Annotated in this window: 58 protein-coding genes (1 of these 58 running past the window's edge); 35 read left to right on the forward strand and 23 right to left on the reverse strand. The window is 70.8% G+C overall.

The window, feature by feature from the left end; genetic code table 11:
* Positions 1-46: 46 nt before the first annotated feature.
* The 6 genes from NIE111_RS04640 to NIE111_RS04665 form a co-directional block, all read right to left on the reverse strand.
* Positions 47-1,222 (reverse strand): GNAT family N-acetyltransferase, encoded by a 1,176-nt coding sequence (locus tag NIE111_RS04640; RefSeq protein WP_238683200.1) that lies wholly within the window; start codon positions 1,220-1,222, stop codon positions 47-49.
* A gap of 83 nt (positions 1,223-1,305) precedes the next feature.
* Positions 1,306-1,998, reverse strand: coding sequence for an ABC transporter permease (locus NIE111_RS04645; protein WP_238683201.1), 693 nt, complete (start codon positions 1,996-1,998; stop codon positions 1,306-1,308).
* Complete coding sequence (locus tag NIE111_RS04650) at positions 1,995-2,840, reverse strand: ABC transporter ATP-binding protein (protein WP_238683202.1); 846 nt, start codon at positions 2,838-2,840, stop codon at positions 1,995-1,997. The genes NIE111_RS04645 and NIE111_RS04650 overlap by 4 nt, the downstream gene beginning before the upstream one ends.
* Complete coding sequence (locus tag NIE111_RS04655) at positions 2,837-3,175, reverse strand: PadR family transcriptional regulator (RefSeq protein WP_238683203.1); 339 nt, start codon at positions 3,173-3,175, stop codon at positions 2,837-2,839. Before NIE111_RS04655 ends, NIE111_RS04650 begins: the two co-directional genes overlap by 4 nt.
* 102 nt (positions 3,176-3,277) lie before the next feature.
* Entirely contained in the window at positions 3,278-3,997 is a 720-nt protein-coding gene (locus tag NIE111_RS04660; protein ID WP_112586332.1) for a PP2C family protein-serine/threonine phosphatase, read from the reverse strand.
* Between the two features lie 49 nt (positions 3,998-4,046).
* Complete coding sequence (locus NIE111_RS04665; protein ID WP_238683204.1) at positions 4,047-4,673, reverse strand: XRE family transcriptional regulator; 627 nt, start codon at positions 4,671-4,673, stop codon at positions 4,047-4,049.
* Positions 4,674-4,728: 55 nt separating this feature from the next.
* On the opposite strand from NIE111_RS04665, the gene NIE111_RS04670 reads away from it, so the two are divergent.
* Entirely contained in the window at positions 4,729-6,024 is a 1,296-nt protein-coding gene (locus NIE111_RS04670) for a benzoate/H(+) symporter BenE family transporter (protein WP_238683205.1), read from the forward strand.
* On the opposite strand, the gene NIE111_RS04675 is transcribed toward NIE111_RS04670, so the two are convergent.
* The 4 genes from NIE111_RS04675 to NIE111_RS04690 form a co-directional block, all read right to left on the reverse strand.
* Complete coding sequence (locus NIE111_RS04675) at positions 5,937-6,308, reverse strand: hypothetical protein (RefSeq protein ID WP_238683206.1); 372 nt, start codon at positions 6,306-6,308, stop codon at positions 5,937-5,939. The genes NIE111_RS04670 and NIE111_RS04675 overlap by 88 nt on opposite strands.
* A 255-nt stretch (positions 6,309-6,563) precedes the next feature.
* Positions 6,564-6,815: a hypothetical protein gene (locus NIE111_RS04680; RefSeq protein WP_030486188.1), complete on the reverse strand. Its 252-nt coding sequence runs from the start codon at positions 6,813-6,815 to the stop codon at positions 6,564-6,566.
* 81 nt (positions 6,816-6,896) lie between these two features.
* Positions 6,897-7,370 carry a large conductance mechanosensitive channel protein MscL gene (mscL, locus tag NIE111_RS04685; RefSeq protein ID WP_238683207.1) on the reverse strand — a complete coding sequence of 158 codons (474 nt, stop codon included), beginning with the start codon at positions 7,368-7,370 and terminating at the stop codon, positions 6,897-6,899.
* Positions 7,371-7,409: 39 nt separating this feature from the next.
* Positions 7,410-8,090 (reverse strand): FadR/GntR family transcriptional regulator, encoded by a 681-nt coding sequence (locus NIE111_RS04690; RefSeq protein WP_210786897.1) that lies wholly within the window; start codon positions 8,088-8,090, stop codon positions 7,410-7,412.
* 110 nt (positions 8,091-8,200) lie between these two features.
* Here NIE111_RS04690 and NIE111_RS04695 point away from each other — a divergent pair, with 110 nt between their 5' ends.
* Positions 8,201-9,481 carry an MFS transporter gene (locus NIE111_RS04695; protein WP_372488279.1) on the forward strand — a complete coding sequence of 427 codons (1,281 nt, stop codon included), beginning with the start codon at positions 8,201-8,203 and terminating at the stop codon, positions 9,479-9,481.
* Between the two features lie 13 nt (positions 9,482-9,494).
* Here NIE111_RS04695 and NIE111_RS04700 read toward each other — a convergent pair whose 3' ends face one another.
* Positions 9,495-9,851, reverse strand: a complete 357-nt coding sequence (locus NIE111_RS04700; protein WP_030332365.1) for an STAS domain-containing protein — start codon at positions 9,849-9,851, stop codon at positions 9,495-9,497.
* A 163-nt stretch (positions 9,852-10,014) separates the two neighbouring features.
* Here NIE111_RS04700 and NIE111_RS04705 point away from each other — a divergent pair, with 163 nt between their 5' ends.
* Genes NIE111_RS04705 through NIE111_RS04730 form a run of 6 tightly spaced genes read left to right on the forward strand, consistent with a single transcriptional unit; the run spans position 10,015 to position 15,612 of the window.
* On the forward strand, positions 10,015-10,875 hold the full coding sequence (locus NIE111_RS04705; RefSeq protein ID WP_238683208.1) for an STAS domain-containing protein: 861 nt from the start codon (positions 10,015-10,017) through the stop codon (positions 10,873-10,875).
* Positions 10,875-11,285 carry an STAS domain-containing protein gene (locus NIE111_RS04710; protein ID WP_196920595.1) on the forward strand — a complete coding sequence of 137 codons (411 nt, stop codon included), beginning with the start codon at positions 10,875-10,877 and terminating at the stop codon, positions 11,283-11,285. Before NIE111_RS04705 ends, NIE111_RS04710 begins: the two co-directional genes overlap by 1 nt.
* Entirely contained in the window at positions 11,282-11,701 is a 420-nt protein-coding gene (locus NIE111_RS04715) for an anti-sigma regulatory factor (RefSeq protein WP_238683209.1), read from the forward strand. Before NIE111_RS04710 ends, NIE111_RS04715 begins: the two co-directional genes overlap by 4 nt.
* Positions 11,698-12,711, forward strand: a complete 1,014-nt coding sequence (locus NIE111_RS04720; protein ID WP_238683252.1) for a SpoIIE family protein phosphatase — start codon at positions 11,698-11,700, stop codon at positions 12,709-12,711. Before NIE111_RS04715 ends, NIE111_RS04720 begins: the two co-directional genes overlap by 4 nt.
* A 32-nt stretch (positions 12,712-12,743) precedes the next feature.
* Positions 12,744-14,069 carry a sensor histidine kinase gene (locus NIE111_RS04725; protein ID WP_238683253.1) on the forward strand — a complete coding sequence of 442 codons (1,326 nt, stop codon included), beginning with the start codon at positions 12,744-12,746 and terminating at the stop codon, positions 14,067-14,069.
* 13 nt (positions 14,070-14,082) lie between these two features.
* A complete protein-coding gene (locus NIE111_RS04730) occupies positions 14,083-15,612 on the forward strand; it encodes a SpoIIE family protein phosphatase (protein WP_238683210.1) in 1,530 nt (509 codons plus the stop codon).
* Positions 15,613-15,626: 14 nt separating this feature from the next.
* On the opposite strand, the gene NIE111_RS04735 is transcribed toward NIE111_RS04730, so the two are convergent.
* The gene (locus NIE111_RS04735; RefSeq protein WP_238683211.1) at positions 15,627-16,454 is read right to left on the reverse strand and encodes a helix-turn-helix domain-containing protein; all 828 of its coding nucleotides are present in this window, start codon (positions 16,452-16,454) and stop codon (positions 15,627-15,629) included.
* Positions 16,455-16,485: 31 nt separating this feature from the next.
* Here NIE111_RS04735 and NIE111_RS04740 point away from each other — a divergent pair, with 31 nt between their 5' ends.
* The 4 genes from NIE111_RS04740 (at position 16,486) to NIE111_RS04755 (ending at position 20,095) form a co-directional block, all read left to right on the forward strand.
* Positions 16,486-17,100 (forward strand): TIGR03086 family metal-binding protein, encoded by a 615-nt coding sequence (locus NIE111_RS04740; RefSeq protein ID WP_266303981.1) that lies wholly within the window; start codon positions 16,486-16,488, stop codon positions 17,098-17,100.
* A 234-nt stretch (positions 17,101-17,334) separates the two neighbouring features.
* Positions 17,335-17,871 carry a PadR family transcriptional regulator gene (locus NIE111_RS04745; RefSeq protein ID WP_238683212.1) on the forward strand — a complete coding sequence of 179 codons (537 nt, stop codon included), beginning with the start codon at positions 17,335-17,337 and terminating at the stop codon, positions 17,869-17,871.
* On the forward strand, positions 17,868-18,569 hold the full coding sequence (locus tag NIE111_RS04750) for an ABC transporter ATP-binding protein (RefSeq protein ID WP_238683213.1): 702 nt from the start codon (positions 17,868-17,870) through the stop codon (positions 18,567-18,569). The genes NIE111_RS04745 and NIE111_RS04750 overlap by 4 nt, the downstream gene beginning before the upstream one ends.
* The gene (locus tag NIE111_RS04755) at positions 18,566-20,095 is read left to right on the forward strand and encodes an FtsX-like permease family protein (protein ID WP_238683214.1); all 1,530 of its coding nucleotides are present in this window, start codon (positions 18,566-18,568) and stop codon (positions 20,093-20,095) included. Before NIE111_RS04750 ends, NIE111_RS04755 begins: the two co-directional genes overlap by 4 nt.
* A 24-nt stretch (positions 20,096-20,119) precedes the next feature.
* On the opposite strand, the gene NIE111_RS04760 is transcribed toward NIE111_RS04755, so the two are convergent.
* Both NIE111_RS04760 and NIE111_RS04765 read right to left on the reverse strand, forming a co-directional pair.
* Positions 20,120-20,305 (reverse strand): hypothetical protein, encoded by a 186-nt coding sequence (locus tag NIE111_RS04760; protein WP_238683215.1) that lies wholly within the window; start codon positions 20,303-20,305, stop codon positions 20,120-20,122.
* 157 nt (positions 20,306-20,462) lie between these two features.
* Positions 20,463-22,559, reverse strand: a complete 2,097-nt coding sequence (locus NIE111_RS04765) for a S9 family peptidase (protein ID WP_238683216.1) — start codon at positions 22,557-22,559, stop codon at positions 20,463-20,465.
* A 96-nt stretch (positions 22,560-22,655) separates the two neighbouring features.
* Here NIE111_RS04765 and NIE111_RS04770 point away from each other — a divergent pair, with 96 nt between their 5' ends.
* On the forward strand, positions 22,656-24,014 hold the full coding sequence (locus NIE111_RS04770; RefSeq protein WP_238683217.1) for an FAD-binding oxidoreductase: 1,359 nt from the start codon (positions 22,656-22,658) through the stop codon (positions 24,012-24,014).
* Between the two features lie 69 nt (positions 24,015-24,083).
* Here NIE111_RS04770 and NIE111_RS04775 read toward each other — a convergent pair whose 3' ends face one another.
* Entirely contained in the window at positions 24,084-24,515 is a 432-nt protein-coding gene (locus tag NIE111_RS04775; protein WP_238683218.1) for a hypothetical protein, read from the reverse strand.
* Between the two features lie 48 nt (positions 24,516-24,563).
* Complete coding sequence (locus NIE111_RS04780; RefSeq protein WP_238683219.1) at positions 24,564-26,636, reverse strand: SpoIIE family protein phosphatase; 2,073 nt, start codon at positions 26,634-26,636, stop codon at positions 24,564-24,566.
* Between the two features lie 294 nt (positions 26,637-26,930).
* Here NIE111_RS04780 and NIE111_RS04785 point away from each other — a divergent pair, with 294 nt between their 5' ends.
* Positions 26,931-31,298 carry a HAMP domain-containing protein gene (locus NIE111_RS04785; RefSeq protein WP_238683220.1) on the forward strand — a complete coding sequence of 1,456 codons (4,368 nt, stop codon included), beginning with the start codon at positions 26,931-26,933 and terminating at the stop codon, positions 31,296-31,298.
* The gene (locus tag NIE111_RS04790; protein ID WP_091395745.1) at positions 31,295-31,849 is read left to right on the forward strand and encodes a response regulator; all 555 of its coding nucleotides are present in this window, start codon (positions 31,295-31,297) and stop codon (positions 31,847-31,849) included. The genes NIE111_RS04785 and NIE111_RS04790 overlap by 4 nt, the downstream gene beginning before the upstream one ends.
* Positions 31,850-31,864: 15 nt before the next feature.
* Here NIE111_RS04790 and NIE111_RS04795 read toward each other — a convergent pair whose 3' ends face one another.
* Positions 31,865-32,200 (reverse strand): STAS domain-containing protein, encoded by a 336-nt coding sequence (locus NIE111_RS04795; RefSeq protein WP_088951070.1) that lies wholly within the window; start codon positions 32,198-32,200, stop codon positions 31,865-31,867.
* A 180-nt stretch (positions 32,201-32,380) separates the two neighbouring features.
* Here NIE111_RS04795 and hemL point away from each other — a divergent pair, with 180 nt between their 5' ends.
* The 7 genes from hemL to NIE111_RS04830 all read left to right on the forward strand — a co-directional run bounded on the left by hemL (position 32,381) and on the right by NIE111_RS04830 (position 39,982).
* The gene (hemL, locus tag NIE111_RS04800) at positions 32,381-33,718 is read left to right on the forward strand and encodes a glutamate-1-semialdehyde 2,1-aminomutase (protein ID WP_238683221.1); all 1,338 of its coding nucleotides are present in this window, start codon (positions 32,381-32,383) and stop codon (positions 33,716-33,718) included.
* Between the two features lie 64 nt (positions 33,719-33,782).
* Positions 33,783-34,430: a histidine phosphatase family protein gene (locus tag NIE111_RS04805; RefSeq protein ID WP_238683222.1), complete on the forward strand. Its 648-nt coding sequence runs from the start codon at positions 33,783-33,785 to the stop codon at positions 34,428-34,430.
* A complete protein-coding gene (locus NIE111_RS04810; RefSeq protein WP_238683223.1) occupies positions 34,430-34,999 on the forward strand; it encodes a TlpA family protein disulfide reductase in 570 nt (189 codons plus the stop codon). The genes NIE111_RS04805 and NIE111_RS04810 overlap by 1 nt, the downstream gene beginning before the upstream one ends.
* On the forward strand, positions 34,999-35,817 hold the full coding sequence (locus NIE111_RS04815; RefSeq protein ID WP_238683224.1) for a cytochrome c biogenesis CcdA family protein: 819 nt from the start codon (positions 34,999-35,001) through the stop codon (positions 35,815-35,817). Before NIE111_RS04810 ends, NIE111_RS04815 begins: the two co-directional genes overlap by 1 nt.
* Entirely contained in the window at positions 35,817-37,460 is a 1,644-nt protein-coding gene (gene resB / locus NIE111_RS04820; protein ID WP_238683225.1) for a cytochrome c biogenesis protein ResB, read from the forward strand. The genes NIE111_RS04815 and resB overlap by 1 nt, the downstream gene beginning before the upstream one ends.
* A complete protein-coding gene (gene ccsB / locus NIE111_RS04825; RefSeq protein ID WP_238683226.1) occupies positions 37,460-38,431 on the forward strand; it encodes a c-type cytochrome biogenesis protein CcsB in 972 nt (323 codons plus the stop codon). The genes resB and ccsB overlap by 1 nt, the downstream gene beginning before the upstream one ends.
* 69 nt (positions 38,432-38,500) lie before the next feature.
* Positions 38,501-39,982, forward strand: coding sequence for an AAA family ATPase (locus NIE111_RS04830; RefSeq protein ID WP_238683227.1), 1,482 nt, complete (start codon positions 38,501-38,503; stop codon positions 39,980-39,982).
* 132 nt (positions 39,983-40,114) lie between these two features.
* Here NIE111_RS04830 and NIE111_RS04835 read toward each other — a convergent pair whose 3' ends face one another.
* Positions 40,115-41,476, reverse strand: coding sequence for a COG1361 family protein (locus NIE111_RS04835; protein WP_238683228.1), 1,362 nt, complete (start codon positions 41,474-41,476; stop codon positions 40,115-40,117).
* Between the two features lie 282 nt (positions 41,477-41,758).
* Between NIE111_RS04835 and NIE111_RS04840 the strand changes: the two genes are divergently transcribed.
* Both NIE111_RS04840 and NIE111_RS04845 read left to right on the forward strand, forming a co-directional pair.
* Positions 41,759-42,565 carry a helix-turn-helix domain-containing protein gene (locus NIE111_RS04840; protein ID WP_238683229.1) on the forward strand — a complete coding sequence of 269 codons (807 nt, stop codon included), beginning with the start codon at positions 41,759-41,761 and terminating at the stop codon, positions 42,563-42,565.
* Positions 42,556-42,744, forward strand: a complete 189-nt coding sequence (locus NIE111_RS04845) for a DUF397 domain-containing protein (protein ID WP_238683230.1) — start codon at positions 42,556-42,558, stop codon at positions 42,742-42,744. The genes NIE111_RS04840 and NIE111_RS04845 overlap by 10 nt, the downstream gene beginning before the upstream one ends.
* Before the next feature lie 89 nt (positions 42,745-42,833).
* On the opposite strand, the gene NIE111_RS04850 is transcribed toward NIE111_RS04845, so the two are convergent.
* Positions 42,834-43,310: a MarR family winged helix-turn-helix transcriptional regulator gene (locus NIE111_RS04850; protein ID WP_238683231.1), complete on the reverse strand. Its 477-nt coding sequence runs from the start codon at positions 43,308-43,310 to the stop codon at positions 42,834-42,836.
* Between the two features lie 83 nt (positions 43,311-43,393).
* On the opposite strand from NIE111_RS04850, the gene NIE111_RS04855 reads away from it, so the two are divergent.
* Complete coding sequence (locus tag NIE111_RS04855; RefSeq protein ID WP_238683232.1) at positions 43,394-43,948, forward strand: carboxymuconolactone decarboxylase family protein; 555 nt, start codon at positions 43,394-43,396, stop codon at positions 43,946-43,948.
* 218 nt (positions 43,949-44,166) lie between these two features.
* Here NIE111_RS04855 and NIE111_RS04860 read toward each other — a convergent pair whose 3' ends face one another.
* A complete protein-coding gene (locus NIE111_RS04860) occupies positions 44,167-44,337 on the reverse strand; it encodes an aureocin A53 family class IId bacteriocin (RefSeq protein WP_238683233.1) in 171 nt (56 codons plus the stop codon).
* Positions 44,338-44,945: 608 nt separating this feature from the next.
* Between NIE111_RS04860 and NIE111_RS04865 the strand changes: the two genes are divergently transcribed.
* The 6 genes from NIE111_RS04865 (at position 44,946) to NIE111_RS04890 (ending at position 49,472) form a co-directional block, all read left to right on the forward strand.
* The gene (locus NIE111_RS04865; RefSeq protein WP_238683234.1) at positions 44,946-45,272 is read left to right on the forward strand and encodes a LysR family transcriptional regulator; all 327 of its coding nucleotides are present in this window, start codon (positions 44,946-44,948) and stop codon (positions 45,270-45,272) included.
* An 89-nt stretch (positions 45,273-45,361) separates the two neighbouring features.
* A complete protein-coding gene (locus NIE111_RS04870; RefSeq protein WP_238683235.1) occupies positions 45,362-45,652 on the forward strand; it encodes a hypothetical protein in 291 nt (96 codons plus the stop codon).
* Between the two features lie 61 nt (positions 45,653-45,713).
* Positions 45,714-46,160, forward strand: a complete 447-nt coding sequence (locus NIE111_RS04875) for a PH domain-containing protein (protein WP_238683236.1) — start codon at positions 45,714-45,716, stop codon at positions 46,158-46,160.
* A gap of 35 nt (positions 46,161-46,195) precedes the next feature.
* On the forward strand, positions 46,196-47,677 hold the full coding sequence (locus NIE111_RS04880) for a PH domain-containing protein (protein WP_238683237.1): 1,482 nt from the start codon (positions 46,196-46,198) through the stop codon (positions 47,675-47,677).
* The gene (locus NIE111_RS04885) at positions 47,674-48,639 is read left to right on the forward strand and encodes an ATP-binding cassette domain-containing protein (protein WP_238683238.1); all 966 of its coding nucleotides are present in this window, start codon (positions 47,674-47,676) and stop codon (positions 48,637-48,639) included. The genes NIE111_RS04880 and NIE111_RS04885 overlap by 4 nt, the downstream gene beginning before the upstream one ends.
* A gap of 8 nt (positions 48,640-48,647) precedes the next feature.
* On the forward strand, positions 48,648-49,472 hold the full coding sequence (locus NIE111_RS04890; protein WP_238683239.1) for an ABC transporter permease subunit: 825 nt from the start codon (positions 48,648-48,650) through the stop codon (positions 49,470-49,472).
* A gap of 120 nt (positions 49,473-49,592) precedes the next feature.
* On the opposite strand, the gene NIE111_RS04895 is transcribed toward NIE111_RS04890, so the two are convergent.
* Positions 49,593-50,468: an alpha/beta fold hydrolase gene (locus NIE111_RS04895; RefSeq protein ID WP_238683240.1), complete on the reverse strand. Its 876-nt coding sequence runs from the start codon at positions 50,466-50,468 to the stop codon at positions 49,593-49,595.
* A 267-nt stretch (positions 50,469-50,735) separates the two neighbouring features.
* Here NIE111_RS04895 and NIE111_RS04900 point away from each other — a divergent pair, with 267 nt between their 5' ends.
* Together NIE111_RS04900 and mqnP are read left to right on the forward strand one after the other, a co-directional pair.
* The gene (locus NIE111_RS04900) at positions 50,736-52,196 is read left to right on the forward strand and encodes a menaquinone biosynthesis decarboxylase (RefSeq protein ID WP_238683241.1); all 1,461 of its coding nucleotides are present in this window, start codon (positions 50,736-50,738) and stop codon (positions 52,194-52,196) included.
* Positions 52,196-53,107, forward strand: coding sequence for a menaquinone biosynthesis prenyltransferase MqnP (gene mqnP, locus NIE111_RS04905; protein WP_238683242.1), 912 nt, complete (start codon positions 52,196-52,198; stop codon positions 53,105-53,107). The genes NIE111_RS04900 and mqnP overlap by 1 nt, the downstream gene beginning before the upstream one ends.
* Positions 53,108-53,128: 21 nt before the next feature.
* Here the strand turns inward: mqnP and NIE111_RS04910 are convergent, their stop codons facing one another.
* Complete coding sequence (locus NIE111_RS04910; protein WP_238683243.1) at positions 53,129-54,115, reverse strand: terpene synthase family protein; 987 nt, start codon at positions 54,113-54,115, stop codon at positions 53,129-53,131.
* 152 nt (positions 54,116-54,267) lie between these two features.
* Between NIE111_RS04910 and NIE111_RS04915 the strand changes: the two genes are divergently transcribed.
* Positions 54,268-54,897, forward strand: a complete 630-nt coding sequence (locus NIE111_RS04915; RefSeq protein ID WP_238683244.1) for a UbiX family flavin prenyltransferase — start codon at positions 54,268-54,270, stop codon at positions 54,895-54,897.
* A gap of 166 nt (positions 54,898-55,063) precedes the next feature.
* On the opposite strand, the gene NIE111_RS04920 is transcribed toward NIE111_RS04915, so the two are convergent.
* Positions 55,064-55,330: a BldC family transcriptional regulator gene (locus tag NIE111_RS04920; RefSeq protein ID WP_007454516.1), complete on the reverse strand. Its 267-nt coding sequence runs from the start codon at positions 55,328-55,330 to the stop codon at positions 55,064-55,066.
* Positions 55,331-55,600: 270 nt separating this feature from the next.
* Between NIE111_RS04920 and NIE111_RS04925 the strand changes: the two genes are divergently transcribed.
* On the forward strand, positions 55,601-55,811 hold the start of the coding sequence (locus NIE111_RS04925; protein WP_030486226.1) for an Lrp/AsnC family transcriptional regulator. It continues 248 nt past the right edge of the window; 211 of the gene's 459 nt are visible here — the first part of the coding sequence; its start codon is at positions 55,601-55,603; its stop codon lies off the right edge, out of view.

Here is a 55,811-nt window from a genome sequence, read left to right on the forward strand (position 1 = left end):
GCCGCGCGCCGCCCGCCACGCGGTGGGCCCCGGCGGCAAACCGGGCTCAGAAGTCGGCGAAGAGGTACGGCACTCGGCGGGGGAACAGGCCGCGCAGCTCCGTGGCGGCGTCCACCGGCACCTCACCCAGACCGCGTAGCGGCAGCTCGGCCGGGTCCAGCACCCCGTACGCGAGGGCGGAGAGCCCGGCGGCGGTGAGCGTGGCGGTCGGCGCGCGGCCGGTGGTGTCGTCGACCAGTTCCAGCGCTCCGGTCGTGCCGTCGAGCAGGTGGGTGCCGGCCAGCCAGCGGTCCCCGGTCAGCTCGATCCGCACCCGGCCCGGGCCGGCGGGCAGCCCGCTCAACGCGTCCAGCGACAGCAGCCGGGCCATCGGCGCGGACGAACCCGGCACTGCCGTACGGGCCTCGACGTGCACGTCCAGGTCGGTCATCCACAGCTCGGGCAACTCGTCCGGCGGAACCTGAACGGTGATCCGCTCGATCTGGTCGACGTGCCGGGCGAAGAACTGCAACAGCAGCGTCCGCGCGAGCGGGTCGGTGACAAGCAGCTCGTTGCCGTGCAGCGTGCCGCCGTGTTCGTCGATCCGGTACGTCACCGCGCCGGTGACCTCCCCGCCGACCCGGGCGGTGAGCAGCCAGTACTCGTCACGGTCACGCATCCCGACCGCCCGGTGGTCCGGGAAGATCGCGAAGCCGTGTCGTTCCTGGAGGTTGCGCTCGGTGAACGCCCGCCACGCCGGATAGCCGGCGGCGACGCGTTCCCAGCCGACCTCGCCGGGCAGGTCCACCCGGAGCAGCGAACCCAGGTTGGCCGGGGTGAAGGTGACCCGGCGCGGCTTGGGCAGCCCGACGTAGCCGAACCGGGCGTAGAAGCTGGGCCGGAACGGATAGAGCGCGCTGAGCGGGTGGCCCTCGTCGCGCATCTCGTCGAGGAGTTGGTGCAGCAGCGTCCGGACGTGCCCCTGCCGGCGGGCCAGCGGATGGGTCGCCACCCCGGCGACACCGGCCATCGGCAGCACCACCCCGCGCAGGTTCTGTCGCATCGGGATGGCCGAGACGGCGGCCAACGTGGTGCCGTCCTCCTCGGCGATCAGCGTCCGGTTGCCCTGGTTGTAGGGCAGGTAGTCGCGGAACTCGGCGGTGCGGGCAGCGCTGAGCGGCGAGGACTCGAAGGCGTACGCGGCCAGCGGGAAGCTGGTGGTGAGACGGTCGTCGTCGGTCACCCGGCGAATGGTCATTCGCCTATCTCAACCCGCCGCGCGGGTCGCAGCAACCGGATTGGCCCGATCCGCGGCCGGTGCGGCGGTCAGCCGACCGGCAGGTGCCGCAGGTGGCGACGGCGGCGCAGGCGGACGCTGGCCACCGCAGCCACGCCCAGGGTCAGCAGGGCGGTGACGACGAGCCCGTGCAGCAGGCCACGGAAGAGATAGCCCTGGTCGGTGTTGTCGACAGTCCAGGTGGCGATCTCCCGGCTCGACCAGAACGGCGTCAACCTCGCCCCGGACCCGGCCGGGTCGATCAGCATCTGCACCGTCACCACTGTGAGCAGCAGCAGCGTGCCCTCCAACTCGCGGGGCAGCAGCGCACCGATCAGCATCCCGAACGGCGCCGCCACCGCGACGGAACAGAGCAGCGCCGCCGCCAGGCCGCCGTACCGCAGGTCCGCGCCGTCGATCATCGGGAGCAGGAAGAAGGGTACGGAGATGACCAGCCCCACCGTCCACAGACCGAGCATCCGACCGAGGTAGAGGTGGTGTGGGCGGTAGCCGGCCAGCCGCAGCCTCGGCTCCAACTCGCGGGCCGCGGTCGTGGCGAACAGCGCGGCGGTGCTCACCGCCCAGCCCACGCCGAGCAGCAGCGAGCGAACCGACTGCCCGAGGTAGGCGTCCCGCCGGATCAGGTAGAAGGTCAACGGCATCAACAACAACAGCAGGAGTACGCCTCGACGCCGCAGCAACTCCCGCAGTGTCATCTCGGCGACGGTGACGAGCCGGTTCACGGGCGGCCTCCCTGGATGCCGGGCGCGTGCCGCAGGGTCTCGTGTGCCGGGGTCAGGTCGAGCACGATGTCCACCCGGTCGAGTTGGTTGAGCAGGTGGGTCACCACGACGATGGCGGTGCCGGCGTCGCGCAACCTGCTGAGCTGGTCCCAGAAGTTGACGTACGTGCCCTGGTCGAATCCCTGGTACGGCTCGTCGAGCAGCAGCACGTCGGGGGCGCTGAGCGTGGACATGGTCAGGTTGAGCTTCTGTCGGGTGCCGCCGGAGAGGTGGCGGGCCTGCACGTCGCCGCCCGCTTCCCAGCCGAGCTGCCGGGCCGCCGCCCGACCGGCGCGGCGGGCCGGGCCCCGGGCCACATCCTGGCCGGCGCCGATCAGCACGAAGTGCTCGTCGGCGAGCAGGAAGTCGGAGGTGCCGCCGGACTGCGGGCAGTAGCCGAGCCGCCCGGAGACGGTCACCTCACCGGCGTCCGGTGACATGAGGCCGGCGCAGATCCGGAGGAAGGTGCTCTTGCCGCAGCCGTTCGCGCCGACGACTGCGGCGATCTGTCCGGCCCGGACGGTCAGCGTGGCGTCGCGCAGCACGGTTCGCCGTCCGTACCGCTTGGTGATGCCCGCGGCGTGCAACCGGACCGGGCCGGGGCGCGGTCCGGGCGCGGTGCCGATGCTCTCCACGACGGCACCCGCGTACTGCTGGGGTGGGCCGAAGACGACCCAGGGGTCGCCGCCGCCCTCGCGTAGGTGCGTGGCGGCCTCGGCGACCACGTGCCGTGCGGCGTCCGCCGCGACCCGGCGCTGGTGCAGCTCGGCTGTGAGCGTACGCAGCCAATCGTCGGCGTTCACCGGCTGACCCCCTTCGTGACGATGTCGTTCACCGGCCGGACGAAGGTGAGCCAGGCGCTGCCGCCGGCGCGGAGTGCCGCGTGCCCGTCGTCGGTGAGCCGGTAGTACTTGCGGGCTGGCCCGGCGCTGCCCTCCCGCCACTGCGCGGTCACCAGGCCGGTCTTCTGTAGGCGCAGCAGCACGGGGTAGAGCGTGCCGCCCTGGATCGGCCCGACGCCCGCCGCGTCGAGCGCCTGGGCGAGCTGGTAGCCGTAGGACTCGCCGTTGGACAGCAGGGCCAGGACGCAGATGTCGAGCACCCCCCGCAGCCACTGCCCACGCCGGTCGGAATCCACGCGTCGGACAGTAGCGGCGCTAGCTAGATGGCACAACCACCTACTGTGGCAGCGGAGCCCGAACCAGTCGGTCCGGGTGAGCCGCCGAGCGAGCCGTACGGGTCAGCGGGCGACGACGTCGGAGACCACGACTGTGACGTTGTCCGGCGCGCCGGCGTGGTGGGCCAGCTTCACCAACTGCTCGCCGCACTGCTGGCGGTCGGCGTACATGCCCAGGGCGGCGGCGATGGCCTCGTCCTCGACGTAGTCGGAGAGCCCGTCGCTGCACAGCAGCAGCCGGTCACCGGGGACCACTGTGAGCACCCCGACCGCGGGTGGGGTGTCGGCGCCCTGCACGGCCCGGGTCACCAGGGACCGCTGCGGGTGGTGGCGGGCCTGCTCGGGAGAGAGGGTGCCCTGATCGACGAGCGCCTGTACGAACGTGTCGTCCCGGGTGAGCTGGGTCAGCTCCCCCTCGCGCAGCAGGTAGCAGCGGGAGTCGCCCACCTGGGCCAGCACCAGCGTCTCCCCGGCCAGCAGCGCCGCCGTGAGCGTCGTACCCATGCCGTCCCGGCTCGGGTCGACGGTGATGGCGGCGTGGATGCGCTGGTTGGCGGTGCTGACCACGGCACGCAGCGCGTCGGCGGCGCCGTCGGGGTCGGTGGGCGGAGCCAGCTCGTCCAAAATCCGGATCACGATCTCGCTCGCCACCTCGCCCGCAGGCAGCCCGCCCATGCCGTCGGCGACGGCGATCAGGCGGTCACCGGCGAGGGCGGAGTCCTCGTTGTTGGTGCGCACCAAGCCGATGTCGTTGAGGATGACCGAGCGGAGGATCAGCGTCATGGGGACAAGCTTGCCAAGAACAACCCGCATTCGTCTCTACGCCTCCTACCTAGGTCGAGAAATGATTGCGATTTTCGTCGACGGGGTCGACGGTCCGTGACCGTTCGGCGGGGTCTCCGCGGCGCGGATAGCGCAGCAGCAGGCTCGCGGCGACCTCGTCGTCACCCACCGCCGCGTAGCTGTGTGGCACGTCCGACACCCAGCGGAGGTGACCGCCGGCCGGGGCGGTCAGCGGTGCGTCGGCCGGCCCGGCGCGCAGCACCCCGGCGAACACGGTGACGTGCTCGGTCACCCCCGCCGGGTGGGCGGGGGAGAGCTGCCCGGGGCCGGGCGCGACCCGCATCCGGTACAGCTCGTAGGTCGCGTCGGTGTCGGTGAAGACCTCCAGCAGGGTGGCGGTGACGGCGGTGCCGTGCACGGTGGGCCCGGCGGCCGGCTCCGCCAGTACGGCCGTCAGCGGTACGCCGAGCTGCGCGGTGACCGCCCAGAGCGTCTCCAGGGTCGGGTTGCGGGTGCCGTGCTCCAGGCCGGAGAGGGTGGCCTTTCCGACACCGGCGAGCCGGGCGAGTGTGGACAGCGAGATCCCCTGCTCCTCGCGCAGGGCACGGACCCGGCGCCCGACGACGGCGGGATCCACGTCGAGGCCCGGGCGCGGGGCTGGTGGTGGGTGCGGCACCCGGCTATCGTGCTACACGCTTCCGTTCCGTAAACGGAACAGTCGGGAGGGTGGAGTGTCCGGTCGCGTGCAACCGGTGCTGGCGGGGGTGGTGACCGCGCTGGTCGGCTTCGCCAGCTCGTTCACAGTCGTGCTGGCCGGGCTCCGAGCGGCGGGCGCGTCGGACGCGCAGGCCGCCTCCGGCCTGCTCGCTCTCTGCGTGGCGAGTGGGCTCGCCGCCGCCTGGCTGGGCTTGCGGTACCGGATACCGATGAGCGTGGCCTGGTCCACTCCGGGCGCGGCGCTGCTGGTGGCGACCGGTCCGCCGCCGGGCGGATGGCCGGTGGCGGTGGGCGCCTTCCTCGTCTCCGGTGTGCTGATCGTCGCGGCCGGGTTGTTCCCACCGCTCGGCCGTGCGGTGGCCGCCATCCCCAAGCCGGTGGCCGGCGCGATGCTCGCCGGGGTACTGCTGCCGCTGTGCACCGCCCCGGTCCGCGCGCTGGTCGAGCTGCCGGTGGTGGCCGGATCGGTGGTGGTCGGTTGGCTGCTGCTGCACCGGTTCGCCCGACGCTGGGCAGTGCCAGGTGCGCTGGTGGTGGCCGTGGCGGCGATCGCACTGACCGCACCGCCGACCGGCCTGACCGGTGCCGCGCTGATCCCGTCGGTCACGCTGACCGCGCCGGCCTGGAACGCGTCAGCACTGGTCGGTCTGGCCCTGCCGCTGTTCCTGGTCACCATGGCCGCGCAGAACGTACCCGGCATGGCCGTGCTGGTCGGCTACGGCTACCGGCCGCCGTTCGGCGCCGCGCTGCGGACCACCGGCCTGGCCAGTCTGCTCGCCGCCCCGGCCGGCGGGCACGCGGTGAACCTCGCGGCGATCACCGCCGCGCTGGCCGCCGGTCCCGACGCGCACCCCGACCCGGAGCGCCGATGGATCGCCTCGGTCACCGCAGGCGCTGGGCTGGCCGTGCTCGGCCTCGGCGCTGGCGTGGCCACCACGCTGGTGGCGGTCGCCCCACCGATCCTCATCGAGGTGGTCGCCGGGCTGGCGCTACTGGGCGCCCTCGCCACCGCGCTCGCTTCGGCGGTGACCGACCCGGCGACCCGGGAGGCAGCCGTGGTCACCTTCGTGGTGACCGCGTCCGGGGTGACGCTGATCGGCGTGGGCGGCGCGTTCTGGGGCCTGGTCGCGGGCTGCCTGATGCTGCTGCTCTTCCACCGCCGCCAACCCGCCCCTGCCGGGCCGGACCAGCCCATCCCCGCCGCGCGGGAAGGGCGGCTGGGTCACTCCTCGGGCGGCAGTTCGGCCACCCCGACGGCCAGCAAGACCCGGCCGTCGGCCACCGACCCGATCCGGTCGGCCGGTACGTAGACCGCGCCGGTGCGGGTCAGGTCGGTCGAGACCTTCAGATAGCCGCTGTGCAGCAGCCGCGCCGCCAGATCGGCCGGAACGTCCGGCTCCTCGACCGCGGTCGCCTCGATCAGCTCGTCCAAGCTGCTGCCCGGGTCGGCGGTCGGTGTCTGGACTGTCACCGCGTTCGGGTCACCCCGCTGGACGAGGTCCACGGTGCCGACCTCCGTGCCAGCTGAGTCGATCACCGGCATCCCGGTGGTGATCCGCGAGATGGTCGCCTGCTGCTCGTCCTGCTGGTCCATCCCGCTGCGGTTCCCAGGGCGGCGCGCCGCTAAACGCCGTCGCTCGCAGGCGCCGCCGCTTCGCTGGCGCGCGTCGCTTGGCCCGCTCGCCGATGGGGTAGTGGCAGTGGTTCGAGGCGATGGGCCGGAGAGCGTGATGACTGTGTGGCATCAATATGCCTCAGAGTCATCACCGTAAAGAGCAGTACCGCCACCGGGAGGCGGAGCCACGGTGGCGGACGAAGGGCCCCCGCACTGTCTGCTGCACCCGCCCACTCAGCTGTTCGGGAGGGTCCAGCCGCCGGGCGGGCGGGGGGACAGCTCCCGCCAGGTGTCCGGGCCGTCGAGCAGCGCCCGGACGGTGTCCTCGGCCTCGTCCGCACTGCCGTACTCGTAGAAACGGGAGATGCCCTCGGCGCCGCCGGCCCGCTGCTCGACGTGCCACCGGTCGGCGTCCACCCGCAGGAAGACGTCCCGCCGGGCCAGCCGCCCCCACTTCCCGTTCCACCAGTGCTTTCGCTGCTCCATGGCGGGACTCTATCGAACACACGTACGAGAAGGTGCGGCCCCTGCGGGAATCCCGCAGGGGCCGATGTGCATCCGTTCGGGTCAGCGCTGCGTCGGCGGCTCGGGGCGGCGGCCCAGCACGTCGTCCAGCGCCCCACGCTGCTGGCCGGGGGTGGTGTGGCCGGCGGAGACCAGGGCGTCCCGGATCTCGGTGAGCAGCTTGACCTCCTCGCTCGGCGCCGAGGGCGGCGGCTCCTCGCCCCGCTTGCGCCGCTCGGCCAGCCGGTTCATCGGGTAGACGACAAGGAAGTAGAGCGCCAGCGCGGTCAGCAGGAAGGTGATTACCGCGTTGACGAAGGCGATCCAGTCGAACGAGATGCCGCGAAAGCTGGGTGCCGTGCCGGCCAGGCCCTTGTCGCTACCGGTGATGAGCAGCACGAAGACCCGGATCAGCGGGTCGAGGAACGACTTGGTGAGCTGGGTGACCACGCCCGTGAACGCGGCGCCGATGACGACACCGACCGCCAGGTCGACGACGTTGCCGCGCATGATGAAGTCTTTGAAGCCCTTGAGCATTCGTACTCCCGAGGTGTCCGCTTTTCTGTCGGGCACAACCTATGCCCGTTCGGCGGGTTCCAGAAAAGCGCCGGCTTCGAGCGCCGCCCGGCCGGGATCGCCGGCCCGGATGGCCTCGACCAGTCGGGTGTGATCGACGTAGCGCTCGGGGGTGAGCTCCCCGCCCATGGCCTGGGCGACAGTGCTGCGCAGGGCGGTGCCCACCGAGGCGTACAGCTCGGCGAGCATGGCGTTGTGCGCGGCGGCGACCACCGCCGTGTGCAGTGCCGCGTCGGCCTCGACGAACGCGTCGACCCGGCCGCCGTGCCAGGCGGCCTCGCGCTGGGCGAGCGCGCCGTCGAGCGCCGCCAGGTCCTCCGGGGTACGCCGCAACGCGGCGAGCCGGGCGGCCTCCACCTCGAAGGCGCGGCGTACCTCGATGACCTCGGTCATCCGGTCGTCGCCGAGTCGGCGGGCGACCACCGGTGCCAGTTCGTCGGTGGACACCACGTAGGTGCCGGAGCCCTGCCGGCACTCCAGCACCCCGGCGTGCACCAGGGCGCGGACCGCCTCGCGGACCGTGTTGCGCCCGACGCCCAGCGCGGCGACCAGTTGTGGCTCGGTGGGGATGCGCCCGCCGACGGGCCATTCGCCGCCCAGGATCCGGGCGCGGAGCTGCTCGGTGGTCTGCCGGACCCGGTGGCCGCGAGGCGGCACGGCTGGCTGGCTGTGGGGCGGCACGGCTGGCTGGCCGCTGGGGGGCGCCGGCGGCGCGGAGGGGAAATCAACAGACGGTGGCACTGGTTACATCACCGGTCCCAAATTCATCCCATGATTGTAGGTTAGAGGTCATGACCCCGCCACCAACCGCCGCTCCGCCGCTGCCCGCCCCCGTCGCCGTCGACCCTCGCCCGACGCGGGACCCCGGCACCGGCCGGCGGACGCACCCGGCGACCGGTGGCGCGCTGGTGCTGGTCGGGATGCTGCTGGTCGCGCTCAACCTGCGCGCAGTGGTGACGAGCCTCGGGGCGCTGCTCGACGAGGTCCGCGACGGGCTGGGCCTCTCCGGCGTCACCGCCGGCCTGGTCACCACCCTGCCGACCATCGCGTTCGCCGGCCTCGGCGCGCTCACCCCGTGGCTGGTCCGCCGGGTGGCACCGGCCCGGGTGCTGGTGGTCGCCATGTTCGCCCTCGCCGTGGGCCAGGTACTCCGGGTCGTCACCGACTCGGCCTTGATCTTCGTACTCACCAGCGCGCTGGCGCTGTCCGGCATCGCGGTCGCCAACATCCTGCTGCCGATGCTGGTCAAGCAGCACTTCCCGCACCGCACCGGCCTGGTCACCGGGGCGTACACGATGGCGTTGACAGTGGGCACGACTGTGGCCGCCGCCTCCGCGGTGCCGATCGCGCACGCCTTCGGGTCGTGGCGGGCCGGGCTCGGCGTCTGGGCCGCGATGGCAGCGGTGGCCGTACTCCCGTGGGTGCCGCTGGCACTGCGGACCCGCGCCGCGGCGCGGCGGGCGACCCCGACGGCGGTCGTCGCCACGCCGGTGCGGGTCCGGCCGGCGCGGACCCGGCTCGGCTGGGCGATGGCCGTCTACTTCGGGGCGCAGTCGCTCAGTGGGTACGCGATCATGGGCTGGCTGGCCCAACTGTTCCGCGACGCCGGTTACCAGCCGGAGTCGGCTGGGCTGCTGCTCGCCGGGGTGACCGCGCTCGGCGTGCCGATCGCGCTGCTGATGCCCACCCTGGCCGGTCGGCTCGGCAGCCTGCGACCGCTGGTGCTCGGGCTGACCACCGCGTCGGCGCTGGCCTACCTGGGGTTGGCGTTCGCACCGCACGGTGCCGCGCTGCTCTGGGTCGCCCTGCTGGCGATCGGTCAGGGCGCGTTCCCGATGATCCTGACCGCCATCGGCCTTCGCGCCCGAACCGCCGAGGGCACTGTCGCGCTCTCCGCGTTCGCGCAGAGCACCGGGTACGTGATCGCCGCCCTCGGCCCGCTGATGGTCGGCATCCTCTACGAGGCCACCGGCGGCTGGACCGCGCCGATCGGGTTCCTGTTGGGCGCCCTGGCCGTGCAGACGACGGCGGGCATGGCGATCGCTCGTCCTCGTTACGTCGAGGACGAGTGACGCACGCTGACGGTCAGGAGGAAGCCGGCGTCGGTTCGCCGGCGACTGCCTCATCCACCGTCGGGTAGGTGTGCAGCACCTCGACCAGCCCGCTCACCTCGAGGATGCGCAGCACGCCGCGCTGCGGGGCGGCCAGCCGGACCACGCCGCCAGCCTCGTCGCAGCTGTTCTTGGCGCGGACGAAGACCGACAGACCGGTCGAGTCGCAGAACGAGACGTCTGCCAGGTCGAACACCAGCCGGTTGCGGCCCTTGTCGAGCAGGTCGGTGATCTGGTCCTGAAGCTGCGGTGCGGTGGCCATGTCCAGCTCGCCCGCGACCGCCACGACGACCACGTCGCCGCGTTGTTCCGTGTGCACCGTCAACGACATTCGCCAGACCTCCTGTTATCGGGGGAACGGTATCCCACGACCATGGTCAGAGGTAGAACGGGAGCCGTGATCCGGTGGCCATCGTCATTCCGTTGCTACGGGGCAAGTAGTTGATCAGACCCCGGTGATAGAGTCCGCCCGGTCCAGGTCAAGGGGGTTCGAAATGGCGTTGAGCACCGAAGAAAGTGGTCGGCTCGCCGCGCTGCTGAGCGGGCAGGACGAACGGGTCACGACTCGGTGGACCGAGATCGTCACCAGTTCGTTGCGAGGCCGGCTGAGCCAGGCGGAGCTGCGCCGACAGGTCCAGGACCTGCACCGCGCCATCGTCGCCACCGGCCAGCAGGGCACCATCGACCTGGCCGCCGACGGCGCTGCCGAGCTGCGCGCCGCGCTCTCCGAGCTGTCCCGTGGCCGGGCCCGGCAGGGTTTCTCCGCCACCGAGACCACGATCAGCATCTTCGCGCTGAAGGACGTGCTGGCCGAGCTGGTGCAGGAGACCGGCGGCCCGAAAGCGCTCCAGGACTTCGTCGCCTTCTCGAAGCTGGTCGACGAGATGGGCCTGTTCACGTTCGAGAGCTTCGTTCGCACCCGGGAGAGCCTGATCGCCGATCAGGCCGAGCAGCTGCTCGAGCTCTCCACGCCGGTGGTCAAGCTCTGGGAGGGCGTCGTCGCCGTGCCGCTGGTCGGCACCCTGGACTCGGCCCGGGCCCAGGTCGTCATGGAGCGGCTGCTCCAGACCCTTGTCGACACCAGCTCGCCGTACGCGATCATCGACATCACCGGCGTGCCGGCGGTGGACACCCAGGTCGCCCAGCACATCCTGAAGACCGTCGTGGCCGCCCGGCTGATGGGCGCCGACTGCATCATCTCCGGCATCCGTCCGCAGATCGCGCAGACCATCGTGGCGCTCGGCATCGAGTTCGGCGACATCGCCACCAAGGCGAGCCTCGCCGACGCGCTGCGCCACGTGCTGCGGCTCAACGGGGTGGAGACCGCTCGCCGCCAGCCGCGTCGGGACGCCTGATGGAGAGGGTGCCGATCCTCAAGATCGGGGACATCCTGCTCGTCTCGATTCAGCTCGACATGTCCGACCAGACGGCGGTCGCGCTCCAGGAGGACCTGGCCGAGCGGATCGTCGCGACCGGCTGCCACGGCGTCATCATCGACATCACGGCACTGGACATCGTCGACTCCTTCGTCGGGCGGATGCTCTCCACCATCGCGTCGATCTCCAAGGTGCTGGACGCGGAGACGGTGGTGGTCGGCATGCGTCCGGCTGTCGCCATCACCCTTGTCGAACTCGGGCTGTCGCTGAACGGCATCCGTACCGCGCTGAACGTGGAGCGTGGCATGGAGCTGATCGCGGCGGCCCACGCCGACGAGCTCGACTACCAGCTCGACGACGATCCGGACGCCGAGACGGCCACGCCGTGACCGCGGGCATCGACCTGGGCCAGCCACAGGCGCAGTCGGTCCGCAGCGATGAGGACGTGGTGCGCGTCCGGCAGCTGGTCCGCGCCGTGGCGGTGGCCAGCAAGCTGTCCCTCGTCGACCAGACCAAGGTGGTCACCGCTGCGAGCGAGTTGGCCCGCAACACCCTGGTGTACGGCGGCGGCGGTTCGGTCGAGGTGACTGTCGTGGACAACGGCCGACGCAAGGGCGTGCAGATCGTGTTCGCCGACTCCGGGCCGGGCATCGCCGACCTGAACCTGGCGATGACCGACGGCTACACCAGCGGCGGTGGCCTCGGCCTCGGGCTCAGTGGATCACGACGCCTGGTCGACGAGTTCGAGATCGAGACGTCAGCGGAGACCGGTACGCGGATCACGGTCACCAAGTGGTCCAGGTGAACGCCGACGCGGTCACCGACAGTGGCATCTGGTTCCGGGTGGAGGCCAGCAGCGCGGCGAGTGCCGTCCGGCGTGCCGCCGAACGTCTCGGCGCGCAGGTGGAGATGGGCGAGGCGCGCATCGCCGACCTGGCCATCGTCGCCGCCGAGCTGACCAGCAACCTGGTGAAGCACGCCGACGACGGTGTCCTGCTGCTCCGGCCGGTACGCCGCGCCGGGCAGGCCGGGGTGGAGTTGGTGGCAATCGACTCCGGGCCCGGCATGGCCGACCTGACCGTCTCGTCCCAGGACGGGCACTCCACCACCGGCACACTCGGCATCGGTCTGGGCGCCATCGTCCGGCAGGCCAGCTGGTTCGACGGATACTCGCTGCCGGGCCGGGGCACCGTCCTCGCCGTGCAGGTCTGGCCGGCCGAGCCGGCTCGGCCGTCCTGGGCCGGCGCTCTCACCCGACCGCTGACCGGCGAGACGATCAGCGGCGACGGCTACGCCGTGCGGGTCGTCGACGGGCGGCACCAGGTGCTGGTGAGCGACGGGTTGGGGCACGGCCCGCTGGCCGGAGCCGCCACCGAGGCGGCGCTGGCCGCGTTCCGCGACGCCCCGGCCGGCCCACCGGCGATGGTGGTCGGTCACCTGCACCGGAGCATGTCGCACACCCGGGGCGCCGCGCTCGCCGTCGGCGAGCTGATGCCGGAGGCCGGCGTGCTGCACTACGCCGGCCTGGGCAACATCGCCGGCGTGGTCGTCGAGGGTGACGGCCGCCGTCGAGGGCTGGTGTCGCTGCCCGGCATCGCCGGCCACCAACGGCCGACGATCCGGGAGTACGACTACCCGTTCGGTCCCGGCGCCCGGCTGGTGATGCACAGCGACGGGGTGGTCGACCGGTGGCGGATGACCGACTACCCGGGCCTGGCGGAGCGATCCCCGCTGATCATGGCGGCGACCCTGCTCCGGGACGCCGGTGTACGACGTGACGACGCCTGCGTACTGGTCGCGAGGTCGTGGGCGTGAGCGGAGAGCCGGCAGCGCTGCCGCTGCTCCAGATGGCGCTGCGGGTCGAGCAGGACATCTTCGTGATCCGTCAGCGGGGGCGCGAGGTGGCCGCTGTGGTCGGCCTCGAACACCAGGACCAGGTGCGGATCGCCACCGCGCTCAGCGAGGTCGCCCGGGATCTGCTGCGGACAGTCGGCGGTGCCGATGTCTCCTTCCACGTCGACGCGGGTGCCGACGGCCGCTTCCACCTGCGCGCCGACCTGGCCCCGGTGTCCCCGCTGCCCGACGATCGCTACCAACCGCAGTCCGGCGCGGTGTCCCGACTGGTCGACACACTGAGCGTGTCGACCGTCGAGGGGGTTACGGTCGTACGGATGTCCCGACGAGTCCCGGCCAACGCGCCGACGCCGACCCCGGAGCGGCTGGCCGAGTTCCGTACCGAACTCGGCCGCACCGCGCCGGCCAGTGCGCTGGACGAGTTGACAGTGCAGAACGGGCAGCTCATCGCCGCACTCGACGAGGTGCGCAGTCAGCGCGACGAGCTGGCCGTGCTGAACGAGGAGCTGGCCGAGACCAACCGCGGCGTGCTGGCGCTCTACAACCAGCTCACCGAGGAGTTGGAGGAGACCAACCGTGGCGTCGTCGCCCTCTACGCCGAGCTGGACGAGAAGTCGGCCCAACTCCGTGCGGCCAGTGAGTCGAAGAGCCGGTTCCTGGCCAATGTGAGCCATGAGCTGCGCGCCCCGGTCACCGCGATCATCGGCCTGGGGCGGCTGCTCACCGACTCCGCCTCCGACCCGCTCACCGACGAGCAGGGCCGCCAGATCGATCTGATCCGCTCGTCGGCGGCGGACCTGCTCAACCTGGTAAACGAACTCCTCGACCTGGCCAAGGCGGAGTCCGGCCGGATCGAGCCGGAGCTGGCCGAGGTCGACCTGCGGCCGGTCTTCGGTCAACTGCGCGGCACGCTGCGCGCGCTGGCCAGCCGCCCCGAGGTGGAGTTGGTAGTGGAGGAGCCGGCCGCGCCGGCCCTGCTGCGCACCGACGAGGTGCTGCTCGGCCAGGTGCTGCGCAACCTGCTGCACAACGGGTTGAAGTTCACCGAGCGCGGCGAGGTGCGCCTGCGGGCCAGCCAACACGGCGACCGTTGGCAGTTCGAGGTCCGCGACACCGGGCCGGGCATCGCTCCCGAGCTGCACGACCGGATCTTCGAGGAGTTCTACCAGATCCCCGGTGCCACCCGGGTCGGCGGCACCGGCCTCGGTCTGCCGTACGCCCGGCGGTTGGTGACGCTGCTCGGCGGGTCACTGGAGCTGACCAGCGCGGCCGGCGAAGGCAGCACATTCACCGTCTCCCTACCCGTCGGCGGGGCGTGACGGCGTGGACGGCATGCCGACAACCATCCTGGTGGTCGACGACAGTCGTACCAAGCGTTACCTGCTGGTCAGCTGGTTGACCCGTTCCGGGTTCACGGTGCTGGAGGCCGAGAACGGCGCCGAGGCGTTGGCTCGGGTCGAGGTGGACCGGATCGACCTGGTGGTCCTCGACGTCCGGCTGCCCGACCTGAGCGGCTACGAGGTCTGCGAACAGATCAAGGCGCGGCACCCGGCGATGCCGGTGATCCACGTGTCGGCGCACGCCGTGGACGTGGCCGACCGCGCCCAGGGGCTGACCCGGGGTGCCGACGCGTACCTGACCGAGCCGATCGAGCCCGAGGAGCTGATCGCCACCACCCGGGCGGTGCTGCGCTACTACCAGGCCCGCCAGCGCGCCGAACTGCTCGCCGAGCGGCTGCTCGGGTTGGCCGACACGACAGTCGCTGTGCACGCGGCGCCGACCTTCGCGCGCCTGCTGGAGGCCGCAGCCGAGGGCGCCGCGCAGATCTTCAAGAGCCCGGCCGCGGTGATCGCCGAAACCTTCGACGGCGACTGCCTCGCGGGTGTCTGCGCCGGTCCCGGCGCGGTGGCCACCGTGGTGCCCTGGGTCGTCGACGACACCGGTGTGCCCACCGGTGCCACGGTCCGGGTGGAGACCCCAGCGAACTGGGCGCTCGTCGACTGGCCGGCGGACGACACGGTGACAGTCGCCGCCGCCCGACTGCGCGAGGACCGGGCTCCGCTGTACGTGGTGGTCCCGACCGCCACCCAGACCGCACGGACCCCGGTGCTCAAGCAGTTGGCTCAGGCGGTGGCGGCGGCCGTGGAGGGGCAGCGCTCGTTCGACGAGGAGCACCGGATCGCTGTCACCCTCCAACGCAGCCTGCTCCCGCGTGGGCTGCCCACAGTGGCTGGCCTGGACCTCGCGGTGCGCTACGAGCCGGCCAGCGCGCAGACCGAGGTGGGCGGCGACTTCTACGAGCTGGTGATGCTCGACGGGCACCTGCTGCTCGCGATCGGGGACGTCGCCGGCCACTCACTGCACGCGGCGACAGTGATGGCCGAGCTGCGGCACGCGGTGCGGGCGTACGCGGTCGAGGGCCACCAGCCCGGCGAGATCCTGCACCGGGTCAACGAGCTGATGCGGACCCTGCTGCCGAACGAGTTGGCGACGCTCTGCGTACTGCTGATGCACCCGCCGACCGGACGGGTCCGGTTGGCCAGTGCCGGGCACCTTCCGCCGCTGATGATCATCGACGGCAAGGTCGAGTTCGTGCAGCACTCCGCTCCGCTGCTCGGCGTCCGCGCCCCGCGCCCGGACGACCTGGAGTTCGTGGTGCCGGCCGGCGCCACGCTGGTCTTCTACACCGATGGGCTGATCGAGCGGCGGGACGCCACCATCGACGAAGGGCTCGCCGCGCTGGCCAGCGTCGCCGCGACTGTCGACGGTGACCTGGACCGGTTCTGCGCCCGACTGCTGGTGGAACTGGCCCCACCGGAGATCCAGGACGACGTCGCAGTTGTCGTCCTGCGGCGTCGCTGATCTGTCAGCTCTCCTCAGCCAACTGAGCGGGCGTACGCGGCGGGGGACACCCCGGCCACGGCGGTGAAGTCACGGACCAGGTGGGCCTGGTCGCTGTAGCCGAGGTCGGCGGCGAGGTCAGCCCAGCTCAGCGGGCCACCGGCGGCCTGTTCGACAGCCTCCTGGAGTCGGTAGCGGCGGATCACCCACTTCGGCCCGACCCCCACGTACTCCAGGAAGAGCCGCTGCAACCGGCGGACCGGAACGTCGTGCCGCGCGGCGAAGTCGTCGACGCGCAGCACCGTCCGGTCGGTACGGATCGCCTCGGCCAGTCGGACGGCCTCCTCGGCCATCGGGTCCGGCTTCGGCTGCCAGGCGGTGAGGAGGGTGTCCAGCGCCCGGCAGCGCTCGTCGTCGCCGGCCGCCGAGGTGGGCGCTCCCGGAGGCGTGCCGGCGCTCACCGGGACGTCCGGGAGGGTCAGCCGGCCGGTGGGCAGCGGCACCCTACGGCCGGTCAGCTCACTGACCGGGCGGCGCCAGAACGGGTGGAAGCCGCCGGGGCGGAACTGCACCCCGGACACCCGGCCGGTGCCGTTGAGCGTGATCCGGAACAGGTCGCGGCCCACCCCGGCCACCTCGCCGGACTCGGGCCCGTCGTCGTTCCGTCGGAACACCACGTTCACCGCCGGGTGCGGCACGACCCGCTGTTCGAACGGCGCGCTCAACGCCCAGTCGATCAACCAGTAGTGCTCGACCCACTGACGCAGCGACTCCGCCGGCAGGTGTCGGCGGAAGCGCATCTCGCGCAGCAGACGCCCGGGGTCGAGAATGCCCCGGCTGTCGCCACGCGGTCGCTGTCGCATTTGTTCAAGACCACCCTCATACGCTGGCCCTATGTCCACTCAGACTAGCGAGCTGCTGGCGGCCGCCGCGCCGCGAACCGTCGATGTCGTACGGGGTGTCTCCGACGACCAGCTGGACCTGCCCACCCCGTGCAGCGATTACCTGGTCCGTGATCTGCTCAACCACCTCTTCCAGGTGGTGGTCAACTTTCAGGACCTGGCCGAGAAGCGGCAGGTGGAGTGGGCCGAGAAGCCCGACCACCTGGGCGACGGCTGGCGAGACCGCTTCGAGGTGGAGACCGGCCGGTTGGTGACCGCCTGGTCGGATCCGTCCACCCTGGAGGGCGTGTCGCCGGGCATGGGGATGCCGCAGCCCGTCATCGGCGGCATGGCCCTGCTGGACCTGACAGTGCACGGCTGGGATCTCGCGGTGGCCACCGGCCAGCCGTACCACCCAGCCCCGGAGGCGGTGGCCGAGTTGCATGCGCTGGTGGAGCAGTTGGGTCCCACCGCCCGCAAGATGGGCGTCTTCGCCGACCCCCTACCCACCCCAACCCCCAACCTGCCCCCCAACCCCACCCCCAACCTGCCCCCCAATCTGGCCCACGACCTGGCCCACCTCCTGACCCAAACCGGCCGCACCCCCACCTGGCCCCAAACCCCCTAACCCCCACCCCTCCGGCCCTCACCCCCACCCCCACCCCCACCCCCAAGGCCTTCCGCCCACCTGGTTGATCAAGAGGTTTGCGTCAGGTTCCGGCACGTTGGTGACGCAAACCTCTTGATCAACCAGGTGGGGGCGGGGTGGGGCAGGGGTGGAGGCAGGGGTGGGGGCGGGGTTGGGGCGGGGGCGGGGTTGGGGTTGTTGACTTGGGTATTCGCTGGGTGAATAGTTGGCTGGGTGTCTACGCCGCATGTCCTGCTCGGGTTGCTCGCAGGGGGCAGCCGGCACGGGTATGAGCTGAAGCGTGCGCACGACGAGCGGCTGCCGCGGGCTCGACCGCTGGCCTTCGGGCAGGTCTACGCCACTCTCGGTCGACTCGAACGCGACGGGCTGGTGGCTGCCGCCGCCCAGGACCGGGTGGGCGGGCCAGATCGCACCGCGTACGCGCTGACCGACCAGGGGCGGGTCACGCTGGACCAGTGGTTGTCCACTGTGGAAGCACCCATGCCGTACGTGGCCAGCACACTCTTCGCCAAGGTCGTGGTGGCGCTCCTGGTCGCCGACGTCGACCGGGCCCGTTCGTACCTGATCGCCCAGCGGGCCGCGCACACCGCGCGGCTGCGGGAGTTGACAGCGGTCAAGGCCGATCAGGCCGCCACCCTCAGCGATGTGGTCGCTGCCGATTTCGCGATCGCCCACCTCGACGCGGATCTGCGGTGGCTGCACGCCACCCTGGGCCGGGTCGCCGACTGGCACCGGGAGGTGCATCCGTGACGCAACTCCAGGCTCGCGGGGTGGTTCGGGCGTACGGCCCGACGCCCGCACTGCGCGGCGTGACGCTCGACGTGGCCGAGGGCGAGATCGTCGCCGTGACCGGGCCGAGCGGCTGCGGCAAGTCGACGCTGCTGCACTGCCTGGCCGGGATTCTCCGGCCGGACGCCGGCGAGGTCACCTGGCGTGGGCACCGCATCGACACCTGGTCGGAGGCGGCCCGGTCCCGGCTGCGGCGCACCGAGTTCGGGGTGCTGTTCCAGTTCGGTCAGTTGGTGGCCGAGCTGACCGCCGCCGAGAACGTCGCCCTGCCCCTGCTCCTCGCCGGCACGGGGCGGCGAGAGGCACGGACGGCGGCGTTCACCTGGCTGGAACGGTTCGGGGTGGCCGAGGTGGCCGATGTTCGGCCGGGTGAGATGTCCGGGGGCCAGCAGCAGCGCTGCGCCACGGCTCGGGCGCTGGTGACCGAGCCTCGGGTGCTCTTCGCCGACGAGCCCACCGGCGCACTGGACACGCTCGCCGGCGAGCAGGTCCTCACCCAGTTGGTCCGGCTTGCCCGCGAGCAGCGCACCGCCGTCGTGCTGGTCACCCACGAGCCGCGGATCGCCGCGTACGCGGACAGGGAGATCGTGCTGCGGGACGGCCTGGTGGACCACACCGGCCTGGGGCTTGACGTGCCGCTGGCCGGCGGTGCCCGGTGAGACCGGCGACGCTGCTCCGACTCGCGCTCGCCGGCACCCGCACCGACATCGCCCGGGTGGTGCTCACCGCGCTCAGCGCCCTGCTGGCGACAGTGGCCGGGCTGACGGCGCTCACCGTGTTGGCCATCCCCACCCCGGCGGCGACGGACGAGAACCAGAACAGGTGGTCGGAGCAGTACCACAACGCTCTGCTGGCGCAGCCCGGGTTGCGCGGCGGCACGGCGATCGCGCTGCTGATGCTGATGATCCCGGTGCTGGCGCTGGCCGGCCAGTGCGCCCGGCTCGGCGCGCCGGCACGGGATCGCCGGTTGGCCGCGCTCCGGTTGGCCGGCGCCACTCCCGGGCAGGTCACCCGGTTGGTGGTTCTGGAGACCGGCGTGGCTGCTCTGCTCGGCACGCTCGTCGGGCTGGGTGTCTATCTGGTCGGCCGCGATCTGCTGCACCGCCCGGATGCGCAAGGTCAACTGGCCCTACCCACCGACGTGCTGCCGTCGACCGGCGCGCTGGCCGGCGTGGTGCTCGGTCTGCCGGTCGTGGCGGCGCTGGCCGCCGCCCTGATGCTGCGTACGGTCACCACCAGCCCGCTCGGGGTCAGCCGCAAGGCCGCCCGCGAGCGTGGTCCGGGTCCGTGGGCCGGACTCCTGATCGGCTTCGGCGTGGCCTCGTTCGCGCTGATCCGCCCCGCGGTGAACTCGGTGGACGACACCGGAGGGCTGGCCTGGTTGGTGCCGCTGCTGTTCGCGGCGGGTGCGTTCGCGGCGATGATCGGGGTGGTGATCGGCACCGGCTGGATCTCGTACCACTGCGGCCGGTTGTTGCGACGGCACGCCCGCCGTGCCCCGGCACTGCTCGCGGCGGGCCGGCTGATGGCCGACCCGTGGGCGGGCAGCCGCACGTTCGCGGCGTTGCTCGCCGCGCTGATCTTCGGTGCCGGTGCGGCCGCGTTGCGCGCCCAGTTCGCCGCCCAGGACCAGCTCGACCGTGAGCAGAACCTGCTCGCCGGCGTGGACGAGCGTCCCGATTCGTTCTACCTGGACACCATGGACCTGGTCGACGCCGCTGTCGCGGTGGCCATCCTGATCGCGGCGGGCGGGTTGATCGTCGCGCTGGTCGAGGGGATCGTCGCCCGTCGACGCGCGTACGCCGCGTTGGTCGCCACCGGGGTGCCGCGCGCCACGCTGAGCCGTTCGGTGGCCTGGCAGGCGTTGGCGCCGGCCGTGCCGGCGATCCTGCTCGCGCTCGCCGTGGGCACGCTGCTCGGTCGTGGGCTCTTTCCCGGAGCCGTGCGGAGTGAATCGTCGACGGAGATCTGCACCGGCACGGACGCGCTCTGTGCCGACCCGGCCACCCGTGGGCAGTACATCCAGTTCGTCCGACTACCCGAGGTCAGGCGGGTCCCCGCCGTACCCCTGGAACACCTGGCGTGGCTCGGTGCCGGCGCGTTGGCAGCGGTGCTGCTGACGATCGGTGTCGGCCTGCTCTTCCTGCGCGCCAGCACCGCCCTGGACGAGCTGCGCACGACCTGAACCACTGTGCCCCCACCGGCCGGGTCAGGCGGCGAGCAGGCCGGAGGAGAGTGCGATCAGGGTGCCGACCACTGCCGAACAACAGCAGACCACCAGGCCGGCGACCACCGCGAGGATCAGCCAGACCCGGCGGTCCCGTGCGACCGCCGCCACGCTCGGTCGGCGGACGTCCTCGGCGGTTCCACCGTCACTATCCGAGGCCGGGGTCACCCCGGAAGTCTAGGCCGCGACATCCGCCGCGACCCGGAAAGGCCAGGCCGCGCATGTGCGACCCGGCCATGATCGCGCCCGATCATGGAAGCAGTGGTCTCCCCGAGCCGCCGAGGGGACCACCCCACCACCGAGCGCGATCATGCCGTCCCACGGGTCAGGCGTGGCCGATGCGGTCCAGGATCCAGGCGTTGATGAACGCCTCCTCGCGCCACGAGTCGTAGCGACCGCTCGGGCCACCGTGCCCGGCACCCATCTCGGTCTTCAACAGGTAGTCGCCGCCCGGGGCGACAGCCCGCAGCCGGGCGATCCACTTCGCCGGCTCCGAGTAGAGCACCCGGGTGTCGTTGAGGCTGGTCACCGCGAGGATCGCGGGGTAGTCCACGGCGGCCACGTTCTCGTACGGTGTGTAGGACTTCATGTACGCGTACACCTCGGGGTCGTCGAGGGGGTTGCCCCACTCCTCCCACTCGGTGACCGTCAGCGGCAGCGACGGGTCGAGGATCGAGGTGAGCGCGTCCACGAACGGCACCTGCGCCACGATCCCGGTGAACGCGTCCGGCGCGAGGTTGGCCACCGCGCCCATCAGCAGGCCACCGGCCGAGGCGCCCCGGGCGACCAGCCGGTCGCTTGCCGTCCAGCCGGCCTTGACCAGGTGCTGGGCGCACGCCACGAAGTCGGTGAAGGTGTTCTTCTTGGCCAGCAGCTTGCCCTGGTCGTACCACCGTCGGCCCAGCTCACCGCCGCCCCGGGTGTGCGCCACAGCGAAGACCACGCCCCGGTCCAGCAGGGACAGTCGGGCCACCGAGAACCACGGGTCCATGCTGGCCTCGTACGAGCCGTAGCCGTACAGCTCGCAGGGTGCCGAGCCGTCCCGGGGGGTGCCCACGCGGCAGACCAGTGAGATCGGCACCCGGGTGCCGTCGTCGGCGAGCGCCCAGTCGCGGTGCTGCTCGTACTCGGCCGGGTCGTACGGTCGCCCGTCCGGCCCGGGCAGCACCGGCTTCTGCTTCAGCAGCACCATCTGCCGGGTGACCAGGTCGTAGTCGTACACCGAGTCGGGGGTGATCAGTGAGGAGTAGCGCAACCTGACCTGGCCGGTGCGGTACTCCGGGTTGGCGTCCAACCCGACGCTGTACAGCGGCTCGGGAAAGTCGATGTCGTACCCGTCGTCACTGCCCACCGGCAGCACCCGCAGCCCGGTGAGCCCGTCGGTGCGCAGCGACACCACCAGGTGGTTGGCGAAGGCGTCGACGGCCTCCAGCCGGGTGCCGGGGGTGTGCTCGATCAACGGCACCCAGTCGCCCGGTACGTCCGCCGAGGTGAACGCCAGCGCGAAGTCCTCGGCGCCGTCGTTGTGCAGGATCAGGAAGCGGTGGCCGTGGTGCTCCACGGTGTATTCGACGCCCTGTCGGCGGGGGGCGATCACGGCCGGCGCGCCGGTCGGGTTGCCGGCGGGGATCACCAGCACCTCGCTGGTCACCTTGCTGTGCACGTCGATGAGGATGAACTTCTCCGACCGGGTCAGCTCCACCCCCACCCAGAACCGCTCGTCGTCCTCCTGGTGGACCACCACGTCGTCGGCGGCCGCCGAGCCGATGGTGTGCCGCCAGACCCGGTTCGGCCGCCAGGCGTCGTCCACTGTCACGTAGAACAACACGGAGGCGTCCGACGACCAGGCGGTGCCGTAGAACGTGTCCGGCACCTCGTCCGGGAGCAACTCGCCAGTGGTCAGGTCCTTCACCCGCAGGGTGAATCGCTCGTCGCCGGAGAAGTCGGTGGAGTAGGCCAGCCAGCGACCGTCCGGGCTGACGTCGAACGCGCCGAGTGAGAAGAAGTCGTGCCCCTCGGCCAGCAGGTTGCCGTCGAGCAGCACCTCCTCGCCGTCGAGCGGGGCGCCGTCGGCGCTGACCGGCGGGTCGGTCTCACCGTCGCGGACCGCCCGGCGGCACTGCACTCCGTACTGCTGCCCCTCGACCGTCCGGGTGTAGTACCAGTGCCCGCCCTTGCGGGTCGGCACGGACAGGTCGGTCTCCTGGGTGCGTCGGCGAGTCTCCTCGAACAGGTTGGCGCGCAGGTCGGCCAGGTGTGCCGTACGCGCGTCGGTGTACTCGTTCTCGGCGGTCAGGTAGGCGATCGTCGCCGGGTCGTCCTTGGCGGCGAGCCAGGCGTACTCGTCGACGACTGTGTCGCCGTGGTGGGTGCGCTCGCTGGGCACCCGCTTCGCCGCGGGCGGGGCAGTCTCGGTGGTCACGGCGGCCACGTTACCGGCCGGCAGCCGCAGCGCGCCGGACCAGCGGCATCCCGATACTCGCCACCACGGCTTTCGAACACATGTACGATGGCCCGCATGGCGGCAGCAGCGAGTTCCCTCGGCCGGTCCGGAGCCCTCGAGATCACCCGGCGGCTGGCGGCGATCTGCGGTCCACCGTTCTCCCGGCTGGCCGGGCCGGCCGACGAGGTGGCCGGGCGACCGGCGCGCTGGGTGGCCGTCCCGGGCGGCCCGCACGCCGCCGCCGAGGTGCTGCGGCTGGCCGCCGTGCACGATCTGGCGGTGGTGCCCCGAGGTGCGGGCACGAAGATCGACTGGGGTGCGGCCCCCGTTCAGGTCGACATCCTGCTCGACACCGGCCGGCTCGCCGGCATCGGTCACGAGCCGGTCGACTCGCTGGTGACCGACGTGGGTGCCGGCACTCCACTGCGGGCGGTGCAGGCCACCCTGGAGCGCACCGGGCAGCGGCTCGCGATGGACGCCCCCTCACCGGGCGCGACACTGGGCGGCGTGCTCGCCGCCGGCGAGTCCGGTCCGCTGCGCCACCGCCACGGCAGCCCCTGCGACCAACTGCTCGGTGTGCGTTACCTCGCCGCCGACGGCGAGCTGATCAGCGTCGGCGGTGGCGCGCCCGGCCTCGACCTGGCCCGCCTGCTCTGCGGCTCCCAGGGCGCGCTCGGCGTGCTGGTGTCGGCGAGCATGCGGGTGCAGCCGGTGCCGGCGAGCAGGCTCTGGGTGTCCCGCCCGGTGTGGACGCCGTTGGAGGTGCACGACCTGGTCCAGACGATCCTCGCCGCTCGGCTGGAGCCGTCGGCCATCGAGCTGGACCTGCCCGGAGGCACCCCCCGCCCACGTACGCCGTACCCGCCCGGTCACCCGGCGGCCACCGCCCGCGAGCGTCATCCGTCGATGTCCGGCCGGGCCGGCGCCCCGTCCCGGGCCGGCAGCCTGGTGGTGCTGCTGGAAGGCGGCCCCGCCGACGTCGGCGAGCGTGCCGAGCGGCTGGTCGGCCTGCTGCACGGGGAGGCGACGATCGCCCACTCCGCGCCGACGTGGTGGCGCCGCTACCCGTTCGCGCCCGGTGACACGGCGCTGCGCCTGGAAGTCCCGATCGGCGACCTGCACGCCGCCGTCTACGCGCTACGCGACGCTGCCGGAGCGCCGGTGCCGGTGCGCGGCTCCGCCGGGCTGGGCGTGGTTCATGCGGCACTGCCCGGGGCGTTGGCAGCCGACCGGGTGGCGTCCATCCTGGCCGCCGTCCGAGGGGTGCTGCTGGCCCGGCATGGCCGTTGCGTGGTGGTCTCCGCTCCGGCGGCGGTCCGCCAGGCGGTCGACCTCTGGGGCGAACTGGCCGGCCTGGCCCAGTTGCGGGCCGCGAAGCAGCACCTGGATCCGGAGCACCGGCTCGCACCCGGGCGGCTCCCCGGCGGCCTGTGAGGCCAGGTTGGCCGTCTGCCGGTGCGGCCCGGCCGGGTCAGCTTGTCGGCCGGTGCGGCCCGGCCGAGGTCAGTCCAGCCACCACCGGTGCATGTCCAGCAGCGGCGGGGTGAAACGGGCCACCAGCACCAGCAGACCGCCTACCGCACCGACCAGCAGCAGTGACCGGGTCGCCCGGGGTAGGGCCTCACGCGCCCGGGCGGCCAGCGCCACAGCGACGATCGCCAACGGCAGCGCGAGCACCGCACCCACCACGTAGAGCATCCCGACCACTGCGTAGAGCCAGAGGAACGGGTTCAGCCCAGCCATCCCGAACGGGATCATGTCCTTCGGGTCGTACGCGCCGGTCAGCATCTCGGCCGGGCCGACGCCGGCGGTCGTCATCCGACCGACGTAGAGCAGCAGCACGGCGACGAACGCGCCAAGGGTCGCGAGCTGCGCGACGATCAGGGCCCGGACTGCCGGCCGGGAGTACGACGTGACCTGCGCGACGCTCGTCATGACCGTCAATCTACCGAGCGGACCGGATATCCGAGGGCGGCGCGGCGGTCAGCTCGCGTCGTTGCGGAGCACCAGGACGGCGATGTCGTCCCGGGGCGGCTCGACCGAGAAGTTGATCGCCGCGGCGCGCAGCCGGGCGGCTACCACGTCGGCCGAATACCCGGCCAGGGGCGCTGCGGCGTCGCGCAGCCGATCGGTGCCGAACAGCTCCCGGCCGCGCCGCCGCTCGGTGACACCATCGGTGTAGAAGATCAGCGAATCGCCCGGCGCGAGCGTGATCTCCGCCGTCGGCGAGGTGATCGTGTCGAGCAGGCCGAGGGCGGTGCCGCCGGTGCCGACGAACCCGGCGCCGCCCGTTGCGGCCAGCAACACCGGCCGGTCGTGCCCGGCGAGGTGCAGCGAGACGTCCAACTGGCCACCCTCGCCCGGCCCGACCGCTGCCAGCGCGAGCGTGCAGTAGCGACCGCCACCGCGCTCGACAAGTGTCTCGTTGAGCCGTGCCAGCGCCTCCGGTAACGGTTTGCCGTCGCCGACCAGCACCCGGATCACGTCCCGGACCAGCCCGGTCACCGCGGCCGCCTGGACACCCTTGCCCGAGACGTCACCGATCACCACCAGCCACCGCCCGTCGGGCAGCGGCACCACATCGTAGAAGTCGCCGCCCACCTCGGCGTCGTCGCCGGTCGGGACGTACTCGGCGGCGAAGCCGATTCCGTCCACCAGCGGCAGCACCGGCGGCAGCAGAGACTGCTGGAGCGTCTGCGCCACCCGACGGCGTTCGGCGTGGATCCGGGCGTTCTCGATGGCCAGCGCGGCCCGCCGGGCCACGTCCTCCAACACTGCCACCTCGTCCGGGTCGTGCCGGTGCCGTTGGTGCCGCCCCACCGCCAGGGTCCCGAGCCGCTGCCCGCGGGCGATCAGCGGGACGGCGAAACCCTCCATCGGGCCGCCCAGGGGGATCTGCGCTGCGCTGCGGGACGCCTCGCGCAGGCGGGCCTGGATCGAATCGGGCCCGGTCTCCGCCAGCACCTTGTGCAACTGCGGAAGCATCGACTCGTCGGCGTGGCTGGCCGCCGCCAGCCGGAGCCGACCCCACTCGTCGGTGGTGTGCACCGCGCACCACTGGCCGAGTCGCGGCACCACCAACTGCGGCACCAGCGCCATGGTCAGGTCGACGTCGAGCGACTGGGCCAGCAGTTCGCTCGCCTCGGCCAGGAACGTCAGCCACACCTGCCGGCGGACGTCGGCCCGGCGCAGCCGGTCGTTCTCCAGGTGCAGCGACAGCCGCTCGGCGGTGAGCACCGCCAACGGTTGGGCGTACGCCGACGGCGCGGCGTCCAACTCCAACTCCCCGGCGTAGGGGCGGTGCACGGTCAGTGGCACCCGGAGCAGGTCGCTGTCGGGGCGGGGCGGCCGACCGAAGCGGGCCAGCACCTGGCGACCCTGACCGTCGCCCCGGTCCAGGCGGATCGTGCCGCCGGCTGCGCCCACCATCTCGGCGACCCGGCTGAGCAGGCTGGTGGCGAAGTCGGGCAGCGGGTCGTCCCCATACAGGTCGGGGGCGGTCTGCATGAGTTCGCTCATCGCACTGGCGCTCGGCGCGGACCCGTCGGTGCTCGTCCGGGGGCCGGCGTTGGCCGGTGTCGATTCGCCGATGCTCCCGCCGGAGGGCGGGTCGACGCCGGGGCGGTCCAGCCGGAACCAGACGCCCTTGCCGGTGGGCAGGTACGTGGTGCCCCAGCGGCTGGCGAAGTGGTCGACCAGCAGCAGGCCCCGGCCCCGCACGGAGACCTCGTTGATCTCGGTGGAGTCGTTGCGGTCGCCGACGGTCAGCTCGTCGCCGGAACCGGGGGCGAAGTCGGAGACGGTGACGGTCAACCCGATCTCGTCCGCGACGACCTCGATGTCCAGTTCGGTGCGGGCGTGCTCGACGGCGTTGGTGGTCAGCTCGGTGGTGAGCAGCAGCGCCTCGTTGGCCAGCTCGTCCAGGTGTGACTCGGTCAACACCGAGCGGACCACGGCGCGGGCGGCGGCCGGCGTACGGCGGTCGGCGGGCAGCCGCACACGCCGGACGGCCCCGTCCCGGGCCCCGGCCGTCGCGGGCCCCGCCTCGTCTGGCACCCCCGTATCCTCCACCGTCCCCCTGCCGGGTGCCAAGCCGATCACCGATCGCGGGCTGTCGCGTCGGTCAGCGGCACCGGTGGCAGCGTGCTGGGTGACGCGTCGAAACGACCGGTGCGGGGGCTGGGCGAGGTTTGCGGCGCGCCGTGCCGGCTCGACGCCGATCGGGCGGGTTGACGCGCGATCGATGCCACCTGGCGGGTCGCGCACCCTGGCACCACGGCGCGCGCGGGCACAATATGGGGTGCCGGTGTGTCCGCACGGACCGGCGCCCCCCGAGTTGAGCGAGGAATGATGACCACGTCGAAGCAGTCGGTGGCGGATCCGTCCGCGTCCGACCACGAGGCGCTCCTCGGTGAGTTGGCCGAGGCACTGCGACGGATCGGGCGCGGCGACCTGAAGGTCCGGCTTCCCCGCCGGGCCGGCGCGGCCGGTGAGGTGGCGGACGCCTTCAACGAGGTGGTCTCGCTCCAGGAGCGGCAGTACCTTGACCTGCGGCGGATCAGCCGGATCGTCGGTCGTGACGGCCGGCTCACCGAGCGGCTCGACGACGAGGGGCTGGACGGCTCCTGGGCGGAGGGGCAGCGGGCGATCAACTCGCTGATCGACGACCTGGGTCGACCGACCACCGAGATCGCCCGGGTGATCGTGGCGGTCGCCGACGGTGACCTGTCCCAGCACATGGCGTTGGAGATCGACGGTCGGCCGCTGCGCGGTGAGTACCTGCGCATCGGGCGCACCGTGAACACGATGGTGGACCAGCTGTCGTCGTTCTCCAACGAGGTGACCCGGGTGGCCCGTGAGGTGGGCACCGAGGGCAAGTTGGGTGGCCAGGCCGACGTGCGGGGCGTCGCCGGCACCTGGAAGGACCTCACCGACTCGGTGAACACCATGGCGTCGAACCTGACCGGCCAGGTGCGGTCGATCTCGCAGGTGGCGACGGCGGTGGCCAAGGGCGACCTGTCGCAGAAGATCACGGTCGGCGCGCGTGGTGAGGTGGCCGAGCTGGCCGCCACGATGAACTACCTCACCGACACGCTGCGGCTCTTCGCCGAGCAGGTGACCCGGGTGGCCCGTGAGGTGGGCACCGAGGGCAAGTTGGGCGGCCAGGCCGAGGTGCCGAACGTGGCCGGCACCTGGAAGGACCTGACCGACAGCGTCAACTCGATGGCGTCGAACCTGACCGCCCAGGTCCGTAACATCGCTCAGGTCTCGACGGCGGTGGCGCGCGGAGACCTGTCGCAGAAGATCACGGTGGCGGCGCAGGGCGAGATCCTGGAGCTGAAGGACACCGTCAACACGATGGTGGACCAGTTGTCGTCGTTCGCCGACGAGGTGACCCGGGTCGCGCGTGAGGTGGGCATCGAGGGCAAGTTGGGCGGTCAGGCCCAGGTGCGCGGCGTCTCCGGCACCTGGCGGGACCTCACCGAGAACGTCAACCAGTTGGCCGGCAACCTCACCAGCCAGGTCCGCAACATCTCCCAGGTCTCCACCGCCGTGGCGAAGGGCGACCTGTCGCAGAAGATCACGGTGGACGCCCAGGGCGAGATCCTGGAGCTGAAGAACACCGTCAACACCATGGTCGACCAGTTGTCGTCGTTCGCCGACGAGGTGACCCGGGTGGCCCGCGAGGTGGGTACCGAGGGCAACCTGGGCGGTCAGGCGCAGGTGAAGGGGGTTTCCGGCACCTGGCGGGACCTGACCGACAATGTGAACTCGATGGCGTCGAACCTGACCAGCCAGGTCCGCAACATCGCCTCGGTGACCACCGCGGTGGCGAAGGGTGACCTGTCGCAGAAGATCACCGTGGACGCGCGGGGCGAGATCCTGGAGCTGAAGTCGACTGTCAACACGATGGTGGACCAGTTGTCGTCGTTCGCCGACGAGGTGACCCGGGTGGCCCGCGAGGTGGGCACCGAGGGCAAGTTGGGTGGGCAGGCCCAGGTACGCGGGGTCGCTGGCACCTGGCGGGACCTGACCGACAACGTGAACTCGATGGCGTCCAACCTGACCGCCCAGGTCCGCAACATCGCCCAGGTCTCCACCGCGGTGGCGAAGGGTGACCTGTCGCAGAAGATCACCGTGGACGCGCGGGGCGAGATCCTGGAGCTGAAGTCGACTGTCAACACGATGGTGGATCAGCTGTCGTCGTTCGCCGACGAGGTGACCCGGGTCGCCCGCGAGGTGGGCACCGAGGGCAAGCTCGGCGGTCAGGCGCAGGTGAAGGGCGTTTCCGGCACCTGGCGCGACCTCACCGACAACGTGAACTCGATGGCGTCGAACCTGACCAGCCAGGTCCGCAACATCGCCTCGGTGACCACCGCCGTGGCGAAGGGTGACCTGTCGCAGAAGATCACGGTGGACGCCCAGGGCGAGATCCTGGAGCTGAAGTCGACTGTCAACACGATGGTCGACCAGCTGTCGTCGTTCGCCGACGAGGTGACCCGGGTCGCCCGCGAGGTAGGTATCGAGGGCAAGCTCGGCGGTCAGGCGCAGGTGAAGGGCGTCTCTGGCACCTGGCGCGACCTCACCGAGAACGTCAACCAGCTCGCCTCGACGCTGACCACGCAGTTGCGGGCCATCGCCCAGGTGTCCACCTCGGTGACCCGGGGCGACCTGACCCAGCGGATCGCGGTCAAGGCGCAGGGCGAGGTCGCCGAGCTGAAGGACAACATCAACCAGATGATCGTCACCCTCCGGGAGACGACGAAGAAGAACGCCGAGCAGGGCTGGCTGGACTCCAACCTCGCCCGGATCGGCGGCCTGCTGCAGGGTCAGCGCGACCTCGGCGAGGTCTGCCGCATGATCATGACGGAGGTGACTCCGCTGGTCGACGCCCAGCTCGGTGCCTTCTTCCTGGCCGACGACACCGACGGCAGCATGCGGCTGCGGCTGACCTCCTCGTACGGGTACGTGGCACGGGGGCACGACGTCACCTTCGGGCCGGGTGAGGGGCTGGTCGGGCAGACAGCGCTCTCCCGTCGCACGATCCGGGTCAGCGCCTCCCCGAACAGCCGTCTCACCCTGCGGTCCGGCCTGGCCGAGACACCCCCGTCCGACCTGGTGGTGCTCCCCGTGCTGTTCGAGGGCGAGCTGCTCGGGGTGATCGAGTTCGCCAGCGTGTCGGCCTTCTCCGAGCTGCACCTGTCGTTCCTGGAGCGGTTGGTGCTCACCATCGGCATCGCTGTCAACACCATCCAGGCCAACCGGCGTACGGAGGAGCTGCTGGCCCAGTCGCAGCGGCTGGCGCACGAGATGCAGGAGCAGTCGGCGGAGTTGCAGCGCACCAACGCCGAGCTGGAGGAGAAGGCCACTCTGCTGTCCGAGCAGAAGGGCAACATCGAGACCAAGAACCGGGAGATCGAGCTGGCGCGGCTGGGCCTGGAGGAGAAGGCGCAGCAGCTGACCCGGGCGTCGGCGTACAAGTCGGAGTTCCTGGCCAACATGAGCCACGAGCTGCGAACCCCGCTGAACTCGTTGCTGCTGCTGGCCCGTCTGCTGGCCGAGAACTCGGAGCAGAACCTCAGCCCGAAGCAGATCGAGTTCGCCCGGACCATTCACGGGTCCGGCTCGGACCTGCTGCGACTGATCGACGACATCCTCGACCTGTCCAAGATCGAGGCGGGCCGGATGGACGTCGAGCCGACCGAGATCCGCTTCACCGAGCTGCGCGGCTACGTCGAGCAGGCGTTCGCGCCGCAGGCCGAGGAGAAGAACCTGGACTTCCAGGTACGGGTGAGCAAGGATCTGCCGCCGGCGTTGGTGACCGACGCGCAGCGGTTGCAGCAGATCCTGCGCAACCTGCTCTCCAACGCTGTGAAGTTCACCGACAACGGCGCCGTGACGCTGCGGATCGCCCCGGCCGCGGAGAACGCGGTCTTCGACGTGCCGGCGCTGACGAACGCCCAGCAGGTGATCGCATTCACCGTGATCGACACCGGGATCGGCATCTCCGACGACAAGCTGTCGATCATCTTCGAGGCGTTCCAGCAGGCCGACGGCACTACCAGTCGCCGGTACGGCGGCACCGGCCTCGGTCTGTCGATCAGCCGCGATCTGGCCCGACTGATCGGCGGCACCATCACCGTGTCGTCCGCGCCCGGTCAGGGCTCGACCTTCACCCTGTTCGTGCCGCAGGTGCTGGCCCCGGACGCGGTGGTCGCGCCGCAGGCTCCGTCGCCGCAGCGCGCCGGGCTGCCGTCGTCGCTGTTGATGCCGCCGCTGGATCTGTTGCCGGAACGGCCGGAGGCACCTGCCACCCGTCAACTGGACGGCGCCACGGTGCTGATCGTGGACGACGACGTCCGCAACGTCTTCGCCTTGACCAGCGCGTTGGAGCTGCACGGGATGACCGTGCTGTACTCGGACAACGGGGCGGACGGTGTCCGTCTGCTGGCCGAGCATCCGGAGGTGGACATCGTGCTGATGGACGCCATGATGCCCGACCAGGACGGTTACGAGACCACCCGCCAGATTCGCCGCAACCACCGGTTCGCCGACCTTCCGGTGGTCTTCCTGACCGCGAAGGCGATGCCGGGTGACCGTGAGTCGGCGCTCGCTGCCGGGGGCAGCGACTACATCACCAAGCCGGTCGACCTGGACGACCTGATCGAACTGATGTCGTCCTGGATCAACGGCAGCCGGACCGAGGAGACTTCGTGACCCAGATGGCCAAAGCGCTGCTCGTGGACGACCGGCGGCAGAACCTGACGGCCCTGGAGGCGATCCTTCAGGGCCTGCCGGTCCAGTCCGTGGCGGTGGAGAGCGGCGAGGCGGCGCTCAAGCAGCTGCTGGTGGACGACTTCGCGGTGATCCTGTTGGACGCGCAGATGCCGGACATGGACGGCTTCGAGACGGCGAGTCACATCAAGCGCCGCGAACGGACCCGGCACGTGCCGATCATCTTCCTCACCGCCGCCGACCGGGACGCCCAGCTCGCCCTTCGGGGTTACCAGGTGGGGGCGGTGGACTACCTCACCAAGCCGTTCGACCCGTGGGTGCTGCGGGCCAAGGTGTCGGTCTTCGTGGAGCTGTGGGTGAAGACCCGGCAGCTCGCCACCCAGTCGGATCTGGTCCGGGAGCGCGACACGCAGTGGCGGCGGCTCACCGACGCTGTCGACGAGGCGACCGCGCAGCTCCGGTCGGACGACCCGGAGGTCCGCGACCGGGCGGTACGGCTGCTCGAACAGGCCCGTTGGGGCAACACCGCCTGACAGTGGCGGGGCGGCTCAGCCGGTGGGCTGGTCGTTGCGGATCATCAGGGCGCTGCGCAGGCCGGTGATGTCCAAGACGCGGATCAGGAAGTCGCCCACGTGCGTCAGCATCAGCAGGCTCTGCGCGTGACTGGCCTTGCGGCTGAGCACGACCAGGGTGCCCAGGCCCTGCGAGTCGCAGAAGGTGACGCCGCCGAGGTCGAGCACGATCTTCGGCGGGGGGTCGGCCAGCACCTCGTTGACGACGGTGGAGAGCTGGGCCGCCGTGAGCATGTCGATCTCACCGGCCAGGCGCAAGACTGCTTCGTCGCCCGTCCGGTGTAGCGTGATGGACAGTTCGGCACGATCCACCCGGTCAGCCTAGCGCGATCCGACCGACCTGGCCTGTCGAGGCCGCGAGCCGTTGCCGTCCAGGCCATGAAGCCCCCCCGTGTCGGCGCTGCCGACCGGCGCGAGTCACAGGTGAGCCGGGTAACCCCACCACGGGGTGGCTGCTGGTTGACCGTCCGGCGCTGTCACAATGGCGGCATCGTGACCGACATCTTTCCCGCCGGATCCGGCCGCTACCCAGCCGACGCGCCGGCCTCCGAGGCCCTGTTCGACCGCGCCCGCGCCATCGTGCCGGGCGGGGTGAACTCCCCTGTGCGCGCCTTCCAGGCGGTCGGCGGCACCCCGCGTTTCATGGTCCGTGGTGAGGGGCCGTGGCTGTACGACGCCGACGGTCGCCGCTACGTCGACCTGGTCTGCTCCTGGGGTCCGCTGATCCTCGGGCACGCCCACCCGGAGGTGGTGGAGGCCGTGCAGGCCGCCGCCGCCCGGGGCACCAGCTTCGGCACGCCCACACCGGGTGAGGTGGAGTTGGCCGCCGAACTCGTCGACCGGACCCCGATGGAGCAGGTCCGGCTGGTCAACTCCGGCACCGAGGCGACAATGTCGGCGATCCGGCTGGCCCGCGGCTTCACCGGCCGCTCGAAGATCGTCAAGTTCGCCGGCTGCTACCACGGCCACGTCGACGCGCTGCTCGCCGCCGCCGGCTCCGGCGTGGCCACCCTGGGCCTGCCGGACTCGCCCGGCGTGACCGGCGCGGCGGCCAGCGAGACGATAGTGCTCCCGTACAACGACATCCGGGCCGTCGAGGAGGCGTTCGCCGCCGAGGGCCAGCACATCGCCGCGGTGATCACCGAGGCCGCCGCCGGCAACATGGGCGTGGTGGCCCCCCGCGACGGCTTCAACCAGCAGCTCGCCCGGATCGCGCACGCACACGGCGCCCTGCTCGTGGTGGACGAGGTGATGACCGGGTTCCGGGTCTCCCGCGCCGGGTGGCACGGCCTCGACGCCTCCGACGCCGACCTGTGGACGTACGGCAAGGTCATGGGTGGTGGCCTGCCCGCCGCGGCGTTCGGCGGGCGCGCGGACATCATGGCGCGACTCGCGCCGGCCGGCCCGGTCTACCAGGCCGGCACCCTCTCCGGTAACCCGCTCGCCTGCGCCGCCGGCCTGGCGACCCTGCGGCTCGCCGACGACGCGCTGTACCAGCGCCTCGACGAGACGGCCGCCGTCGTGGGCAAGCTGGCGTCCGACGCGTTGGCCGCCGCCGGGGTCCCGCACCGACTGTCGTACGCGGGCAGCATGTTCTCGGTCTTCTTCACCGACGCCGACGTGGTCGACTACGACAGCGCGCGCACCCAGCAGGTGCCGGCGTTCAAGGCGTTCTTCCACGCGATGCTCGCCGCAGGCGTCTACCTGCCGCCGAGCGCTTTCGAGTCGTGGTTCGTGTCGGCGGCGCTCGACGACGCCGCTCTGGAGCACATCGCCGACGCGCTGCCGACGGCGGCGAACGCGGCGGCAGCGGCCGGTCACGGGGGTTGAGCGTGAGCGCGAGGAGTGAGCCGGGTTTGCGAGCCCCGCAGTCGCGAACAGAGGGAGCGCAGCCTTGAGCAAGACGGTGGTCCACGTGCTTCGGCACGGCGAGGTGTACAACCCCGACCAGATCCTCTACGGCCGGCTGCCCGGTTTCCGCCTTTCCGAGCTGGGTGTGCAGATGGCCAAGGCCGCCGCGCAGGGCCTGGCCGAGCGGGAGATCGTGCACGTGGTGGCCAGTCCGCTGGAGCGCGCCCAGCAGACCGCCGAGCCGATCGCCGCCCAGTTCGGGCTGCCGGTCGGGGTGGACGAGCGGCTGATCGAGAGCGCCAACTGGTTCGAGGGCAAGAAGGTCTCCCCGGGTGACGGGTCGTTCCGTGACCCGCGCAACTGGTGGGTGCTGCGCGACCCGGTGACCCCGTCCTGGGGTGAGGCGTACCGGGTGATCGCCGAGCGGATGTTCGCCGCCGTGCAGGCCGCCCAGGTCGCCGCCGAGGGGCGCGAGGCGGTGCTGGTGTCGCACCAGCTCCCGATCTGGACGTTGCGGCGTTACGTCGAGCGCAAGCGGCTCTGGCACGACCCGCGCAAGCGGCAGTGCGGGCTGGCGAGCCTCACCTCGTTCCACTTCGACGACGCGAAGGTGGTGGGCATCGGCTACAGCGAGCCGGCCGCGCACCTGATCGCTCTCTCCGCGACCGCCCGGACGGCCAAGGGGGCCTGATGAACGCCCGGAGGTGGACCGCCGGTCTGCTCGCCACCGTCGCCGCCGTGGCGCTGGTCGGCTGCACGTCGTCGAAGGCGCAGGAGAAGACCTGCACGACCACCACCGACGGGATCTTCGAGTGCGCACCGGACCAGCGCTCCGCACCCCCGAAGCTCGCCGGTGAGCTGCTGCTCGGCGGCAGCTACGACGTCAGCGAGGCACGCGGTCAGGTAGTGGTGGTCAACTTCTGGGGTTCCTGGTGCGCGCCGTGCCGCGCCGAGGCGGACGACCTGGAAGCCGTCTATCAGGCCACAAAGGGTTCCGGGGTGAACTTCCTCGGCATCAACGTCCAGGATTCGCGGGACAAAGCCAAGGCGTTCGAGAAGGGCCGGGTCACCTACCCGAGCCTGTTCGACCCGTCCAGCAAGACGGCACTCGCGCTGGACATCCCGCCGAACAGCGTGCCGGCGACTGTGGTGCTCGACCGTGACGGTCGGATCGCCGCGGTGATCCGGGCCGCCGTCAAGCAGGAGGGCCTGCAACCGATCGTCGAACGGGTCGCCGCCGAGAAGCCGGCGTCGAACTGATGGGTGAGACCTTCGAGCAACTGGCCCTCAGCGGGCCGCTGCTGCTCGCCATCGGCGCGGCGGCGCTCGCCGGCCTGGTCAGCTTCCTCTCCCCGTGCGTGCTTCCGCTTGTCCCGGGTTATCTGTCGTACGTGACCGGTCTGGCCGGCGCCGACCTGGAGGGCCGGCGGCCGGAGGCCGACCCCGCGCCGGCCAGCGGGGGTGTCGCGGTCAAGGAACGGGTCGCGCGGGCGGGCGCGGTCAAGGGTCGGGTGCTCGCCGGGACGCTGCTGTTCATCGGCGGCTTCACTGTCGTCTTCGTGGCCACCGCGATCCTCTTCGCCAGCATCGGTCGGGTGTTCTTCGACTACGAGCGCGAATTGCAGATCGGCGTCGGCGTGCTGATCATCGTGGCGGGGTTGAGCTACCTCGGGATGATCCCGGCCCTGCAACGGGAGTTCCGGATCTCCCGGTTGCCGTCGGCCGGGCTGCTCGGCGCACCGGTCTTCGGGGCGGTCTTCGCGCTCAGTTGGGTGCCCTGCACCGGCCCCACGCTCGGCGCGGTGATGGGCATGGCCACCGCCAGCGGCCAGAGCGACCGAGCCGTGGTGCTCGCCGTGGCGTACTGCCTCGGGTTGGGGATACCGTTCATCGTCTTCGGGCTGGGCTTCGAACGCCTGCTCGGGGTCTTCCGCGCCGTCCGGCGCAACAGCCGCTGGGTCACCCGGGTCGGCGGCGCCCTGCTCATCCTGATCGGTCTGGCCCTGGTCACCGGCGGATGGCAGAGCTTCGTGATCTGGCTGCAGACCACCGTCGGGGTGGGCGAGGTGAGCATCTGATGACGGTCGTCGACGACCGACCGGAGACCGCGGCGCCCGCGCCACGCCGCCGGCCGAACCGGCTGCTGGCCCTGCTGCGCAACTCGTGGCGGCAGCTCACCAGCATGCGTACGGCGTTGATCCTGCTCTTCCTGCTCGCGATCGCCGCCATTCCCGGCTCGGTGCTGCCGCAGCGCGGGATCAGCCCGGAGAAGGTCAACGAGTACTTCGTCGACCACCCGGACTGGGCTCCCCGACTGGACCGGATCGGCGCGTTCGAGGTCTTCGGGTCGGTCTGGTTCTCCGCGATCTACCTGCTGCTGTTCACCTCCCTGATCGGCTGCATCACGCCCCGGCTGCGCGACCACGTCCGCACACTGCGGTCGCGTCCGCCGGCCGCGCCGAAGCGGATGGCCCGGCTGCCGCAGCACACTGTGCTGCCCGCCCCGCCCGGTGGGGCGGCGGCGATCGCCGAGGCGCTGCGGAAGCGCCGCTGGCGCGTCGAGGTGCGCGGCGACGAGGTCTCCGCCGAGAAGGGCTACCTCAAGGAGACCGGCAACCTGCTGTTCCACACCTCGCTGATCGCGGTGCTGGTCGGGGTCGCGCTCGGCTCCTGGTACGGCTGGAGCGGCAACCGGCTGCTGGTGGCCGGCGCGGACAACGCGTTCTGCAACACCCGCCAGCAGTACGCCGAGGCGAAGCTCGGCCCCCAGGTGGACAGCGCCGACCTGCCCGGTTTCTGCCTGCGGCTGGACGACTTCGAGGCCCGGTTCCTGGCGTCCGGCCAGCCGGAGTTCTTCAACGCCACGGTCACCGTCGACGGCCCGGACGAGCCGACCCGCAGTGCCGACTTCTCGGTGAACTCGCCGCTGCGACTGAACGACGCGAGCGTCTACCTGCTCGGCCACGGGTACGCGCCGGTGATCCGCTACACCGACCGGTTCGGCAACAGCCAGATCAGTGACGAGCCGTTCCTGACCACCGGCGACATGGGCCTCACCAGTGAGGGGCTGGCGGCCTTCCCGGACGCGAACGTCGACCCGGCGACCGGCCAGCGCGCACCGGATCAGCAGATGGCGTTCACCGGCATCTACCTGCCCACAGCGCCCGAGCAGGCGCCGTTCGTCCGCTCGCAGTACCCGACCGAGCGCAACCCGGCGCTGAACCTGGTCGCCTACCGGGGCAACCTCGGCCTGGACGCCGGCATCCCCGGCTCGGTCTACCAACTCGACCAGCGGCAGGTGCGGGCCGGCAAGGTCAAGGAGGTCGGCACCAAACTGCTCCGCAAGGGTGAGACCTGGAAGCTGGACGACGGCACGACAGTCGAGTTCCTGGGCACCGAGCGGTACGTCACCCTCTCCGTCCGGCACGATCCCGGCTCGACGATGCTGCTGGTCAGCTGCGGCGTCCTGCTGGTCGGTCTGATGGGTTCGCTGTTCGGGAAGCGCCGCCGGGTGTTCTTCCGGGTGGTGCCGGCCGACCCCGGGGAAGGATCTCCGACGAGCGGTAGTAGCTTGATGGAGGTCGGTGGGTTGCCGCGTACCGACTATCCAGGGTTCGCCGACGAGTTCACCCAGCTGGTCGCCGCCGTCAGCGGTGCCGAACGGGCTGGTGCTGGCGCTGACTCCGCTGACCGGGCCGGCGTGCGAGAAGGAGCCGAGTGATGTCCGCACTCTCCGACAATCTGGTGTCATTCGCGATCCTGGCGTACCTGATCGCGATGATCGGCCACGCCGTCGAGTACGCGCTGGGCAACGTGCGTACCCGGGTCGCCACGGCGGCGCCGGTGCGCGAGCTGGTCGGTGCCGGCGGCGGTGTCGTCCCGACGCCCCCCGCGCCGGTCCCTTCGTCACCCACTGTCGACCGCTCCGCCGGGCGGGCCCGGCTGGCGGGCCTGATCGGGGTGGGCGCCACTGCGGTCGCCGCCGCGCTGCACCTCGCGGCGCTGGTCACCCGTGGGCTCGCCGCGGACCGGATGCCCTGGGGCAACATGTACGAGTTCGTGCTCACCGTGACGTTCATCGGGGTGGCCGCCTGGTTGGTGGTGCTCTGGAAGCGACAGTCGCTGCGCAAGCTCGGGCTCTTCCTCACCCTGGTGATGGTGCTGCTGGTCGCCACCGCCGAGCTGGTGCTGTACGTGCCGATCGTGCCGCTGGTCCCGGCGCTGAACTCGTACTGGTTCATCATCCACGTCTCGACGATCGTCTTCGCGTCCGGCATCTTCCTGCTTGGCGTGGTGCCGGCGGTCGGCTTCCTGATGCGCAACGGGTACGAGCAGGGCAAGCGGAGCTTCCCGTACACCCTGGCCAAGCGACTGCCCGGCGCTGCCGGCCTGGAGCGGCTGACCTTCGCGCTGCACGCCTTCGCGTTCCCGATCTTCACCTTCGCGGTGATCGCCGGTGCCATCTGGGCCGAGGCGGCCTGGGGCCGTCCGTGGGGCTGGGACCCGAAGGAGACCTGGGCGTTCATCTCCTGGGTGGTGTACGCCGGCTACCTGCACGCCCGCGCGACGCCCAGCGTGAAACGCAACGTGGCCACCTGGATCGCGGTGCTCGGCTTCCTCACCATGCTGATGAACCTGTTCGGCGTGAACATCTTCTTCACCGGCCTGCACTCGTACGGCGGGCTGGACTGAACCACGGCTGACAGAACGTAGAACTACACTTCTTAGAAGCGTAGTTCTACGTTCTGTGGGGATGTGGCAGTGAAGCTCTCCAAACCAGCGGAAATCTTCGACCGTGACGTCGAATGGGCGGAGCTGGTCCGGTTCGCCGCGGACGACCGGCCCGGCGCGACGCTTGGCGTGGTCAGCGGCCGTCGCCGGCAGGGCAAGACTCTGCTGTTGTACGAGTTGGCCCGCGCTACCGACGGTTTCTACTTCGGGGCGACCGAGGCGACCCCGGCAGAATCGCTGCGTCGACTCGGGGAGGCTCTCGGCCGGCACACCGACGCGCCTGGTCCGCTTCGCCTGGAAGACTGGTCGAGTGCGGTCGACGCGCTGCTCGCACTGGGCCAGCGCCGCCCGGTCACCGTGGTGATCGACGAGTTCCCCTACCTCGCCCGATCCAGTCGGGATCTCCCGTCGATCATTCAGCACGCCCTCACGCCGGGCCGGGTCGAGCGCACCGAATCTCGTACGCGCCTGCTGCTGTGCGGTTCGGCACTGTCGTTCATGGGTGGTCTGCTTGCCGGTTCGGCCCCGCTGCGCGGACGGGCGGGGCTGGAACTGCCCGTGCCACCGTTGGACTATCGGGCCGCCGCGACGTTCTGGGGGATCGTTGATCCTGCCCTCGCTGCCCGCGTGTTCGCCATCGTCGGGGGCACGCCGGCCTACCGACGGGAATACGTCCAGGACGATGTGCCCGACGGGCCGGACGATTTCGACGACTGGGTCGTGCGCGCCGTGCTGAATCCGGCCCGCCCGTTGTTCCGCGAGGCTCGCTATCTGCTCGCCGAGGATCCCGACCTGCGGGACACCGCGCTCTACCATTCCGTGCTGTCCGCGGTCGCCGAAGGCAACGGCACCCGAGGGGGGATCGCCGGGTACATCGGACGGAAGGCCACCGACCTCCAGCACCCGCTCACCGTCCTTGAGGACGCCGGTCTCCTCATTCGCGAGCCCGATCCGCTCCGTAGCGGGCGTAGCCGTTACCGCATCGCCGAACCCCTGATCACCTTCTATCAGGCGGTCATGCGGCCCTCCTGGACGGCCTTGGAGCAGCGGCGTGGCGCGGACGTCTGGAGGCGTTCCAATCGCCGGTACTCAAGCGGGGTGCTGGGGCCAGCGTTCGAGGAGATCGTCCGGCAGTGGGCCCTGCGCTTCGCCGCGCCGGAGACATTCGGCGGTGTCGTCGCGGAGGCCAGCGCGGCCGTCCTCACCGATCCCTCCACCCGCACCAGCCTGGAACTCGACCTGGTGGCGTTCGGTGAGCCGCCGTTCGGCGACGGCCCTCGGCCGCTGCTCGCCATCGGAGAGGTCAAGTGGGGTCGCACGCTGGGTCTGCCCGAGTTGGATCGGCTGAGCCGGGCACGTGACCTACTCGCCGCGCGGCCCGGCCTGGACGTGCGGGACGCCCGGTTGTTGCTCGCGAGCGCGGCGGGGTTCACCGACGAGCTTCGGCACGCGGCCGGTCAGCGTCCCGATGTCGTTCTCGTCGATCCGTCGCGGCTTTATTCGGGCGACTGAGGGGGTTACGGCGGCGCTGATCCGGGAGCAACTCGGGCGGTCGCGGCGCGCGGCCGGACTGACCCTGGCGACGCGGTGCGGGCCGGTCACTGAATCGTCAGTGACCGGCCCGCATCGTTTTACGTGCCTCGGTCAGCTCACGGTGACCGGGGCGATGTCGTTGCTCGGGTTGTCGTCCACCCGGGGGTAGCGCTGGGACGGCTGGACCTTGCCGGGGACCCCGGTGTGGCTGTCGATCCGCAGGTCGAACCCGACCGTGTGCGTCTTGCCGGCAGGGAAGACCGACCCCGACCCGTTGCAGTACCAGGTTGCCGGGACGGTCTCGGGCTCTTCCTCGTCACCGCTGAGCCAGCAACCCGGCGGCGTGGCCAGCACGGTGACCCCGGTGGGTGGGGTGAACTGGAAAGCCCCGACACCATCGCCGGAGAGGGTGCCATCCGGCACGCCCGGACCCTTGTTGCGCAGACCCACTGTGACCCGCACGGTGTCCCCGACGGCTCCGGTGACGGCCGCGCCCCTGGCGACGATGTCGAAGGCGCCATGCACGCCGCGCAGGTAGGTCTGGCCGTCGGCTCGGGTCGCCTCGACCGGGATCACGTCGAGCGCCGCGCCCACCGGCCGTAGCCGCAGTGCCTGGTCGGCGTCGCGGCGCTTGAGCTTCACGCCGGTCGGGAGCGGCCCGGCACTGGCCAGCGGCTGTACGGCCTGGGTGATCCGCTTGCTGCCGAGCGTCGCCGGGCCGACAGTGGTGTCGAGCCCACCCCGCAGTTCGTGGCGTTGGCCGGGCGTGAACGTGCCCCGCACGGTGCAGACCACCACTGTGGCGAGCGACTGGTTGGTGCCGTACCGGCAGTTGCGGTAGCTGGGCGGGACCAGGCCCACCGGGAAGCCGAGCGTGAGTCGCAGGTCCACCGCCGGCTGGTCACCGGCGTTGACCACGGACACCGGTACGGCGAGGTTGTCGCCCACCTCGATGCCGGTCAGGTGCTCGTCGACGGTGTCGAGCAGGTCGGGCCCGGACCGCACCGTGACAGTCGCCTGCTGGGTGTACGCCTCGGTCTGCTCGCCGAGCGCCGTGTAGTCGAGGGTGCCGGTCGCGCCGTCGACAGCGCCGGGCGCGGGCCGGAACACCACCGGGACGGTGCCGGTGAGCGTGCCGAACTCGTCGATGGCCGTCGGCGGCATCGGGCAGGTCACCGAGGTGCCCTGGGTGACGCAGTAGTCGGGGAAGCCGGCGGTGGCCACGCCGACCAGGCCGGTCAGGTCGATGGTCACCCGGGGCTGGCTGGCGCCGGTGCTGTTCAGGGTCAGTGGCACCGTCCGGCCGGGAGCGCCGGGGCCGCCGACAGTGACGTCACCCAGCCAGCCGTCGACCCAGCCGGGGTCGTCCTGGGCCGCGGCCGGGCCAGCCGCCACGGCGGCCCCTGCGGTGCCCACGACCAGCGCGGTCAGGCCGCGCAAGAGCCTGCCACGCGCAACGTGCACAGATCTCATGGATCTCCTTGGTGAGGGATGAGCCGGTCGGAAGAAGCCAGGTTCGCAGCACCCCGACCCGATCGGCATCCATGATCTTAGAGATCACCTGTGACGGTTTTCGATCGACTGTGTCGGTCGTTGATCCACTCGACTTCCAGGCGGCCGAGCCGGGCGGTCAGGCGGGGTCGCAGCTCGGGTTACCGCGATATGCGCGTCACGGCATGACACAGTGTCAGGCGCTCGCTACCGTGCGGCAGATGGGTCGTACGACCCGACAATCGCGGCGGAAGGTGGGGTGCGGTGACCACAGTGGTGTCCACGGCGGCGCTTATCCGGGAGCAGCTCCGGCGGTCCCGGCTCGCGGCCGGGCTGACCCAGGAGGAGTACGGCAAACGGGCGCACTACTCGCCGTCCATGGTGTCGGCCGTCGAGCTGGGTCAGACGGCACCCAACGAGGCGTACCTGATCCGGGCCGACGAGGTGCTCGACACCGGCGGCCTGCTGGTCTCGCTGCGCGAGCTGGGCCGGCGCGACGGCGAGCCGGTCTGGTTCCGCCCCTGGCTGGAGGTCGAACGGGTCGCCACCCAACTGCGGTGCTTCGGCGCGACGATGATTCCCGGGCTGTTGCAGACCGCCGACTACGCCCGGGCGGTGTTCCGGCTCGACCTCGGGCTCACCGCCGACCGGGTGGAGGAGTTGGTGGCGGCCCGGCTGGAGCGGCAGACGATCCTCGACCGGGAGCACCCGCCGCAGCTCACCGCCGTGATCGACGAAGCCGCGTTGCAGCGCTTCGCGGAGGGCTGCGCCGGGGTGCTGGCCGAGCAGTTGCGGCACCTGGTGGCGTGCGCCCGCCGGCCGCACATCAGGGTGCACGTGCTGCCGCAGGGTGTGGGCCTGCACGCCGGCCTCTTCGGGCCGTTCATCCTGGGCCGCACCGCCGACGGCAGTTGGCTCGGCTTCCTCGACAACCAGACCGGTGGCACCGCCGTGGACGACATCTTCGAGGTGGCGACCCTGCTCGGAAGGTGGGAGAGTCTGCGCAGTGACGCGCTGCCCCGGCAGCAGTCGATCGACCTGCTCGAGGAGATCGTGAAGCCATGGATCTGACCGGAGCCCGCTGGCACAAGTCCACCCGCAGTGGCAACGACGCCGGCGCGTGCGTCGAGGTCGCCGACAACCTGCCGGGCCGGGTGCACGTCCGCGATTCCAAGGACCGCGACGGCGACCTGCTGACCTTCACCCCGGCCGCGTGGCGGGCCTTCGTCGAGCTGGCCCGCACTCACTGACCGTCCACTCAGCCGGCTGGCCGCGGGCGCTCCCGCACCCGACCTGGGCACCCCGCACTGTGGCCCGGAGGTTTCGCCCGCGCCCACGATCAGCCGCCGAACCAGCCGGGCACGTCGAGTCGGAACCAGTTGGCCGAGGCCATCGTCCCGAGGTCGTCTTCCATCGCGGTGACCCGTTCCGGGCCGAGCGTCTCGGTCCACTGTGCCCGCAGCCGGTCGAAGATCTCGGCTGAGCGGCGCAGCCCGTCCGCGCCGCGCGGGGTCACCCGGACCAGCCGCCGTCGGGCGTCGGAGGGGTCGTCGACCCGCTCCAGGTAGCCGACGGCCACCAACCGGTCGACGGTCTTGCCGGCGGCCTGCTTGGAGATGCCCAGCCGCTGGCCCAGCTCGGTGGCTGTGGTGCCGTCCGCGCCGACGGCCTGGAGCACGAACCCGTGCAGCGGTCGCAGCTCCGGATGCCCCTCCCGGGCCAGCTCGGCGTGCAGGTCGTCGATCAGTGTCCGGAAGCCGGCCAGCAGCAGCAGCGGCAGCGCGAAGCCGGGACGCACGGGATCAGCGGTTGCCATGTTCGACAACCACGTTTACTATTTCGTCAACCATGTTGACTATCTTACCGTCCGACGAACCAGGCTCCGGAAAGCAGGTAACCGTGTCCGTCTTCACCGCCCACACCGCTGAGACCGCACCCGCCGCCGCCCGTCGGTCCATCGAGGGAGTACGCGGCCGGTTCGGCTGGCTGCCCACCCCGGTGGCCCTGATGGCCGACTCGCCTCAGTTGCTCAGCGGCTTCCTCACCGCCAGCACAGGCTTCGAGCAGACCGACCTCGCCCCGCTGGACCGGGAGGTGGTCATCCTGACGGTCTCCACCAGTCACGAATGCCATTTCTGCGTCGCTCTGCACACCGGCAAGCTCACCGGGCTGGGCGCGACCCCCGAGCTGATCACCGCCCTGCGTGCCGGGTCGGTGCTGCCCGATCCGCGCCTGGAGGCGCTGCGCCGATTCACGCTGGCCGTGCTCGACCACCGGGGCGCAGTGCCCGACGACGAGATGGACGACTTCCTGGCCGCCGGCTACCAGCCCCGGCACGCGCTGGACGTGGTGCTCGGCGTCGGCGCGTACACCATGTCCACCTTCGCCAACCGGCTCACCCGGGCACCGCTCGACCCGCCACTGGCCGCCCACGCCTGGACGCCCGCAGCCTGACCGAGGACACCTGCGGCCCTGCTCGGGCCGCCCCGGGGGCGTGTCCATCCAGAGCGACTGCCGCCCCGGCGAACTCGGGCCGAACGCGACCAGGCACGCTGCTGATAGGCATCAGCGTTGCACCCTACAAACGCATACGAAAAGGGGAGGCGGCCGATGAATGGCCGACCTCCCCTTTTCGTCAACAGGCGCTCAGGATCTGGGGGATCCGAAAGGGCTTAGGCCAGCCCGAGAATGCGAGCGATCAGCTGGACGATCTCGTAGACGGTGTAGCCGGCGTTCGACCACTTGAGGATCTGGGTCTTGTTCGCCCACACCCACTTCGCGAACCGTGTGCCGTACTTGGCGCCGGCCTTGATGATCTTCGCTGCCAGAGTCAACCAGCCCATCTGAACCCTCCAATAATCGTGGCGTTTCGAACAGGTGAAGCAGAGGAACACCCTGCAGAAACGACCCGCTGTAATTCCGCCCCGGTTGGGCGAGGAAAAACTAACACCCACATTCGGAGACAGCGACGAACGACGAAGTTTCCGTACGGCAGTTGCCTAGGTTATGGCCGCCGTGGTATTTAGGTCCGCTCATCGTCCCGGCAACGTGGCGGAAGTTAACCTAAGGCCCTTAACGGGCACTGCTTGGCATGGGCCGACGTCACTGAATGGCAACTTTCAGACATTGAGTCAGCAATCGGCGTGCCGATGGATCACCATGGGCTGCGGGGCAGCCGTAAGCGACAGTCGTCGGCCAATGGCAAGGGCCCTGGCGGGGTTCAACCTTTGATACCTTGTGCCTGGCCGGCCCCAAGCGCTGCACAAGCCATGGGGTCGGCTTGATCCAGAGTGGGGGATGAGGTGCTGGCTCAACTCCCAGCCGCAAGATCGCGCTCAGCGCAGCTTTGCTGATGATCAACCCAGCTGGACGCATCGACGCCGACTGGCAGTAGGCCGCACGTCATTGGGGGAAGCGCTGGCAGTGAACCGCACGTCACATGGGGGAGCACATGAATACCGAAATGCTGAGAACATTCGTTACCGCCGCCTCGTCTGGCAGCGTCTCGGAGGCCGCGAAGAAGCTCAGATATGGCAAATCGACTGTCCTCTATCACATTCGTGAGGTGGAGAAGGTCTGCCGAGTTGAGCTGTTCGAACGTGAGGTCCGGGGTCTCAACCTCACTCGTAACGGCCACGTGGCCCTGCGGATATCGCAGGAGCTGCTACGGATCGCCGCTGAGCTGAAGTCGCTACCACCGGCCAATGCTGAGACGCGGCAGAATAAGCGCTTCGACGACGGTGATGATAACGTTTTGAAGAAAAGAAATGCCTCGTGAGCCGAAGTCAACACATAACAACCGGCCGGGCGGCAGCGGATCCGCCGTCCCTTGTCCTGCCCGATTCGGGCCGAAAGAGGAGGTAGCGCGTGTCGCAGAATCTTGCGCTTATCGGCGTGACTGTGGCGGTGCTGGCGGTGTTGGGCCTTCACCTGCTCATGGCGCGCCGGGGGCCGGCCTGGATGGGTGCGGTGGTTCCATGCCTGTTCGTGATCGCAGCCGTGGTGCTCATCGTCCAAGGGCGAATTCCGGCAGGAAAGCCGTACGTGGTGGTGGTCGCTGGCCTGGTGACGCTGCTCTGGATATGGGCGGGGGCGCGGCAGGCGAGAAGCAAGGCCGCGGCGAGCGAGCCTTCGGGTTCAGTGCGACGTGAGTCGTGACGCCGCGGTGACCGATGCGGTTGACAGGGCGACGCCGGACGCCGACGGTCCGAACCCCCGCATGAGGCGACTGGACCGTCGGTCGGTCGTCTTCTGGCAGGTGGAGAATGCTGTCGGCGTCGTCGCGCTGCTCGTTGTTGCCTTCACCCTGTCCCGGGCGTCCTTCACCACGCCGCAGTGGGACGTGTGGATCCGTCTGCTCGCTCTCGCCGCGCTGGCCTTCGCCGTGCTCGACGCTCTGGTGCTGATCCCGCAGCGCTACCGGTACTACAGGTATGCCCTGACCGCGGAGTGCATCATCATCGAGCAGGGTCGCTTCTGGAGGCGGCGGCAGGTGTACCCGCTCTCCCGCATCCTGTACTGCGAGGTACGCCAGGGTCCGATCCTGAGCCTGTTCAACCTGTACACCGTCAGGGCGGCGACGATCGTCGAATCGCGGTCCCTCGGCCCGCTCGGGCGGGCCGAGGCCGACCGCTTCGAGCAGCTGATTCGTGAGCACCCGGAATGACGCAAGAAATCCGGAATCGTCGCAACAGCCCGGCCATGTTCGCCGTTCGCGCGGCCGAGCACGTGACCGGCATCGTCCCGGCGATCATCGTATGGCTCTCGATACGGGCCAAGTGGCCAACCGTGCTCGGCATCCCGGTAGACGCGATCTTCGGTCTGGTGGGTGGCGTCATCGTGCTCAGTCTGATCGTGGACTGGTGGATGACCCGATTCTCGGTGAGTCCCGACGGGGTCACCTTCGCCACGGGGCTGGTGTTCCGGCGCTCCACCTCGCTGGCCTGGTCGGAAGTCACCAGCGTCCAGACCTCCCGGTCGACGGTCGGTCGGGCCCTGGGCTGCTCGCGGGTCCTGATCGGCATCGGTGCGCAGTCGAAGGCCAACCTGGTCATCGAGGCGGTGCCGGAGGCGGTGGCCACCGAGATCGAGGACCTGTTCGAGGCCCACCGGGCTCGCCCGACCTCCCGTCCCCGGCATCCCGCTGTCGCTTCGGCAACCGAGTCTGCCGAGCACCGGCCGGATGCTGTGGATCGGGAAGAGGGTCACCCCTCGGGCGACAACGACCTGATCTATCGGATCCGCCCCCGGGACTACTTCATGCTCTCGGTCACCTACGGACAGTTCCTGTTGGTGGTCCCTTTCCTGTTCGGGCTCTACGACAACCTTGCGATCCTGTTGCCCTGGTCCGCTGCCACTCCCGACCTTCCAGACAGTGCGGCGACACTGTGGGTGCTGGCGGCCGCCGTCCTGGTGCTGGCAGTGCCGGTCGCGATCGGGTTCGGGACGACAGTCGCCTGGCTGCGGTACCGATCGTTCGAGGTTCGCCTCAGGGGATCGGTGCTCGCCATGTCGGGTGGGCTGGTGTCCGCGGAGTCCCGCCAGGTGTCCCGCTCCCAGGTGGCGGGGATCAAGATTCAACAGAATCCGCTCATGCGCGCCACGGGCCATGCCCGGCTGAATGTCGTGGCCCGACAGTCCGGGGAGCGGATCGGGGCCAACGTCGTCTTCCCCGCAGCCCGCCTGGCGTTCCTGCGCAACGAGATTCGGCGTCATTTCCCTGCGTACGCCGCTGCCGCCGACGAGTCGTACTCGGTTCGACGCTCCGTCGCCTGGTGGCTCCTCGCCGTCAACGCGGTGGTGTTGACGGTGGCCGGCGTGGCGGCAAGCAACCTGCGCCCGGTCACGGCGGGCGCCCTCATGGTCGTCTTGGCGCTCGTCCTGCTGATTGCCAGCAACTACTGCTGGGTGGCCGCGAGGCTCGATCCGGACGGCGCCGTGCTCACTTTCAGACGCGGTTTCCTGTGGGTCACCCGCTACGTGGTTCCCCTCGACTCCGTGTACTTCGTCCACTCACACCAGATCGCGGCCCACCGCGTGTCGATCGGTGCGGTGTGTCTCGGGATCTACGACTCACGAACCGTCCGGCTGTGGGTGCCGGTCGGCAGGCCGGCGTTGACCGACCAGTTCATCGAGGCCACGACCAGGGCGGCGACGCTTCGGGGGAAAGAGAAGATGGCATGATCGAAGTTAACGGGGTCACCAAGAAGTATGGCGGGACAGCGGTCGTCGACGACCTCTCCTTCGTGGTGCGGCCGGGGATCGTCACCGGGTTCCTGGGTCCCAACGGATCAGGGAAGTCCACGACGATGCGGATGATCCTGGGACTGACTCAACCTGACAGTGGGACGGTCCTCGTCGACGGGGCTCCCTTCAACCAGCACCGCAATCCGCTCGGCGCGCTGGGCGCGCTGATCGACCCAAAGTCGGGGCATCCCGGGCGTACCGCGTTCCGCCATCTCCAAGCTGTTGCGGCCACCGCGGGGATCGGCACCTCCCGGGTCCGGGAGGTGCTGGATCTGGTGGGTCTCGGTGACGTGGCAAACCGCCGAATCGGCGGCTTCTCGATGGGCATGTACCAGCGGCTCGGCGTCGCCACTGCCCTGTTGGCGGACCCGTCGAGCCTCATGTTCGACGAACCCATCAACGGGCTGGACCCGGACGGCATCCTCTGGATGCGAACCCTGGTGAAGAAGCTGGCGGCCGAGGGCAGAGCGGTGCTCATCAGCTCACACCTGATGAGCGAGATGGCACTGACCGCGAACCATGTGGTGGTCATCGGTAAGGGACGGCTGATCGCCGACGACACCGTCAGCGCGCTGATCGGCCGCAGCAGGTCCCGGGGCGTACTCCTGCGCACCCCTCAGGGCGAGGAACTGGGTCGACTGGTGCGCTCCAGCGGCGGACACCTGTCGAACGCGCCGGAGGGAGCCTTCCGCGTGGACGGACTCACCGCGGTCGAGGTGGGTGACCTGGCCGCCGAGCATCGCATCAGACTGCACGAACTCGTCCCCCTGCGGGCCTCACTGGAGGAGGCATTCGTGGAGCTCACAGCGCAGTCGGTCACGTTCCGAGGGCGCGACATCGGCGAGCCCGAGCGGGCGGTGGCCGAGCCAATGGACGATGTCAAGATTGAGATGAGGTGAGCCGGGCGATGAGCACGGCAGCAGAGGTCGATGCCCCAATGCGCAGGCATGTTCCACCGACGCATGAACTGACCTTCGGTGGCCTCGTGCGCAGCGAACTGATCAAGCTCGTCACGGCGCGCTCGCTCGTCGTTCTCCTGGTCCTGACCGCGCTCTGCACGGCTGGGCTCAGCATCCCGGTCGCGTTTTTCACCGAGCCGGATGCCCAACAATCCGCGGCGGAGCTCCTGCCGACCTTCATCAACACGACCCTCATCGGCATGCAGCTCTCCATCTTCCTGATTGCCGCAATCGGTGCGATCGCGGGTGCCAGCGACTTCGGCAACGGCACCATCAGGCTCGCCTTCGGTGCGGCTCCCCGGCGTACACCTGTGCTGGCCGCCAAGCTGGCCGCAGTCGGCGGTGCCTCCAGCGCTCTGGTTGGCGTGACGATTCTCGTGACCGCGGTGGTTAACTGGCTCGCCCTCACGCCGGGTCCGCTGGGCACACCCCTCAACGACCGGGCCAGCGTCCTGAGTCTGGTCGGCACCCTGGTTGCCACAGCAGGTGTGAGTGTGTCGGCCATCAGCCTCGGGTGTCTGCTGCGCAGCTCAGCCGGTGCGATCTTCGCCATCCTCGGTCTGCTGATCGTGCTGACGATCGCCCTGATGACGGTCCCGGCGGAGGTGCTTCCGTCGGCGATCTCCAGCCACAGCTTCGGGGCGGCGGTGACGACCCTCCTGGAGTCGGCAAACAACACCGGTCGATGGCTGGGCGCGGTGGCGGCGCTCGTGGCATGGTCCGGCGCGCTCACGGGCTTCGCTGTGTTGTCCCTGCGTCGCCGGGACGTGTGAACAACAGCCGTTCGATTCGCTCGGCCCGCGGGGAAACCGCTCGGTGGCCGCGCCACTGGCCATCCACGCCCGGCTCCCGCCGCCTGAACGCTGACGCGTCCCGGCGGCGGGAGCCGCTGCTCAATCCGCCTGAAGGAAGTCGCGCAGCAGGGCGAGCATCTCGTCCGGGCGCTCCTCGTACAGCCAGTGCCCGCAGTCCTCGATCACCTCGCCGCGCACCGTGTCGGCGTACCGGCGGACCTGCTCGGCGACCTGCCCGCCGAGGCTGGCCGCCGAGCCGACGGCCAGCACCGGCATGGTCAGCTTCGTGCCCCGGTACACCGCGTTGTCGGCGATGTCCTGCTCGAACGCCCGAAAGTAGGCGAAGCTGGCCCGCAGATGCGCCGGGTCGCGCAGATGGCTGGCGAACTCCTCGATGTCGGGCGCGGCGATGCTGCCCTTGCGCACCATCAGCGCATCGGTGAACTTGTCCACCCAGAGCGCCTCCCGCCCGTCGACCAGTGCCTCCGGAAGCCCGTTGCCGAGGGAGAAGTAGCCGAAGTTCCACACCCCCGGCCCGGCCGAGGTGAGCGCGGGAAACGTGTAGATGCTCTCGTCGGGGATCGGCGCCTCGGTGAGCGCCAGCCGACTCACCCGCTGCGGGTGGGCGGCGGCGTACGCGTACGCCACCATGGTCCCCAGGTCGTGCCCGACCAGCCGAAGGTCACCGACCAGGCCGAGCTGGTCGAGTAGTCCGTGCAGGTCGGCGGCGACAGTCTTCTTGTCGTACCCGCCGTCCGGGGCGTCGCTGCCGCCGAAGCCGCGCAGGTCGGGCGCTACCACGTCGAAGGAGCGCCCCAACTCGGGCAGCAGGTGCCGCCACATGTACCAGCACTGCGGGTACCCGTGGAGCAGCACCAGTGGCGGGCCGGTGCCGCCACGGACGTAGTTCATGGTGATCTGGCCGACCCGAGCCCGTTGCTCGGTGAATCCCGCCGGAACCCGCTCCCCGCCCATCGCCACCCCCCGTCCGCCGTCCCGCCCCTCCGCCGCCTGCCCGGCTACCCGCTCAACCGCCCGCCATGCCCCGAGGCGGCGGCGATCCGCTCGCCTTCCGTGGAGTCGCGGTATCCGGCGACCTGGGACCCCGCGGTCTCCGGAAAGCCGAGTCGATCTGGACGCCGCCGCCCGCCGCCCGCCGTCCGCCGCCCGCTGGCAGGCAATCGCGAGCGTCACAGCACCCGGCTTGGGCCGTGCGGGAGCCGGTGCGGGAGACTGGGCGACATGGCGGCTCGTGGCTTCCCGTATACCGATCTCAAGGACTTCATCGCGGCGCTGGAGCGCGCGGGGGAGTTGCGCCGGATCGACGTCCCGGTTGATCCGACGCTGGAGATCAGCGAGGTGGTCACCCGCACGGTGCGGGCCGGCGGCCCGGCGCTGCTCTTCGAGCGTCCGACCCGGGGCGAGATGCCGGTGGCGATCAACCTGTTCGGCACCGAGAAGCGGATGGCGATGGCCCTCGGCGTCGACTCGCTCGACGAGGTCGGCGCCCGGATCGGCGCGATGATCAAGCCGGAGTTGCCGGTCGGCTGGTCGGGCATCCGGGAGGGCCTCGGCAAGGTCATGCAGCTCAAGTCGGTTCCGCCGCGCAAGGTGAAGACCGCCCCCTGCCAGGAGGTCGTCTACCGGGGTGAGGACGTCGACCTGAACCGGCTGCCGGGATTGCAGGTCTGGCCCGACGACGGCGGGATCTTCCACAACTACGGGCTGACCCACACCAAGCACCCGGAGACCGGCAAGCGCAACCTCGGCCTGTACCGACTCCAGCAGCACGGCCGCAACACCCTGGGCATGCACTGGCAGATCCACAAGGACTCGACAGCGCACCACGCTGTCGCCGAGCGGCTCGGGCAGCGCCTGCCGGTCGCGGTCGCGATCGGCTGCGACCCGGTCGTCTCGTACGCGGCCAGCGCGCCGCTGCCCAGCGACATCGACGAGTACCTGTTCGCCGGGTTCCTGCGCGGTGAGCGGGTGGAGATGGTCGACTGCCTCACAGTGCCGTTGCAGGTGCCGGCGCACGCGCAGATCGTGCTGGAGGGCTACCTGGAGCCGGGTGAGCGGCTGCCCGAGGGGCCGTTCGGCGACCACACCGGCTTCTACACGCCGGTCGAGCCGTTCCCCGTGCTGCACATCGAGGCGATGACCATGCAGCGCAAGCCGGTCTACCACTCGATCGTCACCTCGAAGCCGCCGCAGGAGGACCACGGCCTCGGCAAGGCCACCGAGCGGATCTTCCAGCCGCTGCTCAAGCTGATGATCCCGGACATCGTCGACTACGACCTGCCGGCCGCCGGCGTCTTCCACAACTGCGCGATCGTCTCGATCCGCAAGCGCTACCCGAAGCACGCGCAGAAGGTGATGAACGCGATCTGGGGCGCACACCTGATGTCGCTGACCAAGCTGATCGTGATCGTCGACGAGGACTGCGACGTGCACGACTACAACGAGGTCGCCTTCCGGGCCTTCGGCAACGTCGACTACGCCCGCGACCTGCTGCTCACCGAGGGGCCGGTGGACCACCTCGACCACTCGTCGTACCAGCAGTTCTGGGGCGGTAAGGCCGGCGTCGATGCGACCCGCAAGCTGCCCACCGAGGGCTACACCCGCGGTTGGCCGGAGGAAATGAGCATGAGCCCGGAAGTCGCCGCCCTTGTCGACAAGCGCTGGAAGGAGTACGGAATCTGATGGCCGTCATCGACGCACCGACGGCGAAGCCGGGCCGGACCAAGTCCTTCCTGAAGCTCGTCGCCGTCGAGCACTCCGTCTTCGCGCTGCCCTTCGCGTTTCTCTCCGCGCTGGCCGCGATGCAGGGTGCCGGCGGGCGGGTGCGATGGCTCGACCTGCTGCTGATCACCGTGGCGATGGTCGGCGCACGGACGTTCGCGATGGCTGCCAACCGGATCCTCGACCGCAAGATCGACGCGCGGAACCCACGTACCGCTGGTCGGGAACTGGTCACCGGAGCGGTGAGCGTGCGGACGGCCTGGACCGGTGCGGCCGTCGCACTCGTGGTCTTCCTCGTCGCCGCCGCCCTGCTCAACCCGCTCTGCCTGGTGCTCGCGCCGCTCGCCGTGGTGCCACTCGTCGTCTACCCCTACGCCAAGCGGTTCACCAACTGGCCGCACGCCATCCTCGGGATCGCCCAGGCGGTCGGCCCGGTCGGCGCCTGGCTGGCGGTCACCGGCACCCTGGACGGCTCCGGGCCGGCCTGGCTGCTCGGCGCGGCAGTGGGGCTGTGGATCGGCGGCTTCGACCTGATCTACGCCTGCCAGGACTCCGAGATCGACCGGGAGATCGGCGTGCACAGCGTTCCGGCCCGGTACGGTCGGCGCTTCGCGCTGCACGCCTCCACTGTCGCGCACGTGGTGACCTTCGCCCTGTTCATCTGGTTCGGTGCGCTGATCGGTCTCGGTTGGCTCTGGTGGATCGGGCTGGCACTGACAGCTGTGGCGTTCGCCTACCAGCACGTGGTGGTCACCCCGACCGACCTCAGCAAGGTCAACCGGGCGTTCTTCACCGCGAACGGGTTCGTCGGCATCGCGCTGTTCCTCTTCGCCCTGCTGGACCTGGTGATCCGGCTCGGTCTACGGCCCTGAGGCTGGGTGACCCGGCTCGGCCTACGGCCCCGGGGCTGGCGGGGTGGTGCTGACCGGGTAGCGGGCGCTCTCGAAGGTCCAGTCGATGGTCCCGCGCACGGCGTTCGCGATCCCGTCGAGATGGTCGGCGACCGTCTCGTCCAACGCCGGCCCGAACGACGGCACCGTGGCACGCAACGCGACGAAGCGCCGCATCGCCTCCCGCCAGCGCTCGGCCGCCCGCTCGGCCGCCTCCGCCTCCGGAACGCCCAGTTCGGTCTCGATGGCGAGGACCAGGTTGTGCCCGCCGGCGGTCACCCGGTCCCGTTCCAACGAGGCCAGGTCGTTGTACCAGGAGAGCAGGTCGTTGCCGGTGCGGGCGATCTGACGCAGCAGCGGGTGGTGGTAGACCGGGTCGGGCAGTGGCCGGCCGCTGACGAACTCCACGAGCGGATACGACACCTCCGCTGCCGACGTCGACCGACGTAGCTCGACGTATTCGTCCACGCCGGGACGGCGGCCGGCCTCCTTGGTGACGGCCTCCTGCCAGGTGCCGTCGAGGTGTCGGGCCACCGCGTCGGCGAAACGCTGCCGCCACCGTGCCGGCATCCGGCGGCGCGGCTCCCGCCAGGCCAGCACCAGCAGTCGCCGCAGCGGGCCGGTCAGCCCTGCCTGCCGCAGCCGGGTGCCGCCGTGCAGCAGCGCCAGGGTGCCGTTGCGCAGCGCCCGGATCTGCTCCGGCGTCAACCGATTCGGCCCGTCGCAGGCGTCGTCGACAAGGAAGAACCAGGTGAACAGCGCGGCCAACATCCGCAGGTCGGCTTCGGTCGCCGCCGGGTAGAGCCGCGCGGCGTACCGGGCGAAGGCGCCCCGGGACAGCCGGCGCAGCGCGACGTCGTCCAGTGGAAGGCCAAGCTCGGGCAGCAGACCGAGCAGCCAGTCCTGCACACGATCGGTGTGTGGTGGTGGAAGTCGGGGCGGGATCGGACATTCGGCACGCAGCGTCCGGAGGATCTCGCCGGTCGTCACCGATGCCTCCTCTTCGAGATGGTTCCGGTGCGAATCGCCAGCGGCAGCATGCCAGGTCGGTGGGGTGGACAGGTACCCCGTCCGACATGTCGGACCGGACCAACCCCGGGGGTGCCCACCAGCGGGTCAGCCGGACCAGGCAGGCTGGGGGCATGCGGGAACCATGGGTGGTCGGGGTCTCCGGTGCCTCCGGGACGCCGTACGCGGCGGCCGTCATCGGCGGGCTGCTCGACGCGGGCGAGCCGGTGGACCTGATCGTGTCCCGGGCGGCACGACTCACTGTGCTCGACGAGACCGGCCGATCCTTCCGTGACGGGCACTGGGCCGAGGACCTCGCCGCCTGGCTGGATCGGGACCTGACCACTGCGGATGTGCGGCACTGGCCGGCCGGCGACCTGGCCGCAGGGCCGAGCAGCGGCTCCTACCGGGTACGCGGAATGGCGGTGGTCCCGGCCAGCACGGCCGCCTGCGCGGGCATCGCGATCGGGCTCTCCAAGGACCTGTTGCAGCGCGCCGCAGAGGTCAACCTCAAGGAACGCCGTCCCGTGGTGCTGGTCCCCCGGGAGACACCGGTGACCCGCAGCCACCTGGAGCACCTCATCGCCCTGCACGACGCGGGCGCTGTGGTGCTGCCGGCCAGCCCCGGCTTCTACGGCGCCGGGGCGGCGGCCAGCGCGCAGCAGTTGGTCGACTTCGTGGCCGGCAAGGTGCTGGACGCGCTCGGCGTCAAGCACACCCTGTTCCGGCGGTGGTCCGGCCAGCTCGGCGCAGCCCGCAACTGAGCCGGCGCGGCCCGAAGCGACGCCGTCCCGCTCGCGCTGGGCCGTCCGCTCGCGCGCTGGCATCGTTGCCGCTGCTCAGCACGAGCGGTGCTGCCGCCCGGCGGTTGGCCGAAGCGGGACGCGGACCGGACTGGTGTCCGGTCCGCGTGGCGTTGTCCGCACCAGTTCAGTACATGCCGGCGTTGGCCGGACCCGGCCCCGTGGATGCCGCCGGCCCCACATTGCGTGGCTTACCGACCTCATCCACCTCGTCCAGCATGCCCTCCCCCTCAAGCAGGGCTCGCACCTCGGATTCCCGAAACCGGCGATGCCCGCCTGGAGTCCGGATGCTTCCTATCCGGCCGGCCGCCGCCCATCTCGTCACAGTTTTCGGGTCTACCCGAAACAGCGCGGCGACCTCACCCGGTGTCAGCAGGCGATCTCCAGTGTCCACAGCCCCCTCCTCGCGTCGACGAAGCCCCCGGCTGAACACACTGCCCCCGGCTGGTGCGTAGCCCAGAGCCGTCATGAGGGACGTATGGCAATTACAGCACCAGGGACATGGCCTGTCCGCCCAAACGCGAAAAATGCACTGAGTGGGGAGTTAGTAATGTTACTGGTGCTACCTCTGCCCTGACCGGCGGTTTATGAACAGTGACTCACCGCTCAGTCCAACGGGTGCCGAAGGCCGCACGTAACGCGTCAGCGGTTAAGGTCACTCTCTGTGGATGCCATCGACCTGAGCCTCGTCGACCTGCTGCGCGGCAACGCCCGCCTCTCGTACGCCGAGTTGGCCCGACAGGTGGGCCTCTCGGCCCCGGCCGTGCACGAGCGGGTCGGCAAGCTGGAGAGCAGCGGCGTGGTGCGGGGCTACCGCGCGGACGTGGCCCCGGAGTCGATCGGGCTGGGTGTCACCGCGCTGATCGGCATCGTCG

Source organism: Micromonospora hortensis, assembly GCF_022230935.1.
GTDB classification, from domain to species: domain Bacteria; phylum Actinomycetota; class Actinomycetes; order Mycobacteriales; family Micromonosporaceae; genus Micromonospora; species Micromonospora hortensis.

Coding starts and splice junctions, on each gene's coding strand:
- NIE111_RS04660 (WP_112586332.1), bottom strand. CDS start 3,997: ATGACGCTGATCCTCCGCTCGGTCATCCTCAACGACATCGGCTTGGTG.
- NIE111_RS04675 (WP_238683206.1), bottom strand. CDS start 6,308: ATGGACCAGCAGGACGAGCAGCAGGCGACCATCTCGCGGATCACCACC.
- NIE111_RS04680 (WP_030486188.1), bottom strand. CDS start 6,815: ATGGAGCAGCGAAAGCACTGGTGGAACGGGAAGTGGGGGCGGCTGGCC.
- mscL (WP_238683207.1), bottom strand. CDS start 7,370: ATGCTCAAGGGCTTCAAAGACTTCATCATGCGCGGCAACGTCGTCGAC.
- NIE111_RS04695 (WP_372488279.1), top strand. CDS start 8,201: ATGACCCCGCCACCAACCGCCGCTCCGCCGCTGCCCGCCCCCGTCGCC.
- NIE111_RS04700 (WP_030332365.1), bottom strand. CDS start 9,851: ATGTCGTTGACGGTGCACACGGAACAACGCGGCGACGTGGTCGTCGTG.
- NIE111_RS04705 (WP_238683208.1), top strand. CDS start 10,015: ATGGCGTTGAGCACCGAAGAAAGTGGTCGGCTCGCCGCGCTGCTGAGC.
- NIE111_RS04710 (WP_196920595.1), top strand. CDS start 10,875: ATGGAGAGGGTGCCGATCCTCAAGATCGGGGACATCCTGCTCGTCTCG.
- NIE111_RS04725 (WP_238683253.1), top strand. CDS start 12,744: ATGGCGCTGCGGGTCGAGCAGGACATCTTCGTGATCCGTCAGCGGGGG.
- NIE111_RS04730 (WP_238683210.1), top strand. CDS start 14,083: ATGCCGACAACCATCCTGGTGGTCGACGACAGTCGTACCAAGCGTTAC.
- NIE111_RS04735 (WP_238683211.1), bottom strand. CDS start 16,454: ATGCGACAGCGACCGCGTGGCGACAGCCGGGGCATTCTCGACCCCGGG.
- NIE111_RS04740 (WP_266303981.1), top strand. CDS start 16,486: ATGTCCACTCAGACTAGCGAGCTGCTGGCGGCCGCCGCGCCGCGAACC.
- NIE111_RS04770 (WP_238683217.1), top strand. CDS start 22,656: ATGGCGGCAGCAGCGAGTTCCCTCGGCCGGTCCGGAGCCCTCGAGATC.
- NIE111_RS04775 (WP_238683218.1), bottom strand. CDS start 24,515: ATGACGAGCGTCGCGCAGGTCACGTCGTACTCCCGGCCGGCAGTCCGG.
- NIE111_RS04785 (WP_238683220.1), top strand. CDS start 26,931: ATGACCACGTCGAAGCAGTCGGTGGCGGATCCGTCCGCGTCCGACCAC.
- NIE111_RS04810 (WP_238683223.1), top strand. CDS start 34,430: ATGAACGCCCGGAGGTGGACCGCCGGTCTGCTCGCCACCGTCGCCGCC.
- NIE111_RS04815 (WP_238683224.1), top strand. CDS start 34,999: ATGGGTGAGACCTTCGAGCAACTGGCCCTCAGCGGGCCGCTGCTGCTC.
- resB (WP_238683225.1), top strand. CDS start 35,817: ATGACGGTCGTCGACGACCGACCGGAGACCGCGGCGCCCGCGCCACGC.
- ccsB (WP_238683226.1), top strand. CDS start 37,460: ATGTCCGCACTCTCCGACAATCTGGTGTCATTCGCGATCCTGGCGTAC.
- NIE111_RS04835 (WP_238683228.1), bottom strand. CDS start 41,476: ATGAGATCTGTGCACGTTGCGCGTGGCAGGCTCTTGCGCGGCCTGACC.
- NIE111_RS04845 (WP_238683230.1), top strand. CDS start 42,556: ATGGATCTGACCGGAGCCCGCTGGCACAAGTCCACCCGCAGTGGCAAC.
- NIE111_RS04850 (WP_238683231.1), bottom strand. CDS start 43,310: ATGGCAACCGCTGATCCCGTGCGTCCCGGCTTCGCGCTGCCGCTGCTG.
- NIE111_RS04860 (WP_238683233.1), bottom strand. CDS start 44,337: ATGGGCTGGTTGACTCTGGCAGCGAAGATCATCAAGGCCGGCGCCAAG.
- NIE111_RS04865 (WP_238683234.1), top strand. CDS start 44,946: ATGAATACCGAAATGCTGAGAACATTCGTTACCGCCGCCTCGTCTGGC.
- NIE111_RS04875 (WP_238683236.1), top strand. CDS start 45,714: ATGAGGCGACTGGACCGTCGGTCGGTCGTCTTCTGGCAGGTGGAGAAT.
- NIE111_RS04880 (WP_238683237.1), top strand. CDS start 46,196: ATGTTCGCCGTTCGCGCGGCCGAGCACGTGACCGGCATCGTCCCGGCG.
- NIE111_RS04885 (WP_238683238.1), top strand. CDS start 47,674: ATGATCGAAGTTAACGGGGTCACCAAGAAGTATGGCGGGACAGCGGTC.
- NIE111_RS04890 (WP_238683239.1), top strand. CDS start 48,648: ATGAGCACGGCAGCAGAGGTCGATGCCCCAATGCGCAGGCATGTTCCA.
- NIE111_RS04895 (WP_238683240.1), bottom strand. CDS start 50,468: ATGGGCGGGGAGCGGGTTCCGGCGGGATTCACCGAGCAACGGGCTCGG.
- NIE111_RS04900 (WP_238683241.1), top strand. CDS start 50,736: ATGGCGGCTCGTGGCTTCCCGTATACCGATCTCAAGGACTTCATCGCG.
- mqnP (WP_238683242.1), top strand. CDS start 52,196: ATGGCCGTCATCGACGCACCGACGGCGAAGCCGGGCCGGACCAAGTCC.
- NIE111_RS04915 (WP_238683244.1), top strand. CDS start 54,268: ATGCGGGAACCATGGGTGGTCGGGGTCTCCGGTGCCTCCGGGACGCCG.